Origin of the sequence: Aeromonas sp. S11(2024), assembly GCF_041402345.1 — a bacterium.
Lineage (GTDB): Bacteria > Pseudomonadota > Gammaproteobacteria > Enterobacterales > Aeromonadaceae > Aeromonas > Aeromonas veronii.
The window spans coordinates 57,672-114,405 of record NZ_JBGLRC010000002.1 but is presented as its reverse complement, the minus strand read 5'-3'; the positions used below and the strand labels follow the sequence as shown (position 1 = coordinate 114,405).

Here is a 56,734-nt window from a genome sequence, read left to right as displayed (position 1 = left end):
CTATCTCCAGCTCGGTCAGTACCAGTCCCTGCTGGTTGTCGATACGGGCCTGGGTCAGCAGTTGGCGGATCAGCCGATCGCTGCGGTCTAGGGCTTGCAGCATCTTGTGCAGGGATTGCTGGCGGCTCACTTCATCTTCGGCAGCTAGGGCATTTTCACTGTGGATCCGCAGCACTGCCAGCGGGGTGCGCAGCTCATGGGCCGCCTCGTTGGTGAACTGTTTCTCCCGCTCTATGGTCTCCGCCAGCGCCTGCATCAGCCGGTTGATCTCGTTGGTGAGGGGGGTCAGCTCCTGCGCGCTTATCTTGAGGCTGAGCGGGCTCAGGTTGGCGGGGTGACGCTCGCTGATGGCCTGGGCCAGCTGGCGCAGGGGGGCCAGCCCGCGGGTGATGAGCCACCAGAGCAGGGCCAGCAGGAAAGGCAGGGTGATCAGCAGCGGCAGCATGGTGAGGGTGGCCATCTTGCTGGCCAGTTCGCTGCGCTCGTCGTCCCGTTCTGCCACCACCAGCCAGGTCTGTTCCTGCTGGTTGTAGAGGGTGAAGGTGCGCCACTGGTGATTATCTTTTTCGACCGTGTCGAAGCCGATAGCCAGGGTGACCAGCGGCTGCTCCGGGGCGCTGGGGGCGCGCAGCAGCAAGCCGCCCTTTTCATCGAGCAGCTGGAAGTAGAGATTGCGTTCGAACTCGTGGCCGTAGGGGGTGATCTCCCGATCTTCGCCGGTCAGGTTGAGGCTGGGATCTTTTTGCCACTCATCGGGGTTCTGCGCCTCCCACTCCTGATAGACGGTGCCATTGGCGGGCAACTGCCCCTGCTGGGCCATATAGCGGGCCAGCAGCTGGTTGGTGATGCGGGCCGACTGGGCGAGGCGGGCATCAAACAGCTCCTCCATTTCGTGGCTCGCCTCCATGTAGCCGATAAAGGCGCTGATGGTGAGACTCAGGCTCACCAGCGTCAGGATACCGGTGAGCAGAAAGCGGCGAATGGAGCGCGGACGTTTCATCGTGCGGGTGTCCGGCTTGGCTGTTCGAGCTGGGGAATGATGTAGCCGACCCCGCGAATATTGCGGATGAGGTCGCTGTAGAACTTCTTGCGCAGATGGTGGATATGCACCTCTACCGCGTTGCTCTCGGCCCCTTCATCCCAGCCGTAGAGGCTCTGTTGCAGCTGATCCTTGCTCAGCACCCGGCCGCTCTGGCTGATCAGCTCCTGCAGAAGCTTGTATTCGTGGGGGGTGAGTTTGACCGCCTCCCCCTGATAGGTGACCTGCTGGGATTCTGGATAGATGAGGATGTCGCCATACTCCAGCACCGCTTGCGCCTGCCCCTTGCTGCGGCGAACGAGGGCGCGCAGGCGGGCGTTGAGCTCCTGCAGGGCGAAGGGCTTGACCATGTAGTCGTCGGAGCCGGCATCGAGGCCGACCACCCGATCGTCCAGCGCATCGCGGGCGGTGAGGATCAGCACAGGCAGTTGGTGTCCTTCACGCCGCAACTTGCGCAGCAGGCTGAGGCCATCGATGTCGGGCAGGTTGAGATCGAGGATCAGGGCGGCGAACTCGTCGCTCTTGAGGGCTGCCAGAGCGGGCAACCCCTGTTGCAGCCAGTCCACCGTGTAGCCGCTATGGCGCAGTGCATCCTGCATACCATCCCCCAGCATCACATCATCTTCCACCAGCAGGATCCGCATTCTTTTCTCCCTGTTTGTTGGGTGTCGCGATCTGGCTCAGCGCCAGGGTGTGCCGTGGCATAAACAACCCTGCCCACCAGTATGCAAGCTGGTGGGCAGAGTTTAAATAGTTCTTTGATCCATCAGGATTTTATAGCTTGGCCAGCCGTTCGCGGATCTCCATTCTGCGCCCTTCATCGGCCACTTCGCGGCCCGGGCGGGCCGGGGCGGCCAGCGCCTTGTCGAGGTAGGTTTTGGCCTCGGCCTTGCGACCCTGATCCAGCAGGAAGTCACCGTAGAAGAAGTTGGGGTCGATGCCATCCGGATTGATGGCCAGCGCCTGCTTGAGCAGCTGCTCTGCCTTTTCGTCATCGCCAAAGCCGACCGGCCACCCGGGCACCTGATAGTAGAGGGAGCCCAGACTGGTGTAGGCAGAGCCGTCCAGCGCCTTGGGGTCCTGCTTGAGCGCCAGCTCCAGCTTGGCTTTGGCCTCTTTCACCAGCCCCAGCGCTCCCAGCCCGCCCTTGGCGCCAGCCCAGGTGCTCTTGACGATGGCCGACCAGATCAGCAGATCGGCGCGAAAGGGCTCCTTGGCACTGGCCGCTTCGGCCTGGGTGCTCAGGGTTTCGAGGCAGCTCTCTTTCGCCTTGCCGGTCTGTTGATACTGGCAGACGGCCCACTGTTGCTGGATGGGGACGAGGGCATCACCCGCGGCCATGACCGAGGAGGACCCCAGCAGGATGGCGATGGAACAAGAGGTCACTGATTGACGGAAAAAGTTCATATTAATGCTCCTTCTTGGTCGGGATCGGGCGGGACAAGTCTGGTTGTGGCGCACTGTTTGCGCCGGCATCAGCCGTCCCTGGCTGAAGATGACGGGCATAACGTTTGATGATCGGCAGCTGTCTGGCCAACACCTTGTCGACGATGCCGGGCAGCAGGGCGTTGAGCCGCACGAACAGTTTTTCCGGCCAGCCGAGCCAGCTGCGGCGGGTTTCGTTGCACAGGGCGATGACTGCCTCTTCGGCGACTTGCTGCGGGCTGTCGGTCTGGGTGCCGAGCGCCGCATTCATCTCGTAAGCGGCCTCAGAATTGAGCTTGGTGCGGGTGGCGCGGGGGGCAAAGTGCAGCACCTTGATGCCGCTCCCCTCCAGCTCCCGTCCCAGCGCTTCGCTAAAGCCGCGCAGGGCAAATTTGCTGGCGCAGTAGACGCTGTAACCGGGGTAGCCGATGCTGCCCAGGCTCGACCCCATGTTCATGATGATCCCCGGCTTGCGCATGGTTGGCAGCAGGGCACGGGTGAGCTGGATGGGCGCCTCGATATTGAGCAGCAGCTGGCGCTCCACCTGCTCGAAGCTCTGATCTTCCAGCCAGGCAAACTGGTTGCAGCCAGCGTTGTTGATCAGGATGTCGAGTCCGTCCTCCAGCGCCGGGTGTTGCAACAGCTTGGCCCGCTCCTGCGCAGAGCCGAGGTCGGCGAGCACCACCTGATGGCGCTCGGGATGAGGCAGTGACTTGCACAGCCGCTCCAGTGCGGGGCCGCGACGTCCGTGCAGTAGCAGGTGTGCCCCCTGGGCGGCCAGCTCCTGCGCCAGCTCTTCACCTATGCCACCGCTGGCGCCGGTGAGCAGCACGAGTTTCCCTTCAAGGTTCATGGTATGGATTCCCTTTTTGCTGTCTGCTGATCTGCTGCCGACTTACGGTGTGGCGGTGAGGTTGTAGAGCATCTCGCCATAGAGGCGGTAGACCACCTTGGCCCCGTGAATGATGGCGGCCTGATCCGCCGGACTCTCGACCCGATCCATCAGGGACTCAAAGAATTTGAGGTGCTCCTGATCCAGGGCGCCGTGGGAGCTAAGGTAGCTCATCGCCTGGGGGGGCAGGCCGAGACCCTTTTTCAGCTGGTCGGCGACAGTGAGGGCGATGGCCACGCTGGTGCCTTCCAGCACCTGCACCATGCCGAAGAAGCCCATGGGGTTGCCGCGCTGGATCTGGTCGTAGAGGAAGGCGACCATCAGCTCGATGGGCAGCCCGGGCTGGCCGTGGCGCACCGCCTCGGCATCACCGCCACAGGCGCGGATATCGTTGAGGATCCACTCCTGATGGCCATACTCCTCGTCGATGTACTCGGCAATGGCGCCGCGCACCCACTCGTACTCCTGACCCAGCTTGCCGCCGGTTGCCATCAGGAGCGGAACTGTGTGGCGCACGTGGTAGTAGGCCTGCGCCAGAAAGGCGAGATAGGTGTCACGGCTGATGTCGCCACGGCGACAGGCTTCGATAATGGGGGCGTTGAACAGATGCTCACGCTCCTGGGCTGTGGCTTGTTGCAGAGTCTGATAGAAGCTCATGACGATTCTCCTGTAAGGCATTGGCTGATTTGCCGGGAAAAGTGTTGGTAAATCTCGTTGCGACGGGGGCGCCCGTTGGCGGTCAGCAGGCCGGGATGCTGGTCGAGTGCCACCGGCAACCAGTGGTGCAGCCGGGCATAATCGGGCAGCCGCTGGTTCAGACCTGCGATCTGGCGTGGCAGATCCGCCTCTTTGCCCGGCAGGGGCTGGATCAGCGCCACGTTGGCGGGTTGACCATCGCCAAACACCACGATGCGGGCGATGGCGGGGCAGAGCTGTGCTTCGGCCTCCACCCACTCGGGGGAGAAGTTGCGGCCAAAGGCGGTGATCTGGACATTCTTCTTGCGCCCGGTGATATGGAGGTAGCCCTCATCATCGAGATGACCCAGATCGCCTGTGGCGATCTGCATGGCAGAAGGTTCGCTGCTGCCGAGATAGCCCAGCATGGCGCTGCCGCTCACCATAATTTCGCCGTCGCTGGCGATGGTGACCTGACAGTGGGGCAGGGGGCGGCCGACGCTGCCGGGCTTGTCAGCATCCAGGCTGTTGAGCGCCACCACGGAGCCACACTCCGAGAGGCCATAACCTTCGTATACCGGCAGTCCGAGCTGGCGGGCATGTTTGATCAGGTCGGGTGCTACTTTGCCGCCACCGACGGCAATAAAGCGCAGGCTCTTGAGCTGCTGGGCCAGCGTCGGTGTGCTGGTGCAGAGCGCCAGCAGCAGGCGCAGCAGTTCGGGCACCAGCACCAGACTGTGGGTCGACCAGCGCAGCAGGGCTTCCCCCAGCATGGCTGGATTGAGCGAACTGGATCCGGTGAAACCGAGCTCCCCGAGGGACGGAATGCGGCTGCAGGCGCCAGTCAGCAGCGGCACATAGAGGCCGGTGATGTTCTCAAGCAGGGTGGCCAGCGGCAGCAGGGTCAGGTGTTTTTCCACCTTGGCTGGCGCGACTCGCTCGGCCAGCGCATGGCTCACCGCCATCATCTGGGTCAGTGACAGGCAGACGCCCTTGGGCTGACCCGTGGTGCCGGAGGTGTAGGTGATCTTGGCTGTGCCCTTGGACAGCGCCGGTCGATTGGCCGGGGTATGGCGCCAGAGCGGTAGCTCGCCGGTGATCAGCGAGATCGGTTCGGCGGCATGCCACCCCTGATGATATGGGCCGACCAGCGCATCGGCGCCGCTGCTCTCCAGCAACCAGGCCTGCTGGGCCTGACTGAAGAAGTGGGGCACAGGGATCACCAAGATACCGGCGCGGGTGCAGGCGAGATCCAGCAGCGCCCAGGGCAGGCCGTTGTCCAGTTGCAGCGCCAGACGGCTGATGTCGAGCTGTTGCAGCTGGCTGGCCAGACGCTGGATCTGTTGCCACAGGGTCTGGTAATCGAGACGCTGCTGGCTGCTCAGCAGCGCAGGGGATTGCGGATCCTCGTGGGCATGTTTGGCGATGGCGTCGAACAGGCTCATTGGGCGCACCTTTTTTGATGGGGTTGGTTATCACTGCTCTTGCCGGCATCGTCAAACAGGGTAGGCATGGGGGCCAGCAGATTGAGCAGCAGGCTGCTCTGGGCCAGCACCTCGCGCCCCTGATTGATGTCGCCCACCATCACCTTGGGTTGGCAACGGTAGTACTCACCCCAGGCATCGGCGTCGGCTCCCACCTGATAGGCCTGTGCGGGGGCCAGCTCCACCGGATTGAGTTGCAGGCGGGCAAAGCTGTTGCGCAGCTTGGCAGTGCCGGTAAAGACCACGTAGTCGAGGGCGTTTTCACACAGCAGACGACACAGGGCCGCGAACATCAGGCGGGCATTGCCCGGTTCGCTGCAGGCCAGATTGCCCACTTCGATAATGCGATTGCGTGCCGGATAGACCCCGAGGCGGGTATTGATGGCGGCCTCGATGGGTTGCTCCAGATACTGTTCCAGATAGAGAGGCCCTTCACTGGCATGATTGAGACCACAGGCACCGACCAGCGTCCCGTCCGCCCGATATAGCCCCAGCAGACAGGGGAGAAAATGGGGGATGCGGGCGTTGAACTCGAGGGTGTAGGCGGCCTGGATATAGGTTTGCAGCGCCATGACCTGCTGCGGGGACTTGGCTAGCAGCAATCGGTAGGGGGCCTGGATCTCGATGGTCATGGGTGACTCCTTCTCTTGCGATGGTTTGAGAGTAAAAGGGCAAACTTAAGAAACCCTTAAGGAGCAAAAAAAGTTGTCAGCGACGCGGCGGGCAGGCAATCTGCGCCGCTGTTATCCAACAGGAATCCCCCAAGAGGAACCGCCATGCCATCCACCGTCTGCTGCCCCCTGTGTGCCAGCCATCGCAGTTATCCCCTGCCGGTGGCGGGCAAACGCTATCATCGCTGCCTCGCGTGCGAGCTGGTCTGGCTGGATCAGGCGGATCATCTGGATGAGGCGGCGGAGAAGGCGGTCTATGACGGTCATGACAACCAGGTTGATGATCCCCGTTATCGCACCTTTCTGATGCGGGCATTTGGCGAGGTACTGAGTCGGGTGCCAACCCCAGCCAGTGGCCTCGATTTTGGCTGTGGCCCGGGCCCAGCGCTGGTGGCGATGGGGCGTGAGGCGGGTTACCAGATGGCGGGGTATGACAAGTTCTACGCCGATTTTCCCGAGTTGCTGACGCGTCAGTATGACTTCATCACCAGTACCGAGGTGATCGAGCATATCGCCGAGCCGCGCACGGTGCTGGCGCAGTTGTGGGATTGCCTCAAGCCCGGTGGCCTGCTGGTGCTGCAGACCCAGCGGGTGCTCAGTGACGAGCGGTTTAAAAACTGGCGCTATCGCCACGACCCGACCCACATTGTCTTCTTTGCCGAGGCATCGTTTCAGGTGCTGGCCGCCAACTGGCAGGCTGAACTCAGCTTCCCCCACGCCGATGTGGCGGTATTGCAGAAAGGCACGCCCTGAGGCGTGCCTTCGTCTGTTACTCGTCGGGTTCGCCCGGCGCTACTCCTTGTAGCCCTTGTCCTGCCACTGGTAGTACATCAGGGCAGATTTGACGCCGATTGACTTGAACGGCTCTGGCGGCAGCCACATTGGCAGCGTCTGCTCTGCGTGGTTGAACCAGGGATGCTCCTTGCCTTGATAGAGGCTGGCCACGATGTCGCCAAACAGGAAGGAGAGGTTGATGCCGTGGCCGTTGTAGCCGAGGGCGTAGTAGATGTTCTTGTGCTCCCCCATTACCCCCACCGCTTCGGTGCTGTCGCCGGTCATGCCGAGTACCCCGTCCCATACCTGTTCAAACTTGATCCCCTTGAGGGCCGGATAGAGGGTCACCAGCTCGGTCATCATCATCTCGCTGACCCGTTTGAGATCGCCCTTGTAGTTGAGGCCATCGTTGAAGACGTACTCTGCATTGCCACCACCGATGACGATGCGGTTATCCGGGGTCAACACCAGATGGAACAAGATGTTGCGGGTGTCGTAGTAGGGCACCCGACTCTGCCACTGGATGGCGGCCAGCTGTTTTTTGGTAAGCGGCTCGGTGACGGCGCTCTGGGCGTGTACCGGAAAGACCCGCCCGCTGAAGTAGCCAAGTTTTGAGGTATAGCCGTTGGTCGCCAGCACTATGCTGTCGGCGGTCACCTTGTACTTGTCGGCTACATTGAGCTCGATCTGCTTGCCCTCCTTGATCCCCATTACCGGGCTCTGCTCATAGATGGCGACGCCCGCCTGCTCCACCGCCTTGCGCAGGGCATTGACCAGTTTCATTGCGTGTACCTGACCGCCATTGGGGTCGTAGACCGCCCCCACGTAGCGGTCGGTGCCCAGTTTTTCCTCTGTAGTATCGGCGTTCCAGTACTGGAGCGGGATGCCGAGGCGATTGGCGGTTTTTACATAGTCGCGGTACTCGGCGATATCCTCCTCATCGAGGATCGCCTCCACATAGCCATCGAGCTTGAGGTCGGCCTCGACGCCGGTTGAGGCCACCAGCGCCTGCAGCTTGCGCATGCTGGCGACGGTGAGATCGTAGTGACGTTTGCTCGCTTCCCCCTCCTCATAGAGATCCATCACCTCTGAGCCCGGCAATACCATGCCGCCGTTGCGCCCCGAGGCGCCGCTGCCCACCTGCTTGGCTTCGAAGATGGCGATCTTGAGCGACGGGTTGGCCTTGGCCAGATGCCAGGCGCTGGAGAGGCCGCTGTAGCCGCCACCTATGATGGCGATATCCACCTTCATGTCTTGCGCCAGCGGGGCACTCTCCTCTGCCGGTTTCTCCTTGAACCAGTAGCTGGTGTTGGGCTCAAAGTCGCTCATCTTGGGGCCGCAGGCGGCGAGGAAAAAACAGCTGATGCACATGGTCAACGCTCGTTGGCAAAGGGTGGTCGGATTCATCTTCTACTCCGGTTACAGATACAAAATATCAAATCATTTCATCGGGTTGGGCGGTATTGACCCGGCGGCCGATATCTCGCAGCCGGGCCAGCTGATCGGCAAGACCGGGCCCCTCATCCAGGCTGGTGACAAAGTTCCAGAGGTAGGTCATCACAGCATAGACATGGCCTGCCGAGACCTGGGATTGGGCCATCAGCATGGTGATGGCCAGCAGGAACAGCAGGGAGGCGCTGATGCCGACCGCCAGAAAAGCGAGCGCCTCCCGATCCGAAATCCGGATGCGGATCCAGGCCAGCGCGCGGTAGTGGCGGGCGAGGTTGGCTGACTGGGCATGGGTGACCAGCTTGACCTCGTGCTCCAGTCGATCGTTGAGCCGCTCGTGCAGCAGCTGGTTCTTGCGCGAAAAGCCGGGCAGCAGCAGGCCGAACAGCAGCAATACCCCCATGCAGGCGATGCCGACCCAGAACTCGATCACCATCAGCATCACGGCCGCCCCGACGATGGAGATCAGGCTGGTGGCCAGGATCGGGATATGTTTCTCGAAGAAGTCGACAAACTCCCGCGCCAGAGTGACCCGCGCCACTATGGTGGATTGCCCCTCCTGCTGCTGGCGCTGGGTCAGGATCACCGGCACCGCCAGTGCCGCATAGATATGGGTAAAGGTGCGGGTATCGACCGCCCGGCGCAGGGCACCGATGAGCCAGAACAGCAGCACGATCAGGGCGTAGCTTGAAGCCTGCCACCACTGGCCCTTGACGATGGCGTCGATGGCAAAGCCGGCAAACAGGGGATAGACCACCAGCAGGATGTTTTCGAGGGCCACCAGCGAGAAGGTGCCCGCCAGCTTGAGGGGATTGGCCCGTGCAATCGCCCCCAGCGAACGACCGGCCGAGTGTGGCAACGGCGTGGCCTGCTCGTCGCAACTGGCTGCCGAAGTGGTTGGTGTTGTCATGGGTTATCTCCTAAGATGTCGGAAACGCTAATTTTGAGCGAGTGCTCAAAGTTTGTTTGAGCGACTGCTCAAAGTCAAGCAGATCGATTGATATCGCAGGAGGTCAGATGGCACGCCCATCAGCAGAACAGCGCAAAGAGATGATCATCGAGGCCGTACTGGCCCTGTTTCGAGAGAAGGGTATGGCGGCATCGTCAACCCGTGATATTGCCGAGCGCACCGGTCTGGCGCGCAGCCACGTCTACCACTACTTCAAGGATTGGAAGGAGCTCTGTCTCTGCGCCGTGGAGCGTTTCACCTATCAGGAGATCGCCGAGCAGCGAGAGTGGCTATTGCCGCTGCCGGCTCGCGAAGCGTTGCCGCTCTTTGTGCGGGACAACCTGCCGACCAGTCAGGATGCCTCCTGGGCCATCTACCTCGATGCCTGGAACGAGTCACTGCGCGACCCTGTGTTTGCCGAGAGCTACCGCAAAATCATTCTGGCCTGGCGCGAGGTGCTGGAGCAGATCCTGCAAAAGGGGAGCGACAGCGGCGAGTTTGTGGCGGGCGATGCCCGGCGACTGGCGCGTCAGATCACCTCCCTCATCAACGGCTATGCCGATGACCTGATTCTGGAGCCGACCCCCGAGACGGTAGAGGCCACTTATCAAGAGATCATGCTGGTGGTGAATCAGCTGGTCTTGCCCCTGGCCCACTCATAGCGGCACAGGCAAAAAAGGGTGGGGAGGCATGCCAGCGTGGTGTCTCCCCCGGTTTTGTTGGCCATCCGCCGGGCGCGCGATGGTCAGATACCAGGGAGCGGTTGTTGATGTCGATTACCCATTTGTCACTGCAAGATGCCCGTCATCTGCAACTGGCGGCGCAAGGGCTGCTTGCCCCCCGTCGCAGCAAGGCGACCCCGGCCGATCTGCTGGCTACCATCCGCCGCATGGCGCTGCTGCAGATCGATACCATCTCGGTGGTGGCGCGCAGCCCCTATCTGGTGCTCTTTAGCCGGCTTGGCCAGTATGAACCGCGTTGGCTGGAGCTGCTGTTGGCCGACGGCGAGATCTTCGAATATTGGGCCCACGAGGCCTGCTTTGTGCCCCGCGAAGATTACCGGCTGTTGCGCCATCGGATGCTCGACCCCGTCGCCATGGGCTGGAAGTTTTCGGCCAACTGGCTCGCCACCCATCAGCAGGAGATTGGCCAGCTGATCGAGCGCATTCGCCAGCATGGCCCGGTGCGGGCGGCTGACTTTGAACGCACAACCGGCAAGGGGAATGGCTGGTGGGACTGGAAACCGGAGAAGCGCCATCTGGAGGTATTGTTTACCACCGGTCAGCTGATGGTGCGGGAGCGGCGCAACTTTCAGCGTGTCTATGACCTGGCCGAGCGGGTCATCCCCGAATGGGATGACCAGCGGGATCTGCCGAGCGTCGAGCAGGCGCAGCGGGATATGGTGCGCGCCAGCTGCCGGGCGCTGGGGCTTGTCAAAACCGGTTGGGTTGCGGACTACTACCGGCTGCGGCGCGGCAAATACGATGACCTGCTCCATCAGCTGGCGGACGAAGGGGAGCTGTTGCCGGTACGGGTGGAGGGGGGGCAGCACGGCGCTTTTGTGCACGCCTCGCTGGCCGATGAGCTGGCAAGGGCACAGGCGGGCACCCTCAAGGCAACCCATACCACCGCCTTGTCGCCGTTCGACCCGCTGGTGTGGGATCGCAAACGGGCCAGTGAACTGTTCAACTTCGACTATCGCATCGAGTGCTATACCCCGGCCCCCAAGCGCCAATACGGCTACTTCGTGTTGCCCTTGCTCCATCGCGGCAAGCTGGTGGGCAGAATGGATGCCAAGGCCCATCGCCAGCAGGGGATCTTCGAGATCAAGAGCCTCTATCTGGAAGCCGGTGTGAGAGTGACCCGTACGCTTGCACAGGATCTGGCGAAAGCCCTGCAAAAGCTGGCTGACTGGCACCAGACGCCGCAGCTCCGTTATGGTGCCATTCCGGCCAATTTGCTGGCGTTGTGGCATGAAAGCGCCCCTGCAAAGTGAGCTCTATCCCTTCTGGGCTAAGCTGCAAGAGTGATAAACAGTCCGGGAGCGGGAGATGACACGAGCGGGAACATGGTGGGCGGGATTGGCGATGGCTATCTTGTCCCCCGCGCTATGGGGGCAAGAGCCGCCAGTGAAGATCTGTCTGGGGGAGGGCAACGAGTGGGCCCCCTTTACCTACTGGGAGCGCAAGGACGGTGTGCCCGATACCAGCCGCCTGACCGGTTCGGCGACGACGCTGGTGCTCGATGCATTGCAACAGAGCGGGCTCTCGCACCAGATCCGCTATCTGCCCTGGGCGCGGGTGCAGCAGGAGCTGGCGGATTATCGCCAGAATGGTCTGTGCGAGCTGACCTGGGATGCCAGCTACAAGCCGGAGCGGGCCGAGTTTGCCTTCTACAGCGTTCCCCTCTACTACACCCACCTCGGTTTCTTCTATCTCAAGCGCCGCTACCCCGAACCGCCGGATCTGCAGACGGTCAATCGCTCCCGGGTGTGCGGGGTGATTGGCTACAACTACACACCCTACGGGCTTGCGCAGGAGCCACGCCGGGTCAAGCAGTTGCAGCAGGCGCTCGATATGCTGGAGCGGGATCGCTGCGACTTTCTGCCAAGTGAAATCGAACCTCTGGTGGCAGGCATCAGCCTTGGCATCTACCGCAGCGAGAGCGGGTTGCTCAATCTCGCCCTGCCCAGCCGCAAGGGATTCTATCTGCTGGTGAGCAAGGGCTCCCCCCGCGGTCACCAGCTGGTGAACATCCTCAATCAGTCGCTGGTGGCATTTCAGGAAGGGGGGCATACGGATGAGGTGATGCGCCGCTTCTTGCCGCCGATGGAGTAATAGCGAAGGGGTGCTGTCATTCTGGGGAGCAGATAAACAGAGGGCCAGCCGGTGCAAACCGGCTGGCCCTTTTTTACGTGAGAGCTTGTCAGGCCGCCAGACGGGTCAGTACCTTCACCAGCAGCTCGATGCGCGGGGCAATGCTGGCCAGATCCAGATACTCCTCGTCACTGTGGAAACCGGCACCGATGGGGCCCAGACCATCCAGAGTGGGGATGCCGAGGGCGGCGGTCAGGTTGGCATCGGAGCCGCCCCCCACCTCCTGCCAGCTGATCGGCAGCCCCAGTTCGGCGCCACACTCCTCCACCAGCTGCATCAGTGCCTGAGTACCCTCAGACGGCACCATGGCCGGTTTGTGGGCCTCGCGGGTCAGCTGGATGGTGACGCCGTTCAGATGCGGCCGCTCGGCCAGGGTCAGCAGATGATCGTTGATCTGGTGGTACTCCTGATTGTCCCAGAAGCGGACATCCACCACGGCGCTGGCATGGGCCGGCACTATGTTGGCGCCGTTGCCCCCCTCGACAATGCCGATGTTGAGGGTGGTGCCGCTCTCGAAGTTGGTCAGGGCGTTGATAGCCAGGATCCAGTGGCCCAGCTCGGTGATGGCGCTGCGCCCCTTCTGTGGTTCGTTGCCCGCGTGAGCAGCCTTGCCGGTGAAGTCGATGCGATAACGGGCCATCCCCTTGCGCGCCTTGACCAGCGAGCCATCGGCGCGGGCCGCTTCGGCCACCAGCACCTGTTTTGCCTGTTTGGCCACCGTTGCCAGCCAGTCGCTGGAGTGGAGGGAGCCGATCTCCTCATCCGGGTTCATGCAGACGCAGATGCTCAGGCGATCGCGCACCTCGCGGGGCAGTTCACGCAGGGCATAGACGATGTTGAGCAGGCCGGATTTCATGTCGGAGACACCGGGGCCGTAAGCGCGCTCACCATCTACGCTCATCGGGCGGGCGGCGGCGGTGCCGAGGGGGAAGACGGTATCCATATGGCCGATCAGCATTACATCGATCTGTGCCGCATCAGGCTGGTTGCGGATCTCCAGTCCCACACCGGCGGCGCCGCAGTCGACCCGCTTGATCTGCCAGCCGCCCATCGCCTCATATTTGGCCGCCATCAGGTCGGCCACTGCCGCAATGCCCGGCTGGTGCAGGGATCCGCAATCCAGATTGATCAGCGGGGCCAGTTCGGTCAGGTATTGATCCAGAGAAAAAGTCATTGCTTGCTCCACTATCAGGTTCGGGTCAGAGAAGGATGTTCATCACCAGCATGGCGCCGAAGGCGTTGAGTACCGAGATGGCGACCATGATGGGGATGTAACGCCCTTCGGTGCCGATGCAGCCGAGGATGCGGCCCATGTACTGCACCTGTGAGCCCATCAGGTAGATGGCTGGCGCCAGAATGGCGATGTGGGTGCCGTTGAGGATCCCCTGATCGAACAGGGTGATGACCACACCGACTGCGCCCCCCATCGACATCCAGGCGCCGATCAACACGGCTGCCGCCTCACCGGGCAGGCCGAAGATGGCCATGACGGGGGAGAAGATGGCGCCCATGGCATCCAGCGCGCCGGTGATCTGCAGCGCCTTGATGATGACGAAGGCCATCAGTACGTTGGGTACGGTGGAGGTGGTGGCGATGACCCAGCCCTTCTTGGCCCCTTCGACGAAGATATCGGTGACGATGGGTTTCTTGATGTTGGCCTGGCTCATTTGGCTTGCTCCTGAGTGTTGAGGGTCTGCTGGGTGTTGTTATCGGTCTGCTTGCCTTCGCTCATATTGAGGTAGACCCGGAACAGGTTGGCCCCGACAAATTTGAAGGCGAACATCACTATGACTGCCAGACCGATGGAGGAGCTGACCGCAGGGCTGCCATCCGCCAGCGTCAGGGTGAACAGCACGGCGCCGGAGGAGAAGAAGTTGACGATGGTGGCACCAGCGGAGAACTGGAACATGGTGAACACATCGGTTTCACGCTTGGTGATGAGCCCTTCATCCTTGAGCTGACGGGTCATGGCGGCACCAGCATCTGTGCTCTGCAGGGAGGCGATCAGCGCCAGACCGGTATTACCGGGGATCCCCATAAGTGGACGCAGCAGCGGGGTCAGCAACTTGCGGGCCGCTTCCAGCGCGCCGTAGTGCTCCAGCACATTGATCATACCGAGGGCAAACATCACGGTGGGGATCAGGGTCAGGGCAAACAAAAAGCCATCGCGAGCGCCGTTGCCCCCTTTGCCGCGCATGTCGGTCATGGCGGTCTTGATGCCGTCACCATTCTCGCTGACGCTCTGGACCATGGTACCGAACGAACCGTTCAGCGTGGTGAAATCGAATACCCCGTACCACTCGCCGGATTGCAACAGTCCGGAGAAGAAGACCACGGCGAAGGCCAGTGCCAGGTAACTGCCTATGCTCACCGAGCGTGTTTTGTCTGTCATTAGCTAGCTCCATATGAATAATTATTTAATCTGAATAATTATAATTGATATGGATGTCACTAAATTGATGGTGGTCAAAATGGTTTGCTACAAATGACGAATGTATTGGGGTTATGTGACTGTGATCGCCATATGCTTGGACGATAATCTGGTTTTTATCGAATTGTTTGAGTGAATAAAAAGCAGGGGCGGGATAGCGGGGCAAAAAAAAACCGGGCACTTGGCCCGGTTTGGTCAATCAGTCAGATGTGATTACTGGAGTACCAGCACCATCAGCAGGCCGACGGTAATGGCAGATACCAGGAAGGCAAAGCCATAGAACACATAGTGGTGCAGCTTGGTGGTGTGGATCCCCAGATCGTGCAGACCGTGGTAGATACGGTGCATACCGTGCCAGACTGGCAGGGCGATGATCACCAGCAGGATGCAGGCACCCCACCAGGAGCTGGCGAACGCGTGCACGCGGTCATAGCTCATGGTTTCCACGTCCATGATGCCCATGGGCACCAGCAGACCGGTGATGAGGACAATGACCGGCAGCAGCATGGCAACGACCATGCCACCCGCACCAAACAGACCCCAGTAAATTGGTTCGTCAGAACGTCTCATTGTTTTCTCCTCAGGCCACGATGATCAGGACAAGCAGGGACACCACCGCCAGCGCCACATACTGGGCGAGAACGATCGGCTTCTCCGGTACCAGGTCTTCACCACGGAAGATACGCATGGCTTTCGGCGCCAGGGCGAACCAGGTTTTGGCATGGAACAGGCAAGCCGCCAGAGCGACGACATGGAACAGGATGGCGATCGGGCTTTGCAGGGATTCCAGCCAGCCGTTGAACGCTTCCTGACCCTGAACCAGGCGCATCAGGCCCCACATCAGCACAACGGCGTAGATGGAGACGAAGATACTGGTGCCTTCACGGATCATGTAACCGGTGTAGAAGGCGTTCTTCAGCCACCAGTCTTTCTTCATTTCGCGGACGTAAGGTTTACGTTTGCTATCAGTGTTGTTCATGGTCTCAATCCTGCTCTCAATCTGGCTTGAACATGGCGATCATGTAGTCCTTGGCGCTTTCGACCTTGCCAAGCTGGATGGCCGCCGCCGGATCGACGCCCTTCGGGCACACTTCGGAGCAGTAGCCCACGAAGGTACAGCCCCAGACGCCTTCGTCCTGGCTGATGATGCGCATACGCTCTTTGGCGCCAGCATCACGGTTGTCGACGTTGTAGCGATAGGCCAGAGCCAGTGCCGCCGGGCCGGTGAACTTCTTGTTGATGCCGTACTGCGGGCAGGCCGCGTAGCAGAGACCACAGTTGATGCACTGGGAGAACTGCTTGTACTGCGCCATCTGGGCCGGAGTTTGGATGTACTCGCCATCACACAGGCTGCGCGGCTCGCTCGGGATGATGTACGGCTTGATGCTCTCCAGCTTCTCGATGAAGTCGGACATGTCGACCACCAGATCGCGCTCGATCGGGAAGTTGTTGAGCGGCTCGACGGTCATCTTGCCCGGCAGATAGTCGCGCAGGAACGCCTTGCAACCCAGCTTGGGCACACCGTTGACCATCATGCCGCAAGAGCCGCAGATCGCCATTCGGCAGGACCAGCGGAAGCTCAGGGTAGAGTCCAGGTGATCCTTGATGTACTGCAGGGCGTCCAGCAGAGACATCTCTCTCTGGTATGGCACCTGGAAGGTTTGCATCCAGGGCTCGTTATCCTGTTCCGGACGGTAGCGCAGGATCTCAATTTCAATCATCTCAGCCATTCTTCTTAGCCTCGTCTTGTTTCTCACCCTCGGAGCCGTACACGCGTTTTGCCGGCTGGGACTTAGTGATCTTCACATCGGAGTAATCGATGGAGGGCGTTTCGCCATTTTGGTAGAACGAGAGCGTGTGCTTGAGGAAGTTCACGTCATCGCGCTCTTCGTAACCATCCAGACGCTGGTGGGAACCGCGGGACTCTTTACGATTGATGGCGGAGTGCGCCATGGCTTCAGCCACGTCCAGCATGTAACCCAGTTCGATGGCGTACAGCAGATCGGTGTTGAAGACAGAGGACTTGTCGTTGATCTTGACCTTCTTGTAACGGGCTTTCAGCTCGTTGATCTTGTCGATGGTGCCCTGCATCAGCTCTTCGGTACGGTAGATACCGACACCGGCTTCCATGGACATGCCCAGTTCGTTGCGGATGTCTGCCGGGTTTTCAGTACCGTCTACGTCCATCAGGGAGAGGTGCTGCTTGATGAGCGCCTCGGCCTTGGCGGCCAGCGCTTCGGTGTTGCCATGCTTCTGAGTCTTGGCAAATTCACCTGCCTGCTCACCGGCCAGCTTGCCGAATACCACGATCTCGGACAGGGAGTTGGAACCCAGACGGTTGGCACCGTGCAGACCGACGGAGGCACATTCGCCCGCGGCGTAGAGGCCGGGCAGACGGGTGGCACACTTGTTGTCAGTCTCGATACCACCCATGGTGTAGTGGGCAGTCGGACGTACCGGGATAGGCTCTTTGGCCGGATCCACGTTGACGTAGGCTTTGGCCAGTTCGCAGATGAACGGCAGACGCTCTTTCAGGTACTTCTCGCCAAGGTGACGCAGGTCGAGGTGAACCACATCGCCCATCGGGCCCTGAATGACGCGGCCTTTCTGCTGCTCTTGCCAGAATGCCTGGGAAACGCGGTCGCGCGGACCCAGCTCCATGTATTTGCTCTTCGGCTGGCCGATCGGGGTTTCCGGGCCCAAGCCGTAGTCTTGCAGGTAGCGGTAGCCATCCTTGTTCAGCAGGACGCCACCCTCACCACGACAACCTTCGGTCATCAGGATGCCGGTGCCCGGCAGACCGGTCGGGTGATACTGGACGAACTCCATATCACGCAGCGGTACGCCGTGACGGTAGGCCAGTGCCATGCCGTCGCCGGTGACGATGCCACCGTTGGTGTTGTAGCGATAGACACGGCCAGCACCGCCGGTTGCCACGATCACGGATTTGGCCTGGATGAAGCGGGTGATACCGTTCTGGATGTCGAAGGTCAGTACGCCCTGGACACGGCCGTCGTCCACGATCAGATCAAGGCAGAAATGCTCGTCGAAGCGCTTGATGCTCGGGTATTTGACGGAGGTCTGGAACAGGGTGTGCAGAATATGGAAACCGGACTTGTCTGCGGCGAACCAGGTACGCGGAACCTTCATGCCACCAAACGGACGCACGTTGGCTTTACCATCCGGCTTGCGGCTCCAGGGGCAACCCCAGTGCTCCAGCTGGATCATCTCTTTGGTCGCGTTGTTGACGAAGTATTCCACTACGTCCTGCTCGCACAGCCAGTCACCACCGGAGACGGTGTCGTTGAAGTGGTTTTCGAGGGAGTCGTCATCACGGACGACACCGGCGGCGCCGCCTTCGGCAGCAACCGTGTGGCTGCGCATCGGGTAAACCTTGGAAATCAGGGCGATGTCCAGGTCTGGCTGTGATTCGGCTATAGCGATAGCGGCGCGTAAGCCGGTACCGCCAGCACCGATGATGGCCACATCGGTCTTGATAATATCCACATCTGCCTCCTTAGGGATAGATTTGCTGGGCACGATTTTGCTCTATGAAAAAAATTCAGGCTTGATGCAAGTCAAACTGCTAGGTTTTATTCCCTTTTTATTGGTTATTTTTCTATAAAACACCCAAATCCCTGGATGAAAATGTCGTTATTATCGTCATTTTTTGGTGTTACTGAGCAGTTGAACACCTAGCTACGAGTACTTTAACTTCTGGATTGTACGTAGTTTTCTTTCAATAAAATGCGAATCACCTCTCTTTTTAGGTACTCGCGAAAAAAATTTTAAGTTTTTTATTGTAATTTTTTAATGAGAATTATTGGCATTTATCTATTCGGATAGAAATAGGTAATCCGAAATGCTGCGGTGACCACAGCGGTGATCTGATAATTCCAGACGAATCACAAGGATTTCAAGGCGGGGTATTTGGCGGGTAATGTGAGATTACTCACTGAAAATTAAGCGCTATTTAGAAAAATAAAAGGGGCCTGTACGGCCCCTTTTGCTCATCCTCAAATGCGGAACATACCGACCTGATTGCTCAGTTCACCCGAAATATTTTTAAGTTGTTCAGAGAGATGGCGTGAGCTGTCTGCATCCACTGCCAGTTCGTCCGAGACATCTTTCACCGCCTGAATGTTGCGGCTTACCTCATCGGTGACGGCCCGCTGCTCTTCAGCCGCGCTGGAGATCTGGGTCGCCATGTCGGAGATCTGGTTGATCGAGGTGGTGATCTGCTCCAGCGCATGGGTGGCGTTGTTGGCGTCATCCACGCTGTTCTGGGCCAGCAGCTGCCCTTCGTGCATGGTGCTGACCGCCCCCTGGGTATTGCGTTGCAGGGTTTCGATCATATTGCGGATCTCGACGGTGGAGCTGTGGGTACGCTGTGACAGGACGCGCACCTCGTCGGCAACCACCGCAAAGCCGCGACCCTGTTCACCGGCACGTGCCGCTTCGATGGCGGCGTTGAGTGCCAGCAGGTTGGTCTGCTCGGCGATGCCCTGAATGGTGGAGAGGATGGTGTTGATCTCCTGAGCGTTTTTCTCCAGTTCCTGAATGATGTTGGAGGCCTGTTCCACCTGGGTAGCCAGATCGGTGATGGAGCGCTGGTTGCGGGCGATCACCTGCTTGCCATGCTCGCAGCTGCTGGAGGAGCTGCGGGCCGCTTCGGCGGTCTGCTCCGCGTTGCTGGCGACCTCGACTGCGGTGGCCGACATCTCGTGTACCGCAGTGGCGATCTGGGAGATCTCGTTTTGCTGGCGTGCCAGCCCCTGATTGGCCTTCTCCGCCATGCTGTGGGAGGACTTGGCCTGCTGGTTGAGCTGGCCGGAGGAGTTGGAGATATCCTGCACCATCACATGGATCCGCTCGATGAAGGTGTTGACGTGTTTGGCAACCGCGCCTACTTCGTCCTCACGTTCAATCTTGATGCGGCGAGTCAGATCGCCGTTGCCACGGGAGAGATCGGCAATCGCTTCGCCCAGGGTTTTCAGAGGGGCCAGCGAGCCGTTGATGGCGACATAGGAGAAGCCTGCCACGATCAGTATGGTGATAAGCCCCTGAATGAAAGAGGAGGTAACCATGCGGCGTACCGACTGGTAGGCGATCTCTTCATCCACCATCATGCCGTAATACCAGTTGGTATTGGGAATGGCATTAAAGTCGTAGACCTCTTTCTTGCCGCTGATCACCAGCTCGTTGATCATGCCGTCATGGGCGACCTGATTGATGTAGGCCGCAGTCAGTTCCGGTGCCAGAGCGGTGGCGGATTTCAGGCTCAGGGAGGCATCGGGGTGCGCGATGATGGTGCCATTGCTGTCCACCAGCATGGCGTAGGTTCCCTCGGTGGTGACCGCCAGAATATCCGAGATCAGTGAGCTGATGGAGACGTCACCGGCGATGACCCCCTGGGTATTGCCACGCTGGAACGGCTCGGCAATGGTGACAATCAGCTGGCCGGTGGAGATGTCGGCATAGGGGGCTGTAATGACCAGCTTGCCTGCGGCGGCCGCGTCCTTGTACCAGGGGCGTTGACGTGGGTCATAACCGGCGGGCAAATCGGTTGGTTTGCTCTGGATCATCTTGCCGTCTGCGGTACCGGCATAGACCAGGTCGAAGCCACCGGCATTCATGGACTGGGCCAGATGACTGATGGGCTCGTCTTCTTTGGCGAATGCTTCCTTGGTGGTGCTGACCATGCTGATCCGGGAGTCGACCCAGCGGGAGATCCCCTTGACGTTGGCCATGGAGCTTTCGTCGATGATGTTCCAGACCAGTCGCTGGGTCTCGCTGCGCAGTTGCGAGGTGTTGTACCAGACCTGCAGGCAGGTGATCACCAGAATGATGACCCCGATAGCCAGAACAAGCTTGTTTTTAATGGATAAGTTCATAGTTACATCCTTGTGAGCGTCAGTCTGAAGTGTGTGGAATCTAGTTATTGTTATGAGCCTCTGTTTATCGGCTGAAGTTGAACTCTTTGTATCCCGGTCAGCTATTTAAAGTTAGTGCCTAAATCAGTGGTTATCCATGTGCGTATCGCCCCCTCACTGCGTCAGAAAACGATCTGGTCGATTGGTGAAGATTCCATCGACCCCCATGCTAGAGAGCGTTTCATAATCTTCTGGATAATCAACGGTATAAACCAGAACTTTGAGCCCCCGGCGATGTGCATCATCGACCAGCGCGGCGTCGATGAAATCAACATCGCAATTGATGGACCAGGCCCCCAGCTTGTCGGCAAACTGCGCCAGGTTGAGCGGCAGGTTGGCGGTCAGGGCACCGAGCCGGATATCGGGCCGCAAGGCGGCAAATCGGGCCAGCTCGGGGTGATGGAAGGAGGAGACCACCCACTGGCCGGGGGTAAAGCCCAGCTCGGCCTCTGCCCGTCGGGTCAGGGTTGCCACCGCATCGGCGGTATGAGCCCCCTTGAGCTCGATATGCAACTCGCAGCGTCCGGCGATGATCTCCATCACCTGCCACAGGGTCGGGATCACCTCTCCTTCACCTGCATCGAGCTGCTCCAGATAGGAGCGGGATTGCTCGGTCAGCACCCCCTTGCCATTGGTGCAGCGTTCCAGCCGCCGGTCGTGGAAGACCCACAACTCGCCATCGGCCGCCTGTACGTCGATCTCGATGGCTGACGCTCCCAGCTCCAGCGCTTTGGCCATCGCCTTGAGGGTGTTCTCCGGTGCCAGACCGCTGGCGCCACGATGGGCAATAATCTGCATGTTCTGCTCCTTCTACCTCGCGGATCAGCCGCGGCTCAGGTGAATGTCGATCTGTTGATGGGGCAGGGTAAGTCCCTGCTGCTGCATCTTCTCCAGCACCAGCGAATGAACCTCGTGAGTGATGGGCATTCGGTGATCCATGTTGTTGACGTAGAGGCGGATCTCGTAGATCAGTGCCGAGTCGGTGAATTCGATCAGGAAGACCTCTGGCGTCGGCGTTTCCAATACCAGGGTCGATGCCTGGATGGACTCTTCCAGAATGCGCTGCACCAGTTTCGGATCCCGGGTCAGGCCGATCCGGATCCGCAGTTTGACCCGAGTGATGGCATCTGAGAGCGACCAGTTGATGAACTGCTCGGTGATGAAGGCCTTGTTGGGCACGATGATCTCCTTGCGATCCCAATCCACTATGGTGGTTGCCCGTGTCTTGATCTTGGTGACGGTGCCGGTGAGATCGCGAATGGTGACGGTGTCACCGAGCCGGATCGGCTTCTCAAACAGGATGATGAGGCCGGAGACAAAGTTGGCGAAGATCTCCTGCAGACCGAAACCCAGCCCCACCGAGAGGGCTGCGACCAGCCACTGGGTCTTCGACCAGTCGATGCCCAGCATGGAGAAGCCGGTGAGGGCGCCGATCAGGATCACCAGATACTTGCTGGTGGTCGTGAGGGCAAAGCCGGTACCCGGGGAGAGGCTGAGGTGTTGCAGCAGGGTCAGCTCCATCAGCCCCGGCAGGTTGCGGGCTGTCACCACGGTCAGAATGAAGACGAAGGCGGTCAGCATCAGATCCTGCAAGGTGATGGCCGAGAGCTGCTCGATGCCGCCAATCTTGCTGCTCACCTGCCACACCTCGATATTGCTGAGGAAACTGAAGGCGGAGTTGAGATCCGACCATTGCACCACCACCAGCATGGTGAAGCCCAGCATCAGCAGGGTGCGCACCAGTCCCAGCGACTGGGCGCTGATGGTATCGAGATCCAGCTCAGTCTCTTCCACCACGTCCGGGGTCTCGGAGCTGAGCTCGTCATGCCCCTCTTCCCGGCCGCGCTGGGCCAGGATCTCGGCCCGCTTGCTCTTGGCGCGCTCGAAGGCGAGGCGGCGGCGCTGGATCAGCATCCAGCGTCTGGCCAGATAGTAGACCAGCAGGCAACCCAGCCCCATCAGCAGGCTAAGCTCCAGCTGGCGCAGCAGGGTGCGCGAGGTATAGAAGTAGCCAAACAGGGCGCCAATCACCGCCAGCAGCGGCGCCAGCATCAGGCTATTCCAGATGAAGTGGTGCAGCAGATGGGGCTTGGTCATGTCGGTCTGGCCCCAGGTGAGCGGCAATCGCTCCCGGTTGAGGCGGGCGAAGAAGAGCAGCAGCCAGAGTGCACCGATCATGAAGGCCATCCGGCCGAGGGAGTCGTAGAAGGCGTGCTCCTGATAGCTGTTGGCCATCCCCTGCACAAAGAAACTCGGGATCAGCACCAGCAGCAGGGTGCGAAACTGCCCCCACACCTTTTGCACCTGTTCCCGGGGCCAACGGAAGTGGTGGATCAAAATCCCCCGCTCCAGCGTCAGGTGGCGGGCCATCACCAGTGCCAGCAGCAGAAACCAGATCTCGCCAAGGCCACGCGCCACCGCCACCGCAAACGGGTATTGCCAGGCCCCTTCGAGCAGGCCGCGCACCATCAGCACCATGGCGGGCAAGGGGAGGGCGGCAAGCAGGGAGCGCAGCAGCAAGCGGCTGGTGAGGCTGAATTTGTCCTGGGTCACCTTGCCGATCCGTGGCGCAATATGGTCGCAATAGAGGCTCAGGTGACGGGCCAGTTTGAACCAGCTCCAGGCCAGCACCAGCAGCCCAATACCGGCTAGCGTGAGGCTCAGCGGGCTGTTTTCGGCGATGGCGTAGGGCAGTTGCAACCAGTTGTCCGGGTTGAAGGCCAGGGTCAGCGCGGCGGGAATGCCGAGCATGACCTGCGGGGTAAAGGGGCGCACATCCGGCATCCAGAACAGGTGGCTGGCGCTTATTTCACGGATCTCGTCGATCTTGCTGTTCTGGCGGCTGTAGAGCAGCTTGAGACGGGTCTGCTCCTGAATGAGGGTGTCTGAGGCGTCGTTGAGCCGGGTCAGCAGCTGGCGCCGGGCCTTGAGCAGGTTGTCGAGCACCGCTTGCTGTGGCCGATCCAGCGTCACCTCCTCTTCGGCCATCAGCTTGTCGCGCAGCTGGCGGGTATCCTTGAGCCCATCCTGCTCGCTCTCGTACTGGTACTTGGCCATACGGGCGCTGACGATGGCGGACTCCAGCTTGTCGAGGGGAAACTGGGGAGGCAGATCGGAGAGTTTGCTGCGCAGGTTCTCGCCGTAGGCATTACTGATCTGCAGCCACTCCAGCTGTTCGCGTACCGAGTTGACCAGCTCATTCAGCTCAAACAGATTCTTGTCGACGCTGCGCTGCTCGTCCTGCACCCGCTCAATCTGATCCTCCAGCGTGCCGAGCTGGATGGAGAGCGCCTGATTCTGCTGTTGCTGCTCCAGCAGCAGCGGCATGTCGGTGGTGAGCTGCTTGCGCAGCCGTTCGCTCTCCTCCAGCGCCTGCTCGGTCTTCTCCCTACGCAGCTGGTTCTGCTGGGTCAGCAGGCTGGCTTGCCACTCATCCTCGTCGGCGATGGCCAGATTGAGCTCCTGCAGTTTCAGCTTGCCGAGATCGTTGCGCTGCTGGGCCGAGAGCTGCTCCAGCTCCAGCATCTGGATCCGGTCGGAGAGGCTCTGCTCTTTCATTCTGGTCAGCAGCAGTTGTGCCTCCTGCTGGCGATCCGATTCGCTGCTGAAGCTCAGTCGCTCCAGCTGGCTGCGGGTCAGTTGCAGCTGTTTGCGCAGATCGTCCACCCGCAGGTGATACTCCTGACCGGTGCTCTCCAGCTGGTTGAGGCTGTCCATCACCCCCTGCCGCTCCTTGCGCAGGTTGAGCTGGCGGTTGCTGCTCAAGCCTATGGCCTGGCGCAGCGCCTCCTCCTTGAGGCTCGCCAGCGGCGGGCGAGCGGCGGGCTGATAGTTGTGCAGGCTCTCCTTGAGGCGTGCCGACTCCTTGGGGTAATCGATAAGGATCTGCTGATAGGCTTTGCTCTGCTCCCGATAGCGCTCGGCCTCTCTGGCAAATTGCAGCGCCTGCTGGTAGCTCTCCCGCAGCTTCTGGTTTTCCGGGGTATCGCTCTTGGGCACGCTCTGCAACAGGGATTCGGCCTGGGCAATGGCATCGTCGGCGCGCACGGCTGGCGGCAACAAGATAAGAGAGAGCAGCAAGAGGGTGAGCAGGCGTTGCAACATGAGGCTCGTTTCCGTTCAGAAGAGGTGGCCCTAGCCTAAAACAGGGCAGGGAGGCGGGTAAAGCAGTCTATATTAATGATTCATAACACAAATAACAGGAAGTCGTGCTGCCGTTTCGCTATGATCCCGGCCGCTTTCTCTCCACCGAGTCGAATATGTCAGCTGTTGATCTGGGCACAGCCCCGCTATCTCGCCTTTTCTGGCGTTACGTAACCCCGACCGTGGCGGCCATGCTGATCACCGGCATCTATGTCACCATCGATGGCATCTTCGTTGGCCATGTGCTGGGTCAGGATGGGATGGCCGGTCTGATGCTGGCTTATCCCATCTGCGCCGTGCTCTATGCGGTGGGGGCGCTGATCGGCATGGGGGCCTCGTCGCTGGTCTCCTTCTATCTGGGGCAGGGCAACCCGGCCAAAGCCCGCCATATCGTCGGCAATGCGCTGATGATGGTGTTGCTGGCCTCGGCACTGCTCAGTTTTATCGGGATCCGTTATGGCGAGCCCATGCTGGCCTGGATGGGGGCGGAGGGGGAGATCTTCACCGCCGGGCTCTCCTACCTGCAGGCCTACGCCTGGCTCGGCGTCTTTGCGGTGCTGTCGATGGCGTTCAGCTCGCTGCTGCGCAACGATGGCCGCCCCGGGTTTGTCACTATCATCATGGTGGTCGGGGGGCTGCTCAACGTGCTGCTCGACTATCTGCTGATGGTGGTGTTTCCGTTCGGACTTGCCGGGGTGGCGACGGCCACTATGCTCTCCCAGGCAGTGACGGGCCTCGCTTGCCTGTGGCACTTCTTCACACCGCGTAGCCAGTTGCGGATAAGCTGGGACACCTTGCGCCCCGATCTGCGGCTGATGGGCGAGACGGTGCGCCTCGGGGTCTCCAGTTTTCTGATGTACCTCTATCTCTCGGTAGTGCTGGCGCTGCACAACAAGGCGTTGCTGGCGGTGGGTACTTCGCTGCATGTGGCGGCCTACGGGGTGATCAGTTACACCGAGGCCTTCTTCTATCTGGTGTTCGAGGGGATCGCCATGGGTATCCAGCCCATCGCCAGCTTCAACGCGGGCGCCGGTCACTGGCGGCGGGTGCTGCGGATCCGCAATCTGGCACTCGGAGTGACGTTGGGGATCGCCCTATCCGCGATGATCCCGCTCTATCTGTGGCCGGAGGCGGCGGTCTATCTGTTTGCCGGCGACAACGCCACCCTGCTGCCGGTGGCGAGTCTCGGGATCTGGCTCTACTTCTGGGGGCTGCCGATGGAGGGCTTGCTGCTGGTGGGGGCTACCTACTTCCAGGCCATCAATCGGGCTCGCATCGCCTCCCTGCTCACCGGCGGCAAGCTGGTGCTGATCGGCGGTTTCTTGTGGGGATTCTCGACCCTGTGGGGCGTGCCCGGCGTCTGGCTGGCATTGCCAACGTGCAGCTCGCTGCTGGTGTTGGTGATGTGGCGTGCGATGCGTCGGGAGTCCGGCGCCCACGCGCTGGCCGGATAGGTAATCAGGCTCGACGTGCAGATAGCAGATAGGCAGCCATGGGCTGCCTGTTTTGTTAACGGGCTCTGCCGATTCAGGGCTTGAAGGCACCGATAAAGATGGCGGGATCGACCCGGGTGTCGTTGAGGCTGACGTTCCAGTGCATATGGGGGCCGGTAGCGCGGCCGGTCGAACCGACTCGCCCGACGATGCCGCCACGCGGCAGGCTCTGACCGAGCTTCACATCGATCTTCGACATGTGGCAGAACATGCTGATGAGCCCCTGACCGTGGTCGACAAAGACGGTATTGCCATTGAAGAAGTAGTTGCCGATCAGGATCACCTTGCCGGCGGCGGGGGACTTGATCGGGGTGCCGGCGCCCACGGCGAAGTCGAGGCCGGAGTGGGGGTTGCGCTCCTCGCCATTAAAGAAGCGACGCAGGCCAAACGGGCTGGAGAGGGGGCCGTTGACCGGCTTGTCGAACATCAGGTTGCTCGGCTGGTTGGGGCTGAAGGTCTGGTAAGCTCGGGTTTGCTCCGCCAGCTCGCGGTTGATACGGGTCATATCTTCGGCGAGCGGATTGACCTGACGGCTGTTCTTGAGCTTGATGTGCTGCTCGCGGTAGTGCTTGGGGGTCACGGTGAAGTCGAGAGTACGGCCATCACCTGTGGTCAGTTGCTGGGCGCCGGGCGTGCTTTTCAGAGAAATGCCGACGATGGCGATCCACTGGTTGTCTTCGCGCACTACCAGCACGGGTTTGTCGTGATAGCGGGCCGTGGGGGCAGTGGGTGACGCGCCAAGAGGGATCACCGCAACGCCACCCGGCACCGGATGGTTGAGCAGGCGACTGATAAAACCCTCGGCCAGGGCTGACTGGCTGGCCAGTAACAACAACAGACAACACACAACTCTCATGACGATACCACTCGATGTTAAAACGCCCGGGATGGCGGGATGACAACCCCCTGTCCGGCATTCGCCGATCACTAAAGGGTGATCACGACATGCTGGCCACGACAGGCGCGGCTGGAGGAGGGGACAGATTGTGCCTCGTTATGGTCGGGGCAGCCAGTGGCGGGGCGTGGCTGACGCCCCTTTTGTGCATAGCTGCGTCAGGTTTTATGTCGTGGTCGGGCCGCTTCGCCATTGAGTCGCCCCCGCCCTGGCTCTAGAATCGGCTTCCGGCACTGATGCCACCGATACTCCGAGGAGACGATATGAACGGATTACCCCCTTTGCGCACCACACCGGCTCGGTACACGACAGGTCGTGGCTGGCTCTGGGTTCGCAGCGGGTTCGATATCTTCAACAAGGGGATGGGGATCAGCGTAGCCATGGTGCTGGTCTGGTTTATGGTGGGCATGCTGCTGGAGCAACTGCCGGCGGGTGGCCTTATCTCCCAGCTGCTCTACATGGTGTGGGGCGCGGGTTGGGTGGCGGTCGCCGCTCGGGGTTATCGGGGGGAGCCGCTGCAGTTTGCCGATCTCTTCGCCGGTTTTCGCCACAAGTTGACCCCGCTGATGCTCGGTGGTCTGCTGGTGTTGCTGCTGTTCAGCCTGGTGGGCCTCGTCTGTCTCGGTCTGCTCTCCATGTGGGGGCTGCTCCCGCTGCTGACACAGGATCCCGAGAGCATGGTGGTCTCAGCCAGCCAGTTGCAACAACTGCTGCTGGTATTGCTGGTGGGGATGCTGCTCATCATTCCCGTGCTGATGGGGGTCACCTTTGCTCCGGCGCTGATCTACCACCACGATATCGGCATCATCCAGGCGGTACGGCTGAGCTTCTTCGGCTGCTGGCGCAATATGTGGCCCTTCTTCTGGTGGGGGCTGCTTTCAGCTATTTTGCTGCTGTTTGGCGCGGCGCTGCTGCTGGTGGGTCTGCTGGTGGTGATCCCTGCACTAAACTACTCCATCTATGTGGCTTATCGGGATATTTTCCTGGACGAGAGTGCGCAGCCGGAAGCGCCGCACTCAGAACCATTCGGATTTGAAGCCTGATCAAGGGATCAGAGTGAAGAAGGGGCCCGCAGCGGCCCCTTCTTCATGATCGGGTTTGAGGTGTGTTCACTCCTGCCAGATGGGATCCGCCGCCATGCGGGCCAGCAGAAAATCGAGGAAGCTGCGCAGTAGCGGCGACATCTGTTTGCGGGTGGCATACACCCCGTAGACCCCGAGCCGCTTGGGTTGCCAGTCGGTCAGCAGGGGCACCAGTTCCCCGCGCTCCAGATAGGGTTGTGCCGAGTAGCGTGGCTGCAGGCTGATCCCTGCGCCTTCCAACGTTGCTTCCAGCAGCAGGTTGGAGATATTGGCGCTCAGGTTACCGCTGACCGGCACTGACTCGGGACCCTCCGGTCCATTGAACTCCCACAGGCTCTTGCCGAAGTAGGTGTAGGTGAGGCAGTTGTGCAGCGCCAAATCCTGCACCTTGTGTGGCATCGGATGACGGGCCAGATAGGCCGGGCTGGCACAGACTACCGAGTGGCAGGTGCCGAGACGGCGCGCCACCAGATTGGGGTCGAGGTCGTTGGTGATGCGCACCGCCAGATCGATCCGCTCCTCTACCAGATTGACGGTTCTGTCGAGCAGCAGAATGTCGATGGCCGTCCCCGGGTATTGCGCCAGATAGTCGTTGGCGGCCCCGACCAGCAAGGCTTCTGACAGGGAGTAGCTGCTGGTGACCCGCAGTTGTCCCTTGGGGGCGTCATCCCCCTTCACGGCGATCTGCTCCATCTCTTCGCCGAGTGCCAGCATGGCGCGGGCCCGGTTCAGCGCCTCCTCTCCTGGCCCTGTCAGGCTCAAACGACGGGTGGTGCGGTGCAGCAGGCGGGCGCCCATCCAGCTCTCCAGCTCGGCCAGATAGCGCGACACCATGGCGCGCGACATATCCAGTTTCTCTCCGGCGCCGCTCAGGCTCCCTTGTTCGACTACGCTGACAAAGACCCGTAATGCGGTCAGTCGATCCATGTATGGCTCTCTATATGTTCGATATGTGCAACAGTGATGCGCTTTTTATGCTGTATTTGCACCTTAAGTGATCCAATACACTGTGTCCATCAGATGAACCCCCGAATACTTAATGAGGAATAGATGATGAACAATACCCTGATCCGCAACCTGACTCTGGCGACCACCCTGTTGAGTGGCGCCGTACTGGCCGCCCCCCTGAGCGTGACCGTCTACAACCCTGGCGAGAAGGCGATCTTCCCGGTCTCCTCCTCACTGGTGACCGGTGACAAAGAGGCCATCCTGATCGATGCCCAATTCGACGTGCAGAATGGTCAGGCACTGGTCGACATGATCAAGAAGAGTGGCAAGAAGCTGACCACTGTCTATATCAGTGCCGGTGACCCCGACTTCTACTTCGGTCTGGAGCCGGTCATGGCGGCGTTCCCGGATGTCAAAGTGCTGGCCGATCAACACGTGGTTGACCACATCAACCAGACCAAGAATGCCAAGCTGAGCTATTGGAGCCCGATCCTCGGCAAGGGCGCACCGAAGAGCCTGACCGTGCCGCAAGTGATGACCGCCAGCCACCTGACGCTGGATGGCGAGAAGATTGAGATCAAAGAGATGAACACCCCGAATGCCTACCTCTGGGCCCCTTCCATCAAGACTGCTTTTGGTGGTGTACCGGTCTACCACGGGGTGCATGTCTGGATGGCGGACAGCCAGACCAAGGCGGCCCGCAGTAACTGGGTCAAGGCGCTGGACAACCTGCTGGCCCTGAAACCCGAGCGCGTGGTACCGGGCCACTTCCTGGGGACTGCTCCCAAAGGCACTGCTGCTGTGACCTTTACCCGTGACTATGTAGAGCGTTTCGAACAGGAGCTGGCCAAGGCGAAAAACTCCGGTGAGCTGATTGAGGCTCTGAAGAAGGCCTATCCGGCACTGCCGGTTGACGATGGTCTGGCCATCGGTGCCAAGGTCAATACCGGCGAGATGAAGTGGTAAGCCACTGAGCCTGCTTTCCCTGTGTTTTTTTACCGGGCCTAAGGGCCCGGTTTTTTATCCGAGATTGAAGTGAGAATGAAGATGAGCGAACAACAAACCACCCTCCATTATGTCTATGACCCGCTCTGTGGCTGGTGCTACGGTGCCGCCCCCCTGTTGCAGGCGGCAGCCACCATTGCCGGACTCAAGATCGAGCTGCATGCGGGCGGCCTCTGGATGGGTAGCCGCCGTCAGCCGATGGGCGAGGCATTGCGTGATTATGTGCGCCCCCATGATCAGCGGATCGAAGCGCTGACCGGCCAGCATTTTGGCGAACGCTACTTTAACGAACTGCTGCTGCGGGAAGGCCGTCTGCTGGACTCCGAGCCGCCGATCCGTGCGGTTTTGGCCGTCACGGCGTTGGGGGGCGATGGGCTGGTCATGTTGCACCGGATCCAGCAATCCCACTATCGGGACGGGATCTGGATTGGTGAGCCGGCATTTCTCGCCACGCTGGCGGCAGAGCAGGGGATTTCAGCCGAGGAATTCCAACAAGTTTATCTGCAGGCCCCCTTGCTGCAACATCTGGCAGATAGCCAGGGCTGGATGAAACGGCTGGGCGGTCAGGGTTATCCTACTTTGGGTATAGAACGAGGGGGAAAACTCGAAAGGATAGAGGTCAACCAGTATCTGGGGGAGCCGGAGTTGCTGATCCCACGACTGTTGCGTGCAATAGAGTAAACCGTTAATAGTCAGCGGTAGTTAAAGTGGTCATCTCTGCGTGTCGATAGCGATATATGGTGCTTATGCAAACTACAAAAGCACAGCTCTACGGCTATGCTCAATTACAAAAACATGAACACATAGCTCCTATCAAAACCGACATTAAACGATGACACGCAGTTAAGGATGAATCTATGCTCCAGAATATGTCCATAGGCCAGAAGTTGAGTACTGGCTTTGCGGTGCTGGCACTTTGCGTATGCCTGCTTGCCGGGTATGGCGTCTCACGACTGTCGTATCTCAATCAACAAAACACTGTATTGGCAGAGAACCTTATCCCTTCTGTTCGCTATGCAAGTCAGATGCATATCGCACTGCTTGATGCTCGGCGTTTCCAATTATCTATGGTGATCGCGATGGGCTACAACGACAGTGCGGATATTGAACGAACCCAACAAGGTGTGATGGATTCAAAGGCACGTTTTGAGCAGGCTGCGGCTAATTACGGCGGATTGGCTTTTAATGCTGCTGATGAAGAGCAAACCTTTAACGCGTTGAAGACTGCCGGAAATGCCTTTTTTACAGCGCATGACCCGCTATATCAGGCGGTGAAACAGAGTAGTGACAAGACAAGAGAGATTTTGCAAGGGAATCTCAGAACCACGCTGGAGCAGGCAACAAAATTAACGATGGATTTGCGTGAGATAAATGAGCGTATTGGCAAGGAGATGGATGCCCAAGGTGAAGAGGCATACACCAGCTCCAAATTCCTCAGTATCTTGACTGGCGCAGCGACTCTCATTTTCGTGGTGTTGATTGCATGGTATTTGAGTCAGCAAATCAAACGACCCGTTAATCGCTTGCTGGAACTTGTTGGTAGCGTCGCGGCTGGTGATTTGACTCATCGTGTGGAGTTGAATGCGTTTAATCAGGATGAATTAGGACAACTGGCGAAAGGCTTTGCGCAGATGCAAGAAAACTTGCGCAAACTGGTTGGGGAGGTATCCGGTTCTGTTGTACAGATGAGCTCTGCGGTAGAAGAGATCAGTGCCGTAGCAAGGCAGTCAGCCAACAATATGAATGCTCAGCAACATGAGCTGAACCAGCTGGCGACGGCGATGAACGAGATGCAAGCCACGGTGCAGGAGGTCTCTCGCAATACCAGTGATGCGGCCAGTGCCGCCACCTCGGCCAGTGAGACGGCCGAACTTGGTGCGCAAACGGTGAATGACTCCATTCAACGTATTGAACGGGTCGCCGGTGCCATCGAGAGTACCGCGGTGGTGATCCGCCAACTGGGCGATGACAGCCGCAATATCGGCATGGTGCTGGAGGTGATCCGCGGCATTGCCGAACAGACCAACCTGCTGGCATTGAACGCCGCCATTGAAGCGGCCCGTGCCGGTGAGCAGGGGCGGGGGTTTGCGGTGGTGGCCGATGAGGTGCGTACTCTGGCCAAGCGCACTCAGGACTCCACCTCCCAGATCAACACCATCATTGCCGAGTTGCAGCAGCGTGCCGAACAGGCGGGCAGTACCATGCAACAGAGTCAGGAGCTGATGAACACCACGGTTGCTACCGCGCGGGAAGCGGGCGAGTCTATCTCCCAGATCAGTGGCTCGGTCAGCAGCATCTCCCACATGAACATCCAGATTGCGACAGCCACCGAAGAGCAGGGGGCGGTGAGCGAGGAGCTCAACCGCAACGTGGTCAATATCAGCCATGCTTCCGAAGAGGTGGCCGCCGGTGCCACCCAGATGGCTCAGGCGTGCAACGAGCTGAACCATCTGGCAACCCAGTTGCAGGATATGGTGCGCCGTTTCAGGGTGTAATCCCTCGGCGAGTCAAACAGCCCGATTACCGCAAGGTGATCGGGCTTTTCTGTTTTGGAGAGGTAGCCAGATAGGTTCACCGCGAGCGGATGACTTGTCCAGCCGGACGATATTGTGCATGCTGATGGCCCATTTTCCAGGCAGGACTCTTGCTGTATGAATCTTCGCGATCTCGAATATCTGGTGGCGCTGGATGAGGAAAAACATTTTCGCAAAGCTGCTGAACGCTGCTTTGTCAGTCAACCCACCCTGAGCGGCCAGCTGCGCAAGCTGGAAGATGAACTCGGGGTCATTCTGATCGAACGTACCTCGCGCAAGGTGCTGTTTACTCCGGCTGGCGATGCCATGGCCCATCAGGCGCGTCGGGTGCTCAAGGAGGTGCGCGAGCTCAAGAGCATCGGTCAGCACTTCTCCGAGCCGATGTCCGGGGAGATCCATATCGGTTTTATTCCGACCGTGGGCCCCTACCTGTTGCCCCGCATTATCCAGACCCTGCGTGAGCGTTTTCCCCAGCTGGAGTTTTACCTCTATGAGGAGCAGACCCAAACCCTGCTCAAACGGCTGGAAGAGGGGGAGCTGGATTGCGTCATTCTGGCCGAGATGCCTGGGATGGAGGGGTTTGGTTCAATCCAGCTCTATCATGAGCCGATGTGGTTGGCGGTGCCTTGCCATCACCCCGAAGCACAGGCCAAACAGGTGCCGCTTGGTAATCTCAAGGGCAAGAAATTGCTGATGCTGGCCGATGGCCACTGTTTGCGGGATCAGGCGATGGGATTCTGTTTCGCCGGCGGGATAGGTGAGGATCAACGCTTCAAGGGCACCAGTCTGGAGACGCTGCGCAACATGGTGGCCGCCGGTAGTGGCATGACCCTGGTGCCAAAGCTGGCCGTACCTGCCGATCATGATGAGGGCGGGGTGAGCTATCGACCTGTGGTTGACCCTGTGCCAGGGCGTACCATCTCGCTGCTCTATCGCCACTACTCGGTGCGTCGCCCCTGTTTCAACGAGCTGGCCGCCTCGATCGCCACGCTGATGAGCAAGCAGTTGGCCCAATAAAAAAACCGGCAGCCAAGGCTGCCGGTTTTGCTTCTGCCGCGAGAGCAGCTTAGAAGATATCGTCGGTTGAGACAGGCCCTTCTACATCGGGGTTGTCACCGCCGTAGACCTGATTGCCATCCGAGCTCGGTGCTGCGTAGCGGGTCGGCTCGGTCCCTTCCTTGAAGTATTCGTCGGTGCCGCCACTGGTTGCCAGCAGGCCGGTTTCGCTATCAATCTTCACTGTCATGATCCCCTCGGGAACCGGCATTTTGTGCTCCGGCAGCTTTTTGAGGGCGACTTTCATGAAGTCGATCCAGATAGGCTGCGCGGCGCCACCGCCAAACTCGGCACGGCCAAGGCCACGCTGGTGGTTGTCAAAACCGATCCATGAGGTGGCAACGATGTCCGGGGTGTAGCCGGAGAACCAGGCATCCCGCGATTCGTTGGTGGTACCGGTTTTACCGGAGATGTCGTGACGTTTCAGGTCGCGGGCTGCACGCCAGCCGGTACCACGCCAGCCGTTGCCACCCCAGATAGCTGTGCTCAGGGTGTCGGTGATCAGGAACGCACTCTGGGCACTGATGGTATGCGGGGCAATGGTTGGCGCGAGAGGGGTCTGCGTGCCATCTTGTGCGGCTCCATCAACAGTTGGCTCCGGCAGTGTGCTCTGCTCGGGTGCGGCCTGCTGTTCGCAGGTGGTGCAAGCAATAGCAGGATTGGCCTGATAGAGGGTGTTCTCCAGGCTGTCGGTCACTTTGTCGATGAAGTATGGGGTTACCAGGAAGCCACCGTTGGCCAGTACCGAGTAACCACGCACCACTTCGAGAGGGGTGAATTCGGCAGCGCCCAGCGCCAGCGACTCATGGGGAGAGATGAAGTCGCGGGGGAAGCCAAAGCGGGTCAGACCGTCGATATAGGTATCCAGACCGATGGCGCGCATCAGTCGAACCGACATCACGTTCTTGGACTTGGCCAGACCCAGACGCAGCGGGGTGGGGCCATCATAAACGGCCGGGGAGTTCTTGGGCTGCCACATGGGCCCTTTTGATAGATCCCACTGGTTGATCGGCGCATCGTTGATGAGCGACGCCAGGGTATAGCCATGCTCCAGCGCGGTCGCATAGAGGAAAGGCTTGATATTGGAACCGATCTGGCGACGCGCCTGATCGACCCGGTTGAATTTGGAGAGTTCGAAGCTGAAACCACCGACCAGTGCTTCCAGCGCCCCATTTTTCGGGTTCATGGCAACCAGCGCGGCATTCACATCCGGAATTTGGGCCAGCAGCAACTCTTCGCCCTCTTCCCGCACCCAGATCTGGGCGCCGACTTTCAGCACATCGCGCGTCGATTTCGGGGCATAGCTCTGACGGTCGTCGGTAATAAAGGAGCGGGCCCATTTAATGCCGTTCCAGCCGAGCTCTGCTTCCTTGCCATTCTTCAGTACCAGCGTGGCGCTGCGATCACCGAGCTTGGTCACGACCGCCGCCATCAGCGGATCATAAGTGGGTTGTTTGCCAAGGTGAGCGACGATCTGCTCGTAATCCCAGGCTGTCTCGCCAGCCTTCCACAACTGAGCCGTCGGGCCACGATAGCCGTGGCGCATATCATAGGCAAAGACGCCATCCAGCAGCGCCTGTCTTGCCGCCCGCTGACGTTCGGCAGAGACGGTAGTGTAGACGTGCAGGCCCATGGTGTAGGCATCTTCACCGAACTGCTCGACCATCTTCTGGCGCACCATTTCCCCCAGATAGGGGGCGTGCAGGGTCACTTCGGCGCCGTGAAAACGGGCCTTGATCGGCATCTTGGACGCTTCGTCAAACTGGGCTTGGGTGATCTTGCCGGTTTCCAGCATCCGGCCCAGCACAACGTTGCGGCGCGCAAAGGCGCGCTCGGGGGAGCGGATGGGGTTGAGCATGGAGGGGGCTTTCGGCAGACCTGCAATGATGGCGATCTCGTCCAGCCCCAGATCCTTGACCTCTTTACCAAAGTAAACCTGTGCCGCAGCACCGATCCCGAAGGAGCGATAACCGAGGGGGATCTTGTTGAGGTACAGTTCGAGGATCTCGTCTTTTGAGAGATTCTGCTCGATCCGCCAGGCCAGGAAGACCTCCTTGATCTTGCGGATGATGGTCTTCTCATTGCTCAGGAAGAAGTTGCGGGCAACCTGCTGGGTGATGGTACTGGCCCCCTGACGGGCATGACCGGAGACAGCCCAGACGGATGCAGCTCGAATGATGCCAATCGGGTCAATGCCCGGGTGCTCATAGAAACGTGCATCTTCGGTCGCCAGTACGGCATCGATCATGGGTTGCGGAATTTCGTCCAGACGCAGCGGAATGCGACGAATTTCGCCATATTGGGCGATCAACTCCCCATCCCGGCTGTAAACCCGCATCGGGGTTGCCAGCTTGACGTCACGCAGTGCGGTGACATCGGGCAGTTGGGGTTTGATATAGAAGTAGATACCGATGAGGCTGGCGACACCCAGCACTGCACCCAGCATCATGACAATAAACAGGCGAACGAGCCATTTCAGCATGGAAGAACTACCAATCGTCTTAAAATTAGCCAACGGGCGCAGAGTATAGCCCTTTTGCCATCGGGAATTCGAGGTTTTCCTGTGGCGAGCCACCCACCTCAAAAGGATGCGAGAGGTTAGCACTACGGGGAGCAATAACCAAGGAGGGCCACTTGCCATGAAGAAAGCGAGATGGGTCACTTTTCGACATAAACTTTATGACATTGATAGTTAGAGCATTTAGGATGAGTGAAGCACTCCTCTGATCGGGTGTCCTACACTCTGTTCAGGAATAAAACCAAATAACGCATGGATGTGTATATGTTTGGGCTTTTTAACAAGGGATCCCTCCTCCCTCTGGTGGGCATTGATTTCGGCAGCCAGACCATCAAGGCCGTTACCCTCAGTGGCCGACCTGGCAAGCTTCATCTCGAATCGGTCGCCGATATTGCCACCCCGAAAGGGACGCTGGTTGACTATCAATTGCAGGATATCGAGCGTGTCAGCCAATCTCTCAAGAGCCTCAAGCGCCTGATCCCTGCTCACAGCGACTATGCCGCCACTGCGGTGACCGGCTCCAACGTGATAACCAAGGTGATCCAGATTGATGCCCGCCTCAGCGACAAGGAGCTGGAGAGTCAGGTGCAGCTGGAGGCCGAGCAGATCATTCCCTTCCCCCTCGATGAAGTGAGTCTCGATTTTGAGGTGCTGAGCACCAACAATAGCGAAGATCGTCAAGATGTGCTGCTGAGCGCAGCCCGCACCGAGAGTGTCAACGGCCGGGTCAGCGCCCTTGCCGAAGCCGGTATTGCCGTCAAGGTGGTGGATGTGGGCGCCCATGCGCTGGGCCGTGCCGTGGTGGCCTGTCTGCCCGAATTGCTGGAGAGTGAACGGCCAATCGGGGTGATCGACATCGGTGCCAGTGCCATGACCTTTGCGGCGCTGGTCAAGGGAGAGGTGATCTACTCCCGCTTGCAGAACTTCGGTGGCGATCAGTACAGCCAGGCGCTCTCCTCCTTTTATGGCATGACGCTGGATGAGGCTGAGCAGGCTAAAACCAAAGGTACCTTGCCTGTTGACCATGAGCTGGATGTGCTGATGCCCCACATCAACTCGCTGTTGCAGCAAGTGCGGCGCAATATCCAGCTGTTTTGCAGTTCATCCGGTTATCGCGACATCGCAAAACTGGTGCTGACGGGGGGAGGCAGTCTGCTGCCCGGTTTGTTGGTGCAGGTAAAAGAAGAGGTCAATTGCGAGGTATTGCACCCGGATCTGTTCGCTCTGTTTGGCAAACCGAAAGGAGAGGCCGAGCTGGTACATGGTGCTAAATATATGACGGCATTCGGGTTGGCTCTGAGGAGTTTCACACCATGTCAAATATAAACCTTCTCCCCTGGCGTGAAGCCCGGGCCCAGCGCCAAAAGAAACAGTTTGGGGCCTTGCTGGGGATTTTTGTGCTGGCCACGGTCGCGCTGGGATTTTTTGCCAACTGGCTGGTTGATCGTCAGATCGTCGCCCAGCAGCAGCGCAACCAGCGGCTGGTTCAGGAGATGACTATTCTCGATGCCCAGTTGGGGGAGATCCGTCTGCTCAAAGAGCGTCGCAAGGAGCTGATCGATCGGATGCAGCTCATCGAGCAGCTGCAGATGCGACGCAATGTGCCCGTCCGCCTCTTCAATCAGCTGCCTTCACTGGTGCCCAACGGGGTTTACCTCAACACCCTTTCGATGCAGAACAATATTATTGATGTAAATGGCAAGACCGAAGCCTATGGTCGGGTGGCCAGCATGATGCGGCGGATTGATGGTTCCGGTTGGTTGGGTCAGGCAAAGATAAGCACTATTTTTGCGGCTGATGTTGCGCCAGTGTCATTGAGCCATTTTTCCATGATGTTCCTGATCGCCAACAATGCTGCGGCTGCAGGGAATGTGGCCAAGGAGCAATAATGAACCTTCAGCAACTCAACGAGTTAGATATCAATGACATAGCAAGCTGGCCAAAATGGGCAAAAGGGGTCTTCATCTTTTTCTGCTGCGTGTTGACCGGCGGCGCCATCTACTACTACGTGATTGCCAACTCACTGACCAGTTTGACTCAGGAAGCGGGGAAGGAGACCGAACTGAAAGCACAGTTTGAAAGCAAGGCGATGCTGGCTGCCAACCTGGGGGCATACAAGGCGCAAATGGTTCAGCTTGAGCAACTGGTTGATACCCAGCTCAAGCAGTTGCCCAATACCCATGAGGTCGCCGGGCTGCTGGACGATATCAGCTTTATTGCTACCGACAACGGCTTGAAATTGAACCGGATCAACTGGGAACCCGAGGTAAAGCACGAGTTTTCGACAGAGCTACCGATGCGTATCGAAGTAGTGGGCACTTACCATCAAATTGGTAAGTTCACCGCTGACATGGCCGCTTTGCCCCGTATCGTCATCCTTGACTCCTTCACTCTGGGTCAGAGCAAGGATGAAGGGGAGCTGATTTCGATGTCGATGCTGGCCAAGACCTACAAGTACAACGGTAAAACAGTGGAGCCGAAACAATGAGACGCATCTGCTGGTTATTGCCTGCTCTCTTGCTGGCGGCCTGTGGTGGCCAGGAGGACATGGATAGCTATGTCGCCCAGACCAAAGCAAGGCCGCCCATACCTATCGAGCCCTTGCCCGAGCTGAAGCCTTTTGCCCCCATGCACTACCAGCAACGCGAGTTGCGCAGCCCCTTCATGGTTCCCCAGCCTGAGGCGACGGTCGGAAGTACAAGCACTGCCAAGGCCCAGCCGGATTGTGCACAGACCCTGATGGATCGTGAGAAAGAGGTGCTGGAAAATTATTCGCTGGCCAGTCTGTCGATGCATGGTTCTTTGGGTAAGGCGGGTCAGTTGTGGGCCTTGATCAGCACCCCGGATGGCAAATCGATGCGGGTCGGGCTCAACCAGTATATGGGGCTTGATCAGGGCCGAGTCATCAAGATCACTGACACTGCAGTGGATTTGCTGGAAACCATTCCGGACGGGAAGGGGTGCTGGGTAACAAGAGAAACCCAGTTGGCGATGGCCAATGTGCAAGAAAAACAATAATCAGGGACGAACAGCAATGAGAACAACAATAGAGAGTGTATCCAAAGTGGCTTTGCTGTTTTGCGCCAGCGCCCTCAGTCAGGCGTGGGCAGTGGCAACCCTGCAGGAGATCAAGGTCAATCCGCTGCTTGCCGATCAATTGCTGGTGGAGCTCAGTTTCAGTGAGCCGGTCACGGGCTTTACCGATCGTCTCTCTTACCAACCCAATCAGCTGTTGTTGCATGTTCCCGGTGCGGTAGGGGCACTTAAAGTGAACCCGCTGCCGATCCAGCGCCTGGGGGTAGATAATATCAAGGTTGAGGGTAAGGGCGCAGGTCTGGATATCAAGATCGCACTCGATCAGCTTGCTCCCTATCAGGTGCAGCAACAGGGGAACAAATTACTGGTGTCATTGGGCGAGGGGGCCTCTTCCGGGCTCATCAATGGTGAGAGCGCCCTGATTGCACCCGCAACCTCGGCTACTCCTGTGCCAGCGCCCTCTGCAATGGTGGCCACACCCTCTCCTTCGGCGCTGCTCAATCCTCAGGTCGTCGCCCGGTCGATGCCTGTTGCGCCCGTGACTACGCCGGTAGCCACACAGCCTGCCAGCAAGCCGGTGCTCAACAACTATCAAAGCAATGGGAGCGGCGCCTATTTCAACTCGGTTACCGGTGTGGATTTTCGTCGTGGTAAAGATGGCCAGGGGGAGTTTCTGGTCACGCTGGATAACAGCTCGGCCGCCGTCGATGTGAGCAGCCGCGGCCAGACCGTACTGGCCAAGTTTCATGGCACTCGGGTACCGGATGGTTTGCTTAATCTGATCAATGTGCAGGATTTTGCAACGCCGGTCTCTCAGGTTGAAGTCTCCCGGCAGGGGAGCGATACCCTGTTTGAACTGTCGATCAATGGTCAGTTTGATTACCGTTACGATCAGGCAGACAAGCTCTTCATTATCGAGGTGAAAAAGCGGACGACGGCCACGGCATCCAAGCAGTATCAGGGCAAGCCCATCTCATTGAACTTCCAGGATATTCCAGTCCGTACCGTATTGCAGCTGATCGCCGATTTCAACAACCTTAACTTGGTAACCACAGATTCGGTAGCAGGCAATATTACCCTGCGTCTGGATGGGGTGCCGTGGGAGCAGGCGCTCGACATTATTTTGAAAGTGCGGGGTCTGGATAAACGACTGGACAACAACATTCTGCTGGTGGCACCGGCGGAAGAGATCGCAACACGCGAGAAGCAGCAACTTGAGAGCCGCAATCAGGTTGCAGATTTGGCGCAGCTCTATACCGAATATCTGCAGATAAACTATGCCAAGGCCTCGGAAGTGGCGGCCCTGCTCTCTTCCGAAAGTACCAAGTTGCTGTCACCCCGTGGTGCGGTGAGCGTGGACGAGCGAACCAACGTGCTGGTGGTCAAAGATACCGCCGATGTCATCAGCAGCATCAAACGGATGCTCGATATTCTCGATATTCCGGTCAAGCAGGTGGTTATCGAGGCGCGGATGGTGACCATTGATGACGGCTTTGATGAAGCGCTCGGGGTGCGGTGGGGAGTGACCAAAAACGATGGTCATGGCAACAGTACGTCCGGTTCCATAGCGGGGAATGATGGCTCTGGTAACAACAATGGTGGCTCGACAATTACCAGACCGACAGCAGACGATCGGTTGAACGTCAATCTGCCGGTGACCAATGCGGCCGGTACTTTGGCCTTCCAGGTTGCCCGTTTGGCGGATGGCACCTTGCTGGATCTCGAGTTGTCGGCGCTGGAAAAAGAGAGCAAAGCCGAGATTATCGCCAGTCCGCGCGTGACCACGGCGAACCAGAAACCGGCGCTGATCGAGCAGGGTACCGAGATCCCCTATGTGGAGTCCTCTTCCAGTGGCGCTACCTCGGTTACCTTCAAGAAGGCGGTATTGAGCCTGAAGGTTACTCCGCAGATCACCCCTGACAATCGGGTGATTCTCGACCTGACCGTGACCCAGGATACCAAGGGTGAAACGGTACCGACTGGTACCGGTGATGCGGTTTCCATCAACGCCCAGTCTATCACCACTCAGGTGTTGGTGAACAATGGCGAGACGCTGGTACTGGGCGGCATCTATCAGCAGACCATCAAGAGCGATGTGACCAAGGTGCCGCTGCTGGGTGACATTCCTGGATTGGGGGCCTTGTTCCGCAAGACCACCAGCGAGAACAAAAAGCGGGAGTTGCTGATTTTCGTGACGCCCAAGATAGTCACCGACGCCTTCTGAATGCTTTACATGTGAAGGTAAAACACATATAACCTTACGCCCCAATGAGGCTGGGGCGTAAGGGCTGCGGTTGCCAGTCCCGATATCTATTGAGATAATCCCCCTCCTGATCCATCGCAAGATAAGGTTCATAGGTACCCCGATCCAGTATTCATCGGGGTCGTACAGTTTGTAATTACTAACGAAAAGACATGGCTGAGAAACGCAATATTTTCCTGATAGGTCCCATGGGTGCGGGCAAGAGCACCATAGGTAGACATCTGGCAGAACAACTGCATATGGAGTTTTTCGACTCAGATCATGAGATTGAGCGCCGCAGTGGTGCTGATATCGGCTGGGTGTTCGATGTTGAAGGCGAAGAAGGTTTCCGGATTCGCGAAGAGAAGGTGATCGGCGAATTGTCAGAGCAGCAGGGTATCGTGCTGGCGACGGGTGGCGGTGCCATCAAGAGTCGCGAAACCCGCAACAAATTGTCTGCTCGTGGCATCGTGGTCTACCTCGAAACCACTATCGAAAAGCAGCTGGCGCGCACACAGCGAGACAAACGCCGCCCTCTGCTACAGACCGAAGAACCGGCACGCGAAGTGCTGGAACGTCTGGCACAAGAGCGCAATGCCCTGTATGAAGAGGTTGCCGACTTTGTTGTGCACACCGATGACCAGAGCGCAAAAATCGTTGCCAATCAAATTGTAAAGCTGATCGGTATGTAATCTAGAGGACGTCCATGGAACGGTTGAAGGTCGAACTGGGTGAACGCAGCTATCCCATCGAGATAGCTGCCGGGTTGTTGCAGCGCCCCGAGGCGCTGGTATCGACCATCAAGGGCAAGCGGGTGATGATAGTGACCAACACGGTCGTTGCTCCGCTTTATCTTGAACAGGTAACCGCTCTGCTGTCGGGTTTTCAGGTTGAACACCTGATCCTGCCTGACGGTGAGGCATACAAGAACTTGGCGACCTTTGAGCAGATCATGTCTGCTCTGCTTGAAACCAACCATGGGCGCGATACGACACTGATCGCTCTGGGGGGCGGCGTGATCGGGGATGTGGTGGGCTTTGCGGCAGCAAGCTATCAACGTGGCATTCCTTTTATCCAGATCCCGACCACTCTGCTCTCCCAGGTTGACTCCTCTGTCGGCGGTAAAACCGCTGTCAACCACCCCCTCGGCAAGAACATGATTGGGGCTTTTTATCAGCCCAAACAAGTTGTTATCGATACCGAATGTCTGAGTACCTTGCCCGCCCGCGAATTTGCCGCAGGGATGGCCGAGGTGATCAAGTACGGCATCATTTGGGATGCTGATTTCTTCAGCTGGCTGGAGCAGAACATGGTGCGTCTGCAACAGCTGGAACCTGCCGCGCTGGCCTACGCCATCAAACGATGCTGCGAGATCAAAGCCGATGTGGTCGGTCAGGATGAGACCGAGCACGGCGTCCGTGCGCTGCTCAATCTGGGCCACACCTTTGGTCATGCCATCGAGGCCGAGCAGGGTTATGGCAACTGGCTGCACGGTGAGGCAGTGTCCGCCGGCACCATGCTGGCTGCCTGGACTGCGCAGGCCCGTGGCGATATGAGCGAAGCGGACGTTGCGCGAGTGCGCGCCCTGCTGCTGGCCGCCAATTTGCCCATTCATGCGCCTGCCGAGATGGATTTCGCCGCCTTTATTCGCCATATGCGCCGTGACAAGAAGGTGCTGGAAGGCAAGCTGCGTCTGGTGTTGCCGGTTGGTATCGGCCATGCGCAGGTGGTGGGGGATGTGTCCGATGCCGAGTTGCTGGCGGTGATCGAGTCTGGTCGTGACGAATAAACTGCTAAAACTTCCTTCCCAGCGGCAGCTGGTTGACCGGCTGCTGCATCTGATTGAATTCAATCACCCTTTCATTTTTCTCTCCGGTAAACCCGGTTGTGGTCGCGGTACCCTGTGCGAATCCCTGCTCGGCGTGTTGCCGGAAAAAGTGCGGGTGGTGAGCCTGATTGGTACACCTGCCATGAAGATGGTGGATGTGCGTCAGCTGTTATTGCCACAGGTAGTGGCGCGCCCGCTGTTCAATCCACAGGATGCGCTGGCGGAGAGCTTCTTTCGCATGCTGGAGGGGAGCAAGCCTGCCACCCTGTTGCTACTGATAGAGCGGGCCGACCAGTTACCGACCGAACTGCTGGGAGAGTTGTGGGCGATCATCCGTCATAACGATACTCTGGCGGCGCCCCATCAGCTGGCCATTATCGTCTCGGGCAGTGACGTCTGGTGTCGTACCCAACGACCGCAGCTCAAAGGGCGTGCCATGCCAGCCCTTGAGCTGGAAGTGCCGCCACTGAGCCCGCCCGAGCAGCGCATCTTCTTGTATGAGAAAGCCAAAGAGCTCAAGATCCCGGCGACCCTCTTGCCCAAGCCGCAAGTGGAGGAGATCCTGAAAACGGCGAACGGACATCCGTCCACCATCATGCAGTTACTGGAGGATATCATGACCGACAGAAGGCCCAAGAAGCGTCAGGCGGAGTTGCCTGTCAAGAAGATTGCCACCGCTATCGCGCTGGTCGCTGGCGGCCTGCTGGCGCTGAGCTACCTGCTGCCTGCGCTGTTTGACAATGAAAGCAAACCGGCGCTGCAGGATCCGGCGCAGAACACGGCATTGCCGATCCCGGTAGCGGGAGGCGATCCCCTCACCGCAGGCGGTTCGAATACCGATGCCGCTGCACAAGGCGCGCAAAACAGCGCTACAGCCAGCAATCCCAACGGGGTTGTGAAGGATTGGCAGCCGGAGGCGAAAGTGCTGCCCAAGTCGGTAGAGAGCGAAACCGTGACCACCGAATCAACCAATTACGAAGGGCGTCGGGTGGTGATCTCTGACGAGGTCGTGCAAAAGCTGATGACCGAACCCAAGGTGAGCGGCGCTCTGCCTACTGACGTGGTGGACGAGCTGACCGGCAAGAACCCGAGTGGCACAGCCCCCAGTGGTGCAATCGCAACCACGGCGCCAGCCAGTAACGCCAAAGCACTGAATCCGGCGACAACCGCAACGCCTGCTGCTACCACCAAAACCGCCAGCAACGAGCCGGTTGCCGCGCCAGCACCCAAGGTGGCCCTGACACCGGTCGCCACCTTGAACAAGAAGCCGCGCAATCACTACAGCGTTCAGCTGATGGGGGCGAGCAACACCAAGGCGGTGGATCAGTTTGTCGCCGAGCATGGTCTGGCGGGCAAGGTCTGGGTCTATCAGACCAAATTCCGTGGCAGCCCCTGGTACGTTGTGCTGCAAGGGGATTATGCCGGTCTGACCCAGGCCAAGAGTGCCATTCGCAAGCTTCCGCCAGCCTTGCTGAAAGGTCAGCCCTGGCCCAAGTCGTTTGCACAGGTACAAAAAGAGCTGAAGCAATAGCCTTAATACCGGATAAGGGGGTAGAATCGTCCCCCTTTTTGGGTCTTGCCTTCTTACACACCGGATTTCCATGAAAAAAACACGCGCTTTTTTAAAATGGGCCGGGGGAAAATACTCCCTGGTTGAAGAGATTGCCGAGCGCCTGCCGGCCGGGCGTGTGTTGCTGGAGCCCTTCGTCGGGGCCGGGTCTGTGTTTCTCAACACCGACTACGACGCGTATGTGCTCAACGACATCAATCCGGATCTGATCTGCCTGTACAACCACCTCAAGCTGACGCCGGACAGTTTCATTGCCGATGCGCGCAAGCTGTTTGTGGCAGAGCACAACCACAAGGCGGCCTATTATCGGCTGCGTACCCAGTTCAATCAGACCGAGACCACCTTCGAGCGGGCACTCTTGTTCCTGTTTCTCAACCGTCACGGTTTCAACGGACTGTGCCGCTACAACAAGAAGGGCGGCTTCAACGTGCCGTTCGGTTCCTACAAGAAACCCTATTTCCCGGAAAAAGAGCTGTGGGCCTTTGCCGAAAAGGCGCAGAAGGCGACCTTTATCTGCGAGAGCTACGCCGACGCCATCAAGCGTGCCGAAGAGGATTGGGTTATCTACTGTGATCCACCCTATGCGCCGCTCTCCACTACGGCGAGCTTCACCACCTATGCCTCCGGTGGGTTTACCCTGGATGATCAGGCGATCCTGGCTCGACTGGCCCGCCACACAGCGGCTCACAAAGGGGTGCCGGTGCTGATCAGCAACCACGATATTGAGCTGACTCGTGAGCTTTATCGCGGTGCCCGCCTCGACGAAATCCTGGTCAAGCGCACCATCAGTCGCAACGGCGGCACCCGCAACAAGGTGGCCGAGTTGTTGGCGCTCTATCCGCCCGGAATCGAACCGGAGCAGGGCTACTATCCCAGCGACAGTGAACTGCTGCCACTGACGTAACAGACCATGCGGCGCCCAGGGGCGCCGTTTTTTATGGGCGAGTCCGCGCCCGTGCCGATGTCCTATAACCCGGGTTGCTGGGGGAGGGGAGGCGATTGCCCCATTTACCCCGCATTCGAGTCGTTTTCGCCCGCCTTTTACGTTAAAATTGCGCCGTTTTTTCTCCCTGGCTGCCAATGGATGATGCTGATGAAAGACTTTCTGATTGCCCCCTCGATCCTCTCTGCCGATTTTGCCCGTCTGGGTGACGATGTAGCCAAGGTACTGGCTGCCGGTGCCGACGTGGTTCACTTCGACGTGATGGACAACCACTATGTCCCCAACCTGACCATTGGCCCCATGGTCTGTCAGGCGCTGCGTGACTACGGTATCGAGGCCCCCATCGACGTGCACCTGATGGTCAAGCCGGTGGATCGCATCATTCCCGATTTTGCCAAGGCCGGTGCTTCCCTCATCACCTTCCATCCGGAAGCGTCCGATCACGTTGATCGCTCTTTGGGCCTCATCAAGGAGATGGGCTGCCAGGCGGGTCTGGTGCTGAACCCGGCTACCTCGCTCTCCTGCCTCGAGTATGTGATGGACAAGCTGGATGTGATCCTGCTGATGTCGGTCAACCCGGGCTTCGGTGGCCAGAGCTTTATCCCGGGCACCCTCGACAAGCTGCGTCAGGTGCGTCGTCTGATCGACGAGAGCGGCCGCGATATCCGTCTCGAGATCGATGGCGGGGTGAAGGTCGACAACATTCGCGAGATCGCCGAAGCGGGCGCCGACATGTTTGTCGCCGGCTCTGCCATTTTCAGCCAGCCTGACTACAAGGCGGTGATCGACAAGATGCGTGCGGAGCTGGCTCATGTCACACGCTGAGCGCGCATTTGATTTGGTGCTGTTCGATCTGGACGGCACCCTGATTGACAGTGCCGCCCAGCTGGCGCTGGCGGTCAATCTGACTCTGGCTGATCTGGGTCTGGAACAAGCTGATGAAGCGGTGATCCGTACCTGGGTCGGCAATGGTGCCGACAAGCTGATCCAGCGGGCGCTCGCCTATCGCGAGGCCGATCCCGAGCTGTTTGCCAAGGCCAGACCGATTTTTTTCCAGCACTACAACGCCTGCCTGCTGCAAGGGCTGGCGATGTATGACGGGGTGGCACAGAGTCTGCGTCGCTTGCAAAGTCTGGGCTACAAGCAAGCGATCGTTACCAACAAGCCGAGCGATTTCGTGGCGCCCATCCTCGATGCCCTTGGCATCAGCGATTGTTTCGAACTCTGGCTTGGTGGCAACTGCGTGTCGGTCAAGAAGCCGAGCCCGGAGCCCTTGCTGCACGCGTGCCAGGAGTTGGGGGTGAGCCCAGCTCGCACCCTGATGGTGGGCGACTCAGAAAATGACGTGCTGGCGGCCAAGGCGGCTGGCATGAAGGTGGTGGGTCTTACATACGGCTACAACTATGGCCGCCCCATCGCCGACTCCCATCCAGACTGGGTATTCGAGCAGTTTGCCCAGCTCGATGCACTTTTGGTCTAATAGCGCAGCTGGGCTGGCTGAATAACAAGGATTAACACTCTCATGACTAAACCAATCGTATTGAGCGGAGCGCAACCCTCCGGTCAACTGACCATCGGCAACTACATGGGGGCCCTGCGTCAGTGGGTCAACATGCAGGATGAGTTCGACTGCCTCTACTGCATCGTCGACCTGCACGCCATCACCACTCGTCAGGACCCGGCTGCCCTGCGCAAGGCTTGTCTGGACGCGGCCGCCCTCTATCTGGCGGTCGGTATCGATCCCAAGAAGAGCACCGTCTTCATCCAGTCTCACGTGCCGCAGCACGCCGAGCTGGGCTGGATCCTCAACTGCTACACCCAGATGGGTGAGCTGTCGCGCATGACCCAGTTCAAGGACAAGTCCGCCCGTTTCGAGAACAACGTCAACGTCGGCCTGTTCGGTTATCCGGTGCTGATGGCTGCTGATATTCTGCTCTATCAGGCCAATCAGGTGCCGGTCGGCAACGACCAGAAGCAGCATCTGGAGCTGACCCGCGACATCTGCACCCGTTTCAACAACCTCTATGGTGAGGTATTCACCATGCCGGAGCCTTTCATTCCGACCGAAGGGGCGCGGGTGATGAGTCTGCAGGATCCGACCAAGAAGATGTCCAAGTCGGATGACAACGAGGCCAACTTCATCGGCCTGCTTGAAGATCCCAAGCAGATCGTCAAGAAGATCAAGCGTGCGGTGACCGACTCCGACGAGCCGGCGGTGGTGCGTTTCGATCCGGAAAACAAACCGGGTGTCTCCAACCTGCTGACCCTGATGTCCGGCGTGACCGGCCGCTCCATCCCCGAGCTGGAGCAGCACTTCGAAGGCAAGATGTACGGTCACCTCAAGACCGAAACCGCCGAAGCCGTGGTTGCGCTGCTGGAACCGATCCAGGCCCGTTTCCACGAGTTGCGTCAGGATGAGGCCCATCTGATCGCGATTCTGGCAGAAGGCGCACAAAAGGCGCGCGAAAGAGCTGAAAAAACCCTGACCAGCGTATATGATGTAGTCGGCTTCGTTCCTCGAGCCTGACATACTGGGAAGGTGTAGTAGAAGAGAGCTGGGTATTTGCCTGGCTTTCTTTATTTTCTGCCCGGCTATTTTGTTTAATTTCTTTATTTCAACCTGGGTAATATCCCCAAGAGAAAGCATGCCTGTTCAACCAACTATTTCTGCTGAAGAGCTGAGTGACAAAGGTCACTGGCTACGTAAATTTCGCAAGGCGAAAAACCTCAATACCCTGCAGTTGATGGTCTCCAATGCCATCGACAAGCACCATAAAACCCCTGCCGTTGCTGCCGCCATCTATCTGGCCGAGTGTCAGCGTGAACGGGAAATGGAACAGGGTCGTTATCTCGATCGTTAATTCTCCGCTGTTGGTTATCTCATGCTGTTGTTGATCGATAACTACGACTCTTTTACCTGGAACCTGGTGCAATATTTCGGCGCCCTGGGACAAGAGGTTGTGGTCAAGCGCAATGATGAACTGACGCTTGATACCATAGCGCAGCTCTCCCCCCGTTTTCTGGTGATCTCTCCCGGTCCCTGTACGCCCAATGAGGCGGGGATCTCTCTCGACGCTATCAGCCACTTTGCTGGCAAGCTGCCCATTCTCGGCGTCTGTCTCGGTCATCAGTCGCTGGCGCAGGCCTTCGGCGCCCGCGTAGTGCGTGCCCGTCAGGTAATGCACGGCAAAACCTCGCTCATCCGCCATCGCAATGAGGGGGTGTTCAAGGGGCTCAACAACCCGCTGAGGGTGACTCGTTACCACTCCTTGGTGGTGGAGCGCGACACGCTGCCCGACTGCTTCGAGATCACCGCCTGGAGCGAGCATGCCGATGGCTCGTTTGACGAGATCATGGGGCTGCGCCACAAGACGCTCCCTGTCGAGGGTGTTCAGTTCCATCCGGAGAGTATTTTGAGCGAGCAGGGCCATCAGTTGCTGGCCAACTTTCTGGCGCGTTCATAAAAAGTTGTGATCGCCTTCTCAAGTTCGAGAGAAGGCAAAAAAAATTTCCCTGACACTTTATTCACCCCCTCTCCTGCCCAAATTATCTCTTGCCAAGCCCCCCTGAGTCGTTATGCAATGCGGTTGCCTAAAATCTCAAGAGCAATCGAACATTGTTCCTTATAGGCCGTCTTGTTACAGACTTTTTACTTTATTTCTGTGATAATCCCGTCACGTTTACACGGATTTAACTTTTGGGCGGTGGATTATTCTGTCGCCGAATCGAAGGAGAGCTATATGTCAGAGTTGTTGGCAGTGACACGTGAAGTGTTTGATGAAGTGATGGTTCCCAACTATGCGCCCGCCAAGATCATCCCGGTGCGTGGTGAAGGGTCACGTGTCTGGGATCAGGAAGGGCGCGAGTATGTCGACTTCGCCGGTGGCATCGCCGTCAACGGTTTGGGTCACTGTCATCCCAAGCTGGTCGAGGCCCTGAAAACCCAGGGCGAGAAGCTGTGGCACCTCTCCAACGTCATGACCAACGAGCCGGCCCTGCGTCTGGCCAAGAAGCTGGTCGCCGCCACCTTCGCCGACAAGGTCTACTTCTGCAACTCCGGCGCCGAAGCGAACGAAGCCGCTCTCAAGTTGGCACGCCGCTATGCCATCGAGAAGTTTGGCGAGCAGAAGACCCAGATCATCGCCTTCAATCAGGGCTTCCACGGTCGTACCTTCTTTACCGTCAGCGTCGGTGGCCAGGCTGCCTACTCAGATGGTTTCGGGCCCAAGCCCGGTGACATAACCCACGTTCCCTACAACGATCTGGCCGCGCTGGCCGAGGTGATCTCCGACAACACCTGCGCCGTGGTGATGGAGCCGCTGCAAGGGGAGGGGGGCATCATTCGTCCTACCGACGAGTTTGCCAAAGGGGTGCGCGAGCTGTGCGACAAACACAATGCCCTGCTGGTGTATGACGAAGTGCAGTCCGGCGTCGGCCGGACCGGTGATCTCTATGCCTATATGGGTCTGGGTGTCACGCCGGACATCCTCACCAGCGCCAAGGCGCTGGGGGGCGGTTTCCCCATCGGCGCCATGCTGACAACCAACGAAATCGCCTCTTACCTGAAAGTGGGCACTCACGGCTCTACTTACGGCGGCAACCCGCTGGCCTGTGCGGTCGCCGAGGCGGTGATCGACGTGATCAATACTCCGGAGGTGCTGGCTGGCATCAAGCAACGCGAGCAGCTGTTCCGCGATGGCCTTGAAGCCATCAATGCCAAATACCACTGCTTTAGCGAGATCCGCGGCAAGGGTCTGCTGCTGGGCGCGGCCCTGAGCGATGCCTACAAGGGGCGCTCCCGCGACTTCCTGCTGGCCTCCATCGATCAGGGGCTGATGGCACTGGTGGCTGGTACCAACGTGGTTCGTTTTGCCCCTTCACTGGTGATCCCGGAAGCGGACATCAAGGAAGGGTTGGCCCGCTTCGAGAAGGCGGTTGCCCAGGTGGTTAACGCCTGATTCCAAATTGAGGTGGGGAGCTCTCCCGGCAGGAGCCGGGACCCCACCTGTCGTCAATGAAAGGGAGTTGTCATTTATGTTGGTTATCCGTCCCATCGAGCAAAAAGATTTTGCCGGGCTCAAGACCTGCGCCATCGAGTCCGGCACCGGCATGACCTCGTTGCCCGTCAACGATGAGCTGCTGCAGCGCAAGATTGATGCCTCTACCCAGACTTTTTCCGACAAGCCCGCCGGCAAGGGGGACTGCCTCTACTTCTTCGTGGCTGAGGATCTGGAGACCGGCGAGATGGTCGGCACCTGTGCCATCGATGCCGCGGTTGGCCTCTCCCAGCCGTTTTACAACTACCACATCGGCAAGGTGGTGCACTCTTCTCCCAAGCTCGGCATCTACAACGTCGTTGAAACCCTGACCCTCTCCAACGACTACACCGGCAACTCCGAGCTCTGCACCCTGTTTTTGCGCGAATGTGCCCGCGAGGGGCTCAACGGCCGCCTGCTCTCCAAGCACCGCTTTCTGTTTATGGCCGAGCACCCTGAGCTGTTTGACGAGACCGTCTTCGCCGAGATGCGCGGCGTCTCCGATGCCAACGGCCACAGTCCCTTCTACGAGTGGCTGCAAACCCATTTCTTCTCGATGGATTTTCCAACCGTCGACTATCTGACCGGCATCGGCAAGAAGCGTTTTATCGCCGAGTTGATGCCAAAGTACCCCATCTATGTCAATTTGCTGAGCAAAGAGGCGCGCGCCGTTATCGGCCAGACCCACGAGAAGACCCGCCCGGCCATCAAGATGCTGCAGGACGAGGGCTTCGTGAACCGTGGTTACGTCGATATTTTCGATGCGGGCCCCACCGTCGAGTGTGACGTGAAGAATATCCGCAGCGTGCGCCGCAGCAAGAAGCTGCGGGTGCTGGTGGGCGAGCCCATCGGTGGCAAGACCCACCTTATCTGCAACAGCCGTTTCGAACATTACCGCGCCTGCTACGGCAATATCCGGGTCGATCTCGACAAGCACGAAGCCATCATTCCACCCAAGATGGCGGCGGCACTCAAGGTGCAGGATGGCGACATGGTGCGGGTGGTCGACCTCGACTGAGACAAACAGGACAAGCAAACCGATTATCAGACAGGCAGCCGAGGCTGCCTGCCCGCGACAGGGAGTGAATGGATGAGCCAGTTAGTGCAATTTATCGACGGTCAGTGGCTTGCCGGTGAAGGCAAGCCGTTCGAGTCAACCGATCCGGCCAAGAACGAGGTGATCTGGCAGGGGGCTGCCGCCAGTGCGGCGCAGGTGGATGCCGCCGTCAAGGCCGCCCGTGCCGCCTTCTACCACTGGGCGGACATGAGCCTTGAGGATCGTCTGGCCATAGTGCGCCGTTATGCCGACCTGCTCGGCGAGCAGAAAGAGGCGCTGGCCCTGACTATCGCCCGCGAAACAGGCAAACCGCTGTGGGAGACCCGCACCGAAGTGGCCGCCATGCAGGGCAAGATTGCCATCTCCATCCGTGCCCATGACGAGCGTACCGGTACCGTTGAAAATGCCATGCCGGGCGCCAAGGCGTTTGTCCGTCATAAGCCCCACGGCGTGGTGGCGGTGTTCGGCCCTTACAACTTCCCGGGCCATCTGCCCAACGGCCATATAGTCCCGGCACTGATTGCGGGTAACACCGTGGTGTTCAAACCCTCCGAGCTGACCCCCATGGTGGCTGAGGCCATGGTCAAGGTGTGGCAGGAGGCGGGGCTGCCCAATGGCGTGCTCAATCTGGTGCAAGGGGAGGTCGAGACTGGCAAGGCGCTGGCTGGCAACCCCGACATCGACGGCCTCTTCTTCACTGGTTCATCCCGCACCGGCCATTTCCTTCATCAGCAGTTTGCCGGTCAGCCGGGCAAAATTCTGGCTCTCGAGATGGGCGGCAACAACCCGCTGATCGTGAAAGATGTGAGCGACATCGACGGCGCCGTCCATGCCATCGTCCAGTCGGCGTTCATCACTTCCGGTCAGCGCTGTACTTGCTCCCGCCGTCTGTTTGTCGAGCGCGGCGAGCGGGGCGATGCGCTGGTCAATCGACTGGTTGAGGTGGTCAGCCAGATCAAGGTCGGCCTTTATGACGCCGCCGAGCAGCCTTTCATGGGTTCGATGATAAGCGAGAAGGCAGCACTGGGCATGGTCGAGGCGCAAGCCAACCTGCAGCGCCTCGGTGGCGAGAGCCTGCTTACCCTCAAGCACCTGGAAGCGGGTACAGGCTTTGTCTCCCCGGGCATTATCGACGTGACCTCAGTGAGTGGGCTGCCTGACGAAGAGTACTTCGGTCCGCTGCTGCAACTCATTCGTTACGATGATTTCGATGGTGCCATCGATCAGGGCAACGCCACCCGCTACGGTCTCTCGGCTGGTCTGCTGGGGGACAAGGAGGCGGACTGGCACCACTTCTTCAAGCGGATCCGCGCCGGTATCGTCAACTGGAACAAACCCATCACCGGCGCCTCCAGTGCTGCGCCGTTTGGTGGCATCGGCGCTTCCGGCAACCACAGGGCGAGCGCCTACTACGCTGCTGACTACTGTGCGTATCCGGTTGCCTCCGTTGAAGACAGCAAAGCCGCCATGCCGGATCAGCTGTCTCCTGGTTTGACGTTTTAAAAGCAAACGGGGATGCCAATGCAGCAGAGATGGCTCAACGCCGCCGACTACTGTGTCATATCCCCGATTGCCTCTGTCGAAGACAGCAAAGCCGCCATGCCGGAGCAGCTGTCGCCCGGCCTGCGCTTCTGATAACGACACGGGGCATCCAGCGGTGCCCCCATCTGTACCCGCAATCAAAGGAAAGAGAGATGCAAAAGGATATCGACACCCTGTTCAGCCATCTGTGGGACAACTACATCAAGGTGACCCCGAGCGCCCTCAAGGTGCACACCCTGCTGGGTGGCGGCGAGCCCATCGTCAACGATCACGTGGCGTTTCGTACCTACAACCTGCCCAAGCTGGGGCTGGAGAAGCTGGCCGCCCACTTCCTGGCGCTCGGTTACGAGCAGAAGGGCGAGTACGTTTTCAAGGCCAAGAAGCTCTATGCCAAGCACTTTGAGCATCAGGATCCGGACGCTCCCAAGGTGTTTATCAGTGAGCTGAAGGTGGAAGAGCTCTCTCCGGCTGCCCAGGCCATCATCCACAAGCTGGCGGATCAGGTGCCCGATCATCTGACCGATACCCCGGCATTTCTCTACACCGGTGCCCCCTGGCAGGTATCCTATGCCGATTATCAGACTCTGCTGGCGGAGAGCGAGTATGCGGCCTGGATGGCAGCCTGGGGTTATCGTGCCAACCACTTCACGGTCAATATCAACAAGTTGAAGGATTTTGACACCATCCATCAGGTCAATGCGGCGCTCAAGGCGGCGGGTTTTGTGCTCAACAGCGTGGGTGGCGAGGTGAAGGGGGACCCGCAGGTGATGCTGGAGCAATCCTCCACCATGGCAGACAAAGCCGAGGTGCCGTTCAGCGATGGGGTGCGTACCATCCCGAGCTGCTTCTACGAGTTTGCCCTGCGCTATCCGCAGGCCGATGGCGTGCTCTATCCGGGCTTCGTCGAGGCCTCGGCGGACAAGATCTTCGAATCGACGAATGCCATGTAACGGGAGCCACCCTGTTTCAGTCGCAACGCCTCCTCTGTGGAGGCGTTTTGTTTGGCGCCGAGTGACGGTATCGGGTGTTGTCTGACGCCGCGTGGGGAGGGGTTTGTACGGATCCCGGTCGGTAAATGTGTGTTGATAAAAATGTGAACGAGATCACTTGAGACGACACAGATTGACGCTGGCGGTGGAGCAAAAAGGAGTAGAATGGCGCTTTATTTTTGCGGGGCCAATCGATGCCTAACTATCACTTTTTCAAGCAGGGTCAGGCGCTTACCTATCTAGATGCCAATGCACCCAGCTATAGCGATGAGCGTCGTCAACTGGTCGAACAGGGATTTGCCGCCATCGCCGCCCCCACCTTTGCAGATACCCCGGCCGAAGCTCTTGAGCTGCTTCGCACTCATCAGGCACTACAGGATGAGGCCAACGCCAATGCCCTTTGTCTGACGGTTGCCGCTATTCCGGCTGCGATCGCAACTCTGTCCGGGCACTGACGCTGCCGCCAAGCTCACGTGAATAAAAAATGGTGCCACTGTGATGGCACCATTTTATCGGTTTGCCTGCTTGCCCTGAGCCGTTTAGCGCGGGTGCAGGTCACCTTCGATAACCAGCACGGTATCCATCCCTGCCGCCTTGCCAGCCTCAAGCCCGATCCGGGTATCTTCAAACACCAGGCAGTTGGCGGGATTGGCGCCGAGTAGTTCGGCCACCTGCAAGAAGGTATCAGGGTGCGGCTTGTGGTTGGTGACATCATCGGCGCTCACCAACACCGAAATATAGGCGTCGAGTCCGGTGCTTTTGAGGATGGAGTCCGCCTGACTGCGCGGTGAGCCGGTGCCAATCCCCATCTTGACCTTGCCGTGATAGTGCCTGACCAGCTCCCACATCTTGGGAAAGACGCTGACCTTGTCGATATGTTCCATATAGAGGGCAATCTTGCGACGGGTAAAAGCCTCGACATCCACCGTCAGCCCCTGCTGCTCGGCCAGCATGGCGATGATCTTGCGGGTGGGAATGCCGCCGTACTGATAGAGCTGATCCCGCTCGAAGGGGATGCCGAATTCGGCGCAGGTGAGCTCCCAGGCATCCAGATGAAGGGGCATGGAATCTACCAAAGTGCCATCCATATCGAAAATCAGGGCATCGTAGTGATCAAACCCGTACTGCTCACGCTCGCTCATGGGGGCTCCTCGAATCAAATAGAGCAGGCTAGCAGAAACGGTCGACGTTTTGTGGGATCGGCCTCATGGTTGGGCAGATTGTGGCCGCCGTTTTTTCTATCTCTTGCTGATTTGTGAGACAATAATCCGTTCATTGCCGGATACTTTGGCATATCAGATCTGCGAGTCCGCTTATGACCTCGAAAATATCCCCCAAAACCATCTTCTCCAGTGTGGCGCTGGTGATCGCGCTCGGTTCACTGGAAAAGAGCATAGTTACCACCCCGCTGCCCATGATTGGCGCCGAGCTGCACGCCGGTGCCGCCCTCACCTGGGTGGTGACCGCCTATCTGCTGGCGGCTACCGCCGTGCTGCCCCTCTATGGCAAGCTGAGCGATCTCTTTGGTCGGGTGCGGATGCTCAATATCGGCATCGGCCTGTTTCTGGCGGGCTCGGTGGCCTGTGCGCTCTCCCAGGATCTGCCGACCCTGCTGGCAGCACGGGTGCTGCAAGGGCTGGGAGGCGGCGGTCTGATTGCCCTCGCGTTTACCGTGATTGCTGACACCATTCCACCGCGGGAGGTGGGCAAGTATCAGGGCTACATCTCGGCGGTCTATGCGGTCTCCAGCATCGCTGGCCCCTTGCTTGGCGGCTATTTCACCGAGCAGCTCAGCTGGCGCTGGATCTTCTGGATCAACCTGCCGCTCGGGGCGCTGGCGGTCTTTCTCATCAACCGCAACCTCAAGCAGCTCAACGTGCGTCGCCACAGTCGCTTCGACTGGAAGGGGGCGGGTCTGCTGATTACCGTCACCACGCTCACCCTGTTGCTGCTCTCGCCGGAAGCGGCGCTGCCTGCAGTCTGGCTCTCGGCGGCGCTGGGCGTCGCGTTGCTGCTGCTGATTCTGATTGAGCGGCGTGCCCACGACCCCATATTGCCCGCCCATCTGGCCCGGCTGCCCGGCTATCTGGTGAGCGTGCTGCTGGTGATGCTCTCCCAGTTGCTGATGTTTGCCGTGCTGGTCTATCTGCCGTTGCAGATGCAGTGGCAGAAGGGGATGAGCGCCAGCGAGAGCGGCGCCATCATGGTTATCTTCATGA

Annotated in this window: 53 protein-coding genes (2 of these 53 only partly in view); 30 read left to right on the top strand and 23 right to left on the bottom strand. The window is 59.0% G+C overall.

Translation table 11 applies throughout. The features are described from left to right. The 7 genes from ACB040_RS02350 to ACB040_RS02320 form a co-directional block, all read right to left on the bottom strand. Positions 1 to 1,000, bottom strand: the 5' portion of a protein-coding gene (locus ACB040_RS02350; protein WP_371153090.1) for an ATP-binding protein. 437 nt of this gene lie to the left of the window's left edge; the window shows 1,000 of its 1,437 coding nt (coding positions 1-1,000); it begins with the start codon at positions 998 to 1,000; its stop codon lies beyond the left edge, outside the window. Beyond that, a complete protein-coding gene (locus tag ACB040_RS02345) occupies positions 997 to 1,683 on the bottom strand; it encodes a response regulator (RefSeq protein WP_005335091.1) in 687 nt (228 codons plus the stop codon). The genes ACB040_RS02350 and ACB040_RS02345 overlap by 4 nt, the downstream gene beginning before the upstream one ends. Positions 1,684 to 1,813: 130 nt before the next feature. Then, complete coding sequence (locus tag ACB040_RS02340) at positions 1,814 to 2,446, bottom strand: tetratricopeptide repeat protein (RefSeq protein WP_371153089.1); 633 nt, start codon at positions 2,444 to 2,446, stop codon at positions 1,814 to 1,816. A 1-nt stretch (position 2,447) separates the two neighbouring features. Further along, the gene (locus tag ACB040_RS02335; RefSeq protein ID WP_371153088.1) at positions 2,448 to 3,317 is read right to left on the bottom strand and encodes an SDR family oxidoreductase; all 870 of its coding nucleotides are present in this window, start codon (positions 3,315 to 3,317) and stop codon (positions 2,448 to 2,450) included. Positions 3,318 to 3,359: 42 nt separating this feature from the next. Further along, positions 3,360 to 4,013 (bottom strand): TenA family transcriptional regulator, encoded by a 654-nt coding sequence (locus ACB040_RS02330; protein WP_100645292.1) that lies wholly within the window; start codon positions 4,011 to 4,013, stop codon positions 3,360 to 3,362. Continuing rightward, complete coding sequence (locus tag ACB040_RS02325; RefSeq protein WP_371153087.1) at positions 4,010 to 5,476, bottom strand: AMP-dependent synthetase/ligase; 1,467 nt, start codon at positions 5,474 to 5,476, stop codon at positions 4,010 to 4,012. The genes ACB040_RS02330 and ACB040_RS02325 overlap by 4 nt, the downstream gene beginning before the upstream one ends. Continuing rightward, positions 5,473 to 6,147 (bottom strand): thermostable hemolysin, encoded by a 675-nt coding sequence (locus tag ACB040_RS02320; RefSeq protein WP_123172523.1) that lies wholly within the window; start codon positions 6,145 to 6,147, stop codon positions 5,473 to 5,475. The genes ACB040_RS02325 and ACB040_RS02320 overlap by 4 nt, the downstream gene beginning before the upstream one ends. Positions 6,148 to 6,291: 144 nt before the next feature. Here ACB040_RS02320 and ACB040_RS02315 point away from each other — a divergent pair, with 144 nt between their 5' ends. Continuing rightward, positions 6,292 to 6,939, top strand: a complete 648-nt coding sequence (locus tag ACB040_RS02315) for a class I SAM-dependent methyltransferase (protein ID WP_258721187.1) — start codon at positions 6,292 to 6,294, stop codon at positions 6,937 to 6,939. A 39-nt stretch (positions 6,940 to 6,978) separates the two neighbouring features. Here ACB040_RS02315 and ACB040_RS02310 read toward each other — a convergent pair whose 3' ends face one another. After that, positions 6,979 to 8,367 (bottom strand): FAD-binding oxidoreductase, encoded by a 1,389-nt coding sequence (locus ACB040_RS02310; protein WP_338772281.1) that lies wholly within the window; start codon positions 8,365 to 8,367, stop codon positions 6,979 to 6,981. Positions 8,368 to 8,395: 28 nt separating this feature from the next. Then, the gene (locus tag ACB040_RS02305; RefSeq protein ID WP_338772280.1) at positions 8,396 to 9,319 is read right to left on the bottom strand and encodes an ABC transporter six-transmembrane domain-containing protein; all 924 of its coding nucleotides are present in this window, start codon (positions 9,317 to 9,319) and stop codon (positions 8,396 to 8,398) included. Between the two features lie 107 nt (positions 9,320 to 9,426). Here ACB040_RS02305 and ACB040_RS02300 point away from each other — a divergent pair, with 107 nt between their 5' ends. The 3 genes from ACB040_RS02300 (at position 9,427) to ACB040_RS02290 (ending at position 12,195) form a co-directional block, all read left to right on the top strand. Beyond that, positions 9,427 to 10,020, top strand: coding sequence for a TetR/AcrR family transcriptional regulator (locus tag ACB040_RS02300; protein ID WP_371153086.1), 594 nt, complete (start codon positions 9,427 to 9,429; stop codon positions 10,018 to 10,020). A 107-nt stretch (positions 10,021 to 10,127) separates the two neighbouring features. Next, complete coding sequence (locus ACB040_RS02295) at positions 10,128 to 11,354, top strand: winged helix-turn-helix domain-containing protein (RefSeq protein WP_371153085.1); 1,227 nt, start codon at positions 10,128 to 10,130, stop codon at positions 11,352 to 11,354. A 55-nt stretch (positions 11,355 to 11,409) separates the two neighbouring features. Then, positions 11,410 to 12,195 (top strand): substrate-binding periplasmic protein, encoded by a 786-nt coding sequence (locus ACB040_RS02290; RefSeq protein WP_371153084.1) that lies wholly within the window; start codon positions 11,410 to 11,412, stop codon positions 12,193 to 12,195. Positions 12,196 to 12,283: 88 nt separating this feature from the next. Here ACB040_RS02290 and ACB040_RS02285 read toward each other — a convergent pair whose 3' ends face one another. From ACB040_RS02285 to mscM, 10 genes are all read right to left on the bottom strand, one after another. After that, the gene (locus ACB040_RS02285) at positions 12,284 to 13,408 is read right to left on the bottom strand and encodes a M20 family metallopeptidase (protein WP_319920067.1); all 1,125 of its coding nucleotides are present in this window, start codon (positions 13,406 to 13,408) and stop codon (positions 12,284 to 12,286) included. A 25-nt stretch (positions 13,409 to 13,433) separates the two neighbouring features. Beyond that, positions 13,434 to 13,901, bottom strand: coding sequence for a YjiG family protein (locus tag ACB040_RS02280; protein WP_005335063.1), 468 nt, complete (start codon positions 13,899 to 13,901; stop codon positions 13,434 to 13,436). Continuing rightward, the gene (locus tag ACB040_RS02275) at positions 13,898 to 14,626 is read right to left on the bottom strand and encodes a nucleoside recognition domain-containing protein (RefSeq protein WP_005335061.1); all 729 of its coding nucleotides are present in this window, start codon (positions 14,624 to 14,626) and stop codon (positions 13,898 to 13,900) included. The genes ACB040_RS02280 and ACB040_RS02275 overlap by 4 nt, the downstream gene beginning before the upstream one ends. Positions 14,627 to 14,878: 252 nt before the next feature. Continuing rightward, the gene (gene frdD / locus ACB040_RS02270; RefSeq protein ID WP_040066869.1) at positions 14,879 to 15,235 is read right to left on the bottom strand and encodes a fumarate reductase subunit FrdD; all 357 of its coding nucleotides are present in this window, start codon (positions 15,233 to 15,235) and stop codon (positions 14,879 to 14,881) included. Between the two features lie 10 nt (positions 15,236 to 15,245). Further along, positions 15,246 to 15,644 (bottom strand): hypothetical protein, encoded by a 399-nt coding sequence (locus ACB040_RS02265; protein WP_005335058.1) that lies wholly within the window; start codon positions 15,642 to 15,644, stop codon positions 15,246 to 15,248. A gap of 16 nt (positions 15,645 to 15,660) precedes the next feature. Next, positions 15,661 to 16,395: a succinate dehydrogenase/fumarate reductase iron-sulfur subunit gene (locus tag ACB040_RS02260; protein WP_005335057.1), complete on the bottom strand. Its 735-nt coding sequence runs from the start codon at positions 16,393 to 16,395 to the stop codon at positions 15,661 to 15,663. Continuing rightward, positions 16,388 to 18,172 carry a fumarate reductase (quinol) flavoprotein subunit gene (frdA, locus tag ACB040_RS02255; RefSeq protein WP_005362288.1) on the bottom strand — a complete coding sequence of 595 codons (1,785 nt, stop codon included), beginning with the start codon at positions 18,170 to 18,172 and terminating at the stop codon, positions 16,388 to 16,390. The genes ACB040_RS02260 and frdA overlap by 8 nt, the downstream gene beginning before the upstream one ends. 509 nt (positions 18,173 to 18,681) lie before the next feature. Continuing rightward, complete coding sequence (locus ACB040_RS02250; protein WP_005335052.1) at positions 18,682 to 20,559, bottom strand: methyl-accepting chemotaxis protein; 1,878 nt, start codon at positions 20,557 to 20,559, stop codon at positions 18,682 to 18,684. Positions 20,560 to 20,712: 153 nt separating this feature from the next. Next, positions 20,713 to 21,396 carry a glycerophosphodiester phosphodiesterase gene (locus ACB040_RS02245; RefSeq protein WP_338772273.1) on the bottom strand — a complete coding sequence of 228 codons (684 nt, stop codon included), beginning with the start codon at positions 21,394 to 21,396 and terminating at the stop codon, positions 20,713 to 20,715. Positions 21,397 to 21,420: 24 nt separating this feature from the next. After that, positions 21,421 to 24,702, bottom strand: coding sequence for a miniconductance mechanosensitive channel MscM (mscM, locus tag ACB040_RS02240; RefSeq protein WP_021229779.1), 3,282 nt, complete (start codon positions 24,700 to 24,702; stop codon positions 21,421 to 21,423). Positions 24,703 to 24,857: 155 nt separating this feature from the next. Between mscM and ACB040_RS02235 the strand changes: the two genes are divergently transcribed. Then, entirely contained in the window at positions 24,858 to 26,195 is a 1,338-nt protein-coding gene (locus ACB040_RS02235) for an MATE family efflux transporter (protein ID WP_371153083.1), read from the top strand. A gap of 73 nt (positions 26,196 to 26,268) precedes the next feature. On the opposite strand, the gene ACB040_RS02230 is transcribed toward ACB040_RS02235, so the two are convergent. Continuing rightward, a complete protein-coding gene (locus tag ACB040_RS02230; RefSeq protein ID WP_100653144.1) occupies positions 26,269 to 27,090 on the bottom strand; it encodes a peptidoglycan DD-metalloendopeptidase family protein in 822 nt (273 codons plus the stop codon). A gap of 302 nt (positions 27,091 to 27,392) precedes the next feature. Between ACB040_RS02230 and ACB040_RS02225 the strand changes: the two genes are divergently transcribed. Beyond that, positions 27,393 to 28,172 carry a BPSS1780 family membrane protein gene (locus ACB040_RS02225; protein ID WP_371153082.1) on the top strand — a complete coding sequence of 260 codons (780 nt, stop codon included), beginning with the start codon at positions 27,393 to 27,395 and terminating at the stop codon, positions 28,170 to 28,172. Between the two features lie 66 nt (positions 28,173 to 28,238). On the opposite strand, the gene ACB040_RS02220 is transcribed toward ACB040_RS02225, so the two are convergent. Beyond that, positions 28,239 to 29,138, bottom strand: a complete 900-nt coding sequence (locus tag ACB040_RS02220) for a LysR family transcriptional regulator (RefSeq protein WP_323969334.1) — start codon at positions 29,136 to 29,138, stop codon at positions 28,239 to 28,241. A 126-nt stretch (positions 29,139 to 29,264) separates the two neighbouring features. Between ACB040_RS02220 and ACB040_RS02215 the strand changes: the two genes are divergently transcribed. The 4 genes from ACB040_RS02215 to oxyR all read left to right on the top strand — a co-directional run bounded on the left by ACB040_RS02215 (position 29,265) and on the right by oxyR (position 33,715). Continuing rightward, positions 29,265 to 30,125 (top strand): Vmh family MBL fold metallo-hydrolase, encoded by an 861-nt coding sequence (locus tag ACB040_RS02215; RefSeq protein ID WP_371153209.1) that lies wholly within the window; start codon positions 29,265 to 29,267, stop codon positions 30,123 to 30,125. 75 nt (positions 30,126 to 30,200) lie between these two features. Continuing rightward, entirely contained in the window at positions 30,201 to 30,845 is a 645-nt protein-coding gene (locus tag ACB040_RS02210; protein ID WP_338772269.1) for a DsbA family protein, read from the top strand. A 176-nt stretch (positions 30,846 to 31,021) separates the two neighbouring features. After that, positions 31,022 to 32,659, top strand: a complete 1,638-nt coding sequence (locus ACB040_RS02205) for a methyl-accepting chemotaxis protein (protein WP_021229786.1) — start codon at positions 31,022 to 31,024, stop codon at positions 32,657 to 32,659. A 156-nt stretch (positions 32,660 to 32,815) separates the two neighbouring features. After that, positions 32,816 to 33,715, top strand: coding sequence for a DNA-binding transcriptional regulator OxyR (oxyR, locus tag ACB040_RS02200; RefSeq protein ID WP_058055639.1), 900 nt, complete (start codon positions 32,816 to 32,818; stop codon positions 33,713 to 33,715). 49 nt (positions 33,716 to 33,764) lie between these two features. On the opposite strand, the gene ACB040_RS02195 is transcribed toward oxyR, so the two are convergent. Beyond that, positions 33,765 to 36,236: a penicillin-binding protein 1A gene (locus ACB040_RS02195; protein WP_371153081.1), complete on the bottom strand. Its 2,472-nt coding sequence runs from the start codon at positions 36,234 to 36,236 to the stop codon at positions 33,765 to 33,767. A gap of 300 nt (positions 36,237 to 36,536) precedes the next feature. Here ACB040_RS02195 and tapM point away from each other — a divergent pair, with 300 nt between their 5' ends. The 19 genes from tapM (at position 36,537) to ACB040_RS02100 (ending at position 54,970) form a co-directional block, all read left to right on the top strand. After that, complete coding sequence (tapM, locus tag ACB040_RS02190; RefSeq protein WP_319888603.1) at positions 36,537 to 37,598, top strand: PilM family type IVa pilus assembly protein TapM; 1,062 nt, start codon at positions 36,537 to 36,539, stop codon at positions 37,596 to 37,598. Beyond that, positions 37,586 to 38,161: a PilN family type IV pilus biogenesis protein TapN gene (gene tapN, locus ACB040_RS02185; RefSeq protein WP_338772264.1), complete on the top strand. Its 576-nt coding sequence runs from the start codon at positions 37,586 to 37,588 to the stop codon at positions 38,159 to 38,161. Before tapM ends, tapN begins: the two co-directional genes overlap by 13 nt. Further along, complete coding sequence (tapO, locus tag ACB040_RS02180) at positions 38,161 to 38,760, top strand: PilO family type IV pilus biogenesis protein TapO (protein ID WP_005353996.1); 600 nt, start codon at positions 38,161 to 38,163, stop codon at positions 38,758 to 38,760. Before tapN ends, tapO begins: the two co-directional genes overlap by 1 nt. Further along, positions 38,757 to 39,290, top strand: coding sequence for a pilus assembly protein PilP (locus ACB040_RS02175; protein ID WP_005335020.1), 534 nt, complete (start codon positions 38,757 to 38,759; stop codon positions 39,288 to 39,290). Before tapO ends, ACB040_RS02175 begins: the two co-directional genes overlap by 4 nt. A 16-nt stretch (positions 39,291 to 39,306) precedes the next feature. Continuing rightward, the gene (gene pilQ, locus ACB040_RS02170; protein WP_371153080.1) at positions 39,307 to 41,532 is read left to right on the top strand and encodes a type IV pilus secretin PilQ; all 2,226 of its coding nucleotides are present in this window, start codon (positions 39,307 to 39,309) and stop codon (positions 41,530 to 41,532) included. Positions 41,533 to 41,723: 191 nt separating this feature from the next. Beyond that, positions 41,724 to 42,242, top strand: coding sequence for a shikimate kinase AroK (gene aroK, locus ACB040_RS02165; protein ID WP_005335014.1), 519 nt, complete (start codon positions 41,724 to 41,726; stop codon positions 42,240 to 42,242). Positions 42,243 to 42,256: 14 nt separating this feature from the next. Next, positions 42,257 to 43,339, top strand: coding sequence for a 3-dehydroquinate synthase (aroB, locus tag ACB040_RS02160; protein WP_005362254.1), 1,083 nt, complete (start codon positions 42,257 to 42,259; stop codon positions 43,337 to 43,339). Continuing rightward, a complete protein-coding gene (locus ACB040_RS02155) occupies positions 43,329 to 44,909 on the top strand; it encodes an SPOR domain-containing protein (protein WP_371153079.1) in 1,581 nt (526 codons plus the stop codon). The genes aroB and ACB040_RS02155 overlap by 11 nt, the downstream gene beginning before the upstream one ends. Positions 44,910 to 44,979: 70 nt before the next feature. Further along, positions 44,980 to 45,852, top strand: coding sequence for a Dam family site-specific DNA-(adenine-N6)-methyltransferase (locus ACB040_RS02150; RefSeq protein WP_236297090.1), 873 nt, complete (start codon positions 44,980 to 44,982; stop codon positions 45,850 to 45,852). Between the two features lie 189 nt (positions 45,853 to 46,041). Continuing rightward, positions 46,042 to 46,716, top strand: coding sequence for a ribulose-phosphate 3-epimerase (gene rpe, locus ACB040_RS02145; RefSeq protein WP_005335006.1), 675 nt, complete (start codon positions 46,042 to 46,044; stop codon positions 46,714 to 46,716). Then, positions 46,703 to 47,371, top strand: a complete 669-nt coding sequence (locus tag ACB040_RS02140; RefSeq protein WP_371153078.1) for a phosphoglycolate phosphatase — start codon at positions 46,703 to 46,705, stop codon at positions 47,369 to 47,371. The genes rpe and ACB040_RS02140 overlap by 14 nt, the downstream gene beginning before the upstream one ends. A 42-nt stretch (positions 47,372 to 47,413) precedes the next feature. Continuing rightward, on the top strand, positions 47,414 to 48,418 hold the full coding sequence (trpS, locus tag ACB040_RS02135; protein ID WP_005362251.1) for a tryptophan--tRNA ligase: 1,005 nt from the start codon (positions 47,414 to 47,416) through the stop codon (positions 48,416 to 48,418). A gap of 118 nt (positions 48,419 to 48,536) precedes the next feature. Further along, positions 48,537 to 48,752, top strand: a complete 216-nt coding sequence (locus tag ACB040_RS02130) for a hypothetical protein (protein ID WP_005334997.1) — start codon at positions 48,537 to 48,539, stop codon at positions 48,750 to 48,752. A 21-nt stretch (positions 48,753 to 48,773) separates the two neighbouring features. Then, positions 48,774 to 49,355: an aminodeoxychorismate synthase component II gene (locus ACB040_RS02125; RefSeq protein ID WP_123172540.1), complete on the top strand. Its 582-nt coding sequence runs from the start codon at positions 48,774 to 48,776 to the stop codon at positions 49,353 to 49,355. 276 nt (positions 49,356 to 49,631) lie between these two features. Continuing rightward, positions 49,632 to 50,849: an aspartate aminotransferase family protein gene (locus ACB040_RS02120; RefSeq protein WP_058055649.1), complete on the top strand. Its 1,218-nt coding sequence runs from the start codon at positions 49,632 to 49,634 to the stop codon at positions 50,847 to 50,849. 76 nt (positions 50,850 to 50,925) lie between these two features. Then, positions 50,926 to 51,945, top strand: coding sequence for an arginine N-succinyltransferase (gene astA / locus ACB040_RS02115; RefSeq protein WP_005334994.1), 1,020 nt, complete (start codon positions 50,926 to 50,928; stop codon positions 51,943 to 51,945). Between the two features lie 72 nt (positions 51,946 to 52,017). Then, on the top strand, positions 52,018 to 53,487 hold the full coding sequence (gene astD, locus ACB040_RS02110) for a succinylglutamate-semialdehyde dehydrogenase (RefSeq protein WP_338772256.1): 1,470 nt from the start codon (positions 52,018 to 52,020) through the stop codon (positions 53,485 to 53,487). Positions 53,488 to 53,678: 191 nt separating this feature from the next. Continuing rightward, positions 53,679 to 54,476, top strand: coding sequence for a DUF1338 domain-containing protein (locus tag ACB040_RS02105; RefSeq protein WP_021229798.1), 798 nt, complete (start codon positions 53,679 to 53,681; stop codon positions 54,474 to 54,476). A 233-nt stretch (positions 54,477 to 54,709) separates the two neighbouring features. Continuing rightward, a complete protein-coding gene (locus ACB040_RS02100; protein WP_040066910.1) occupies positions 54,710 to 54,970 on the top strand; it encodes a hypothetical protein in 261 nt (86 codons plus the stop codon). Between the two features lie 84 nt (positions 54,971 to 55,054). Here the strand turns inward: ACB040_RS02100 and ACB040_RS02095 are convergent, their stop codons facing one another. Then, positions 55,055 to 55,657, bottom strand: coding sequence for an HAD family hydrolase (locus ACB040_RS02095; protein WP_371153077.1), 603 nt, complete (start codon positions 55,655 to 55,657; stop codon positions 55,055 to 55,057). A 173-nt stretch (positions 55,658 to 55,830) separates the two neighbouring features. On the opposite strand from ACB040_RS02095, the gene ACB040_RS02090 reads away from it, so the two are divergent. Further along, positions 55,831 to 56,734: the 5' portion of an MDR family MFS transporter gene (locus ACB040_RS02090; protein WP_371153076.1), read on the top strand. Its footprint extends 473 nt past the window's final position; 904 of the gene's 1,377 nt are visible here — the first part of the coding sequence; the start codon lies at positions 55,831 to 55,833; its stop codon lies beyond the right edge, outside the window.

Bases quoted from the DNA above. Each gene is read 5' to 3' on its own strand.
- ACB040_RS02105 (WP_021229798.1), top strand. From the start codon at position 53,679: ATGCAAAAGGATATCGACACCCTGTTCAGCCATCTGTGGGACAACTAC.
- ACB040_RS02335 (WP_371153088.1), bottom strand. From the start codon at position 3,317: ATGAACCTTGAAGGGAAACTCGTGCTGCTCACCGGCGCCAGCGGTGGC.
- ACB040_RS02340 (WP_371153089.1), bottom strand. From the start codon at position 2,446: ATGAACTTTTTCCGTCAATCAGTGACCTCTTGTTCCATCGCCATCCTG.
- ACB040_RS02215 (WP_371153209.1), top strand. From the start codon at position 29,265: ATGAACAATACCCTGATCCGCAACCTGACTCTGGCGACCACCCTGTTG.
- tapN (WP_338772264.1), top strand. From the start codon at position 37,586: ATGTCAAATATAAACCTTCTCCCCTGGCGTGAAGCCCGGGCCCAGCGC.
- ACB040_RS02150 (WP_236297090.1), top strand. From the start codon at position 44,980: ATGAAAAAAACACGCGCTTTTTTAAAATGGGCCGGGGGAAAATACTCC.
- ACB040_RS02245 (WP_338772273.1), bottom strand. From the start codon at position 21,396: ATGCAGATTATTGCCCATCGTGGCGCCAGCGGTCTGGCACCGGAGAAC.
- ACB040_RS02275 (WP_005335061.1), bottom strand. From the start codon at position 14,626: ATGACAGACAAAACACGCTCGGTGAGCATAGGCAGTTACCTGGCACTG.
- ACB040_RS02195 (WP_371153081.1), bottom strand. From the start codon at position 36,236: ATGCTGAAATGGCTCGTTCGCCTGTTTATTGTCATGATGCTGGGTGCA.
- ACB040_RS02140 (WP_371153078.1), top strand. From the start codon at position 46,703: ATGTCACACGCTGAGCGCGCATTTGATTTGGTGCTGTTCGATCTGGAC.
- ACB040_RS02315 (WP_258721187.1), top strand. From the start codon at position 6,292: ATGCCATCCACCGTCTGCTGCCCCCTGTGTGCCAGCCATCGCAGTTAT.
- ACB040_RS02320 (WP_123172523.1), bottom strand. From the start codon at position 6,147: ATGACCATCGAGATCCAGGCCCCCTACCGATTGCTGCTAGCCAAGTCC.
- ACB040_RS02280 (WP_005335063.1), bottom strand. From the start codon at position 13,901: ATGAGCCAGGCCAACATCAAGAAACCCATCGTCACCGATATCTTCGTC.
- ACB040_RS02095 (WP_371153077.1), bottom strand. From the start codon at position 55,657: ATGAGCGAGCGTGAGCAGTACGGGTTTGATCACTACGATGCCCTGATT.
- astD (WP_338772256.1), top strand. From the start codon at position 52,018: ATGAGCCAGTTAGTGCAATTTATCGACGGTCAGTGGCTTGCCGGTGAA.
- aroB (WP_005362254.1), top strand. From the start codon at position 42,257: ATGGAACGGTTGAAGGTCGAACTGGGTGAACGCAGCTATCCCATCGAG.
- ACB040_RS02285 (WP_319920067.1), bottom strand. From the start codon at position 13,408: ATGACTTTTTCTCTGGATCAATACCTGACCGAACTGGCCCCGCTGATC.
- ACB040_RS02205 (WP_021229786.1), top strand. From the start codon at position 31,022: ATGCTCCAGAATATGTCCATAGGCCAGAAGTTGAGTACTGGCTTTGCG.
- ACB040_RS02100 (WP_040066910.1), top strand. From the start codon at position 54,710: ATGCCTAACTATCACTTTTTCAAGCAGGGTCAGGCGCTTACCTATCTA.
- ACB040_RS02300 (WP_371153086.1), top strand. From the start codon at position 9,427: ATGGCACGCCCATCAGCAGAACAGCGCAAAGAGATGATCATCGAGGCC.
- ACB040_RS02305 (WP_338772280.1), bottom strand. From the start codon at position 9,319: ATGACAACACCAACCACTTCGGCAGCCAGTTGCGACGAGCAGGCCACG.
- ACB040_RS02230 (WP_100653144.1), bottom strand. From the start codon at position 27,090: ATGAGAGTTGTGTGTTGTCTGTTGTTGTTACTGGCCAGCCAGTCAGCC.
- ACB040_RS02345 (WP_005335091.1), bottom strand. From the start codon at position 1,683: ATGCGGATCCTGCTGGTGGAAGATGATGTGATGCTGGGGGATGGTATG.
- ACB040_RS02250 (WP_005335052.1), bottom strand. From the start codon at position 20,559: ATGAACTTATCCATTAAAAACAAGCTTGTTCTGGCTATCGGGGTCATC.
- astA (WP_005334994.1), top strand. From the start codon at position 50,926: ATGTTGGTTATCCGTCCCATCGAGCAAAAAGATTTTGCCGGGCTCAAG.
- ACB040_RS02125 (WP_123172540.1), top strand. From the start codon at position 48,774: ATGCTGTTGTTGATCGATAACTACGACTCTTTTACCTGGAACCTGGTG.
- trpS (WP_005362251.1), top strand. From the start codon at position 47,414: ATGACTAAACCAATCGTATTGAGCGGAGCGCAACCCTCCGGTCAACTG.
- ACB040_RS02225 (WP_371153082.1), top strand. From the start codon at position 27,393: ATGAACGGATTACCCCCTTTGCGCACCACACCGGCTCGGTACACGACA.
- ACB040_RS02130 (WP_005334997.1), top strand. From the start codon at position 48,537: ATGCCTGTTCAACCAACTATTTCTGCTGAAGAGCTGAGTGACAAAGGT.
- ACB040_RS02330 (WP_100645292.1), bottom strand. From the start codon at position 4,013: ATGAGCTTCTATCAGACTCTGCAACAAGCCACAGCCCAGGAGCGTGAG.
- ACB040_RS02210 (WP_338772269.1), top strand. From the start codon at position 30,201: ATGAAGATGAGCGAACAACAAACCACCCTCCATTATGTCTATGACCCG.
- mscM (WP_021229779.1), bottom strand. From the start codon at position 24,702: ATGTTGCAACGCCTGCTCACCCTCTTGCTGCTCTCTCTTATCTTGTTG.
- ACB040_RS02325 (WP_371153087.1), bottom strand. From the start codon at position 5,476: ATGAGCCTGTTCGACGCCATCGCCAAACATGCCCACGAGGATCCGCAA.
- aroK (WP_005335014.1), top strand. From the start codon at position 41,724: ATGGCTGAGAAACGCAATATTTTCCTGATAGGTCCCATGGGTGCGGGC.
- tapO (WP_005353996.1), top strand. From the start codon at position 38,161: ATGAACCTTCAGCAACTCAACGAGTTAGATATCAATGACATAGCAAGC.
- pilQ (WP_371153080.1), top strand. From the start codon at position 39,307: ATGAGAACAACAATAGAGAGTGTATCCAAAGTGGCTTTGCTGTTTTGC.
- ACB040_RS02310 (WP_338772281.1), bottom strand. From the start codon at position 8,367: ATGAATCCGACCACCCTTTGCCAACGAGCGTTGACCATGTGCATCAGC.
- oxyR (WP_058055639.1), top strand. From the start codon at position 32,816: ATGAATCTTCGCGATCTCGAATATCTGGTGGCGCTGGATGAGGAAAAA.
- ACB040_RS02265 (WP_005335058.1), bottom strand. From the start codon at position 15,644: ATGAACAACACTGATAGCAAACGTAAACCTTACGTCCGCGAAATGAAG.
- ACB040_RS02295 (WP_371153085.1), top strand. From the start codon at position 10,128: ATGTCGATTACCCATTTGTCACTGCAAGATGCCCGTCATCTGCAACTG.
- ACB040_RS02220 (WP_323969334.1), bottom strand. From the start codon at position 29,138: ATGGATCGACTGACCGCATTACGGGTCTTTGTCAGCGTAGTCGAACAA.
- ACB040_RS02260 (WP_005335057.1), bottom strand. From the start codon at position 16,395: ATGGCTGAGATGATTGAAATTGAGATCCTGCGCTACCGTCCGGAACAG.
- tapM (WP_319888603.1), top strand. From the start codon at position 36,537: ATGTTTGGGCTTTTTAACAAGGGATCCCTCCTCCCTCTGGTGGGCATT.
- ACB040_RS02290 (WP_371153084.1), top strand. From the start codon at position 11,410: ATGACACGAGCGGGAACATGGTGGGCGGGATTGGCGATGGCTATCTTG.
- ACB040_RS02120 (WP_058055649.1), top strand. From the start codon at position 49,632: ATGTCAGAGTTGTTGGCAGTGACACGTGAAGTGTTTGATGAAGTGATG.
- rpe (WP_005335006.1), top strand. From the start codon at position 46,042: ATGAAAGACTTTCTGATTGCCCCCTCGATCCTCTCTGCCGATTTTGCC.
- ACB040_RS02175 (WP_005335020.1), top strand. From the start codon at position 38,757: ATGAGACGCATCTGCTGGTTATTGCCTGCTCTCTTGCTGGCGGCCTGT.
- ACB040_RS02235 (WP_371153083.1), top strand. From the start codon at position 24,858: ATGTCAGCTGTTGATCTGGGCACAGCCCCGCTATCTCGCCTTTTCTGG.
- frdD (WP_040066869.1), bottom strand. From the start codon at position 15,235: ATGAGACGTTCTGACGAACCAATTTACTGGGGTCTGTTTGGTGCGGGT.